General features: G+C 30.2%; 50 protein-coding genes (1 of these 50 running past the window's edge). 24 read left to right on the forward strand and 26 right to left on the reverse strand.

Annotated elements, in window-relative coordinates:
* Nucleotides 1-235: 235 nt before the first annotated feature.
* The 11 genes from thrS (at nucleotide 236) to ACY2RX_RS12880 (ending at nucleotide 15,196) form a co-directional block, all read left to right on the forward strand.
* On the forward strand, nucleotides 236-2,179 hold the full coding sequence (gene thrS, locus ACY2RX_RS12830; protein WP_490104379.1) for a threonine--tRNA ligase: 1,944 nt from the start codon (nucleotides 236-238) through the stop codon (nucleotides 2,177-2,179).
* A gap of 116 nt (nucleotides 2,180-2,295) precedes the next feature.
* Nucleotides 2,296-2,814: a translation initiation factor IF-3 gene (gene infC, locus ACY2RX_RS12835; RefSeq protein WP_262885939.1), complete on the forward strand. Its 519-nt coding sequence runs from the start codon at nucleotides 2,296-2,298 to the stop codon at nucleotides 2,812-2,814.
* A 128-nt stretch (nucleotides 2,815-2,942) separates the two neighbouring features.
* Nucleotides 2,943-3,140, forward strand: a complete 198-nt coding sequence (rpmI, locus tag ACY2RX_RS12840) for a 50S ribosomal protein L35 (protein WP_298949978.1) — start codon at nucleotides 2,943-2,945, stop codon at nucleotides 3,138-3,140.
* Between the two features lie 157 nt (nucleotides 3,141-3,297).
* The gene (rplT, locus tag ACY2RX_RS12845; protein ID WP_109406024.1) at nucleotides 3,298-3,642 is read left to right on the forward strand and encodes a 50S ribosomal protein L20; all 345 of its coding nucleotides are present in this window, start codon (nucleotides 3,298-3,300) and stop codon (nucleotides 3,640-3,642) included.
* Between the two features lie 88 nt (nucleotides 3,643-3,730).
* The gene (locus ACY2RX_RS12850) at nucleotides 3,731-4,309 is read left to right on the forward strand and encodes a hypothetical protein (protein WP_490104380.1); all 579 of its coding nucleotides are present in this window, start codon (nucleotides 3,731-3,733) and stop codon (nucleotides 4,307-4,309) included.
* Between the two features lie 222 nt (nucleotides 4,310-4,531).
* On the forward strand, nucleotides 4,532-5,737 hold the full coding sequence (gene glgA / locus ACY2RX_RS12855; RefSeq protein ID WP_490104381.1) for a glycogen synthase: 1,206 nt from the start codon (nucleotides 4,532-4,534) through the stop codon (nucleotides 5,735-5,737).
* A 4-nt stretch (nucleotides 5,738-5,741) separates the two neighbouring features.
* A complete protein-coding gene (locus ACY2RX_RS12860; RefSeq protein WP_490104382.1) occupies nucleotides 5,742-7,007 on the forward strand; it encodes a glucose-1-phosphate adenylyltransferase in 1,266 nt (421 codons plus the stop codon).
* Between the two features lie 44 nt (nucleotides 7,008-7,051).
* Nucleotides 7,052-8,989, forward strand: coding sequence for an alpha-1,4-glucan--maltose-1-phosphate maltosyltransferase (locus tag ACY2RX_RS12865; RefSeq protein WP_490104383.1), 1,938 nt, complete (start codon nucleotides 7,052-7,054; stop codon nucleotides 8,987-8,989).
* Nucleotides 8,990-8,994: 5 nt separating this feature from the next.
* Complete coding sequence (locus ACY2RX_RS12870; RefSeq protein ID WP_490104384.1) at nucleotides 8,995-10,611, forward strand: trehalose synthase; 1,617 nt, start codon at nucleotides 8,995-8,997, stop codon at nucleotides 10,609-10,611.
* Nucleotides 10,612-10,615: 4 nt separating this feature from the next.
* Complete coding sequence (glgB, locus tag ACY2RX_RS12875) at nucleotides 10,616-12,523, forward strand: 1,4-alpha-glucan branching protein GlgB (protein ID WP_490104385.1); 1,908 nt, start codon at nucleotides 10,616-10,618, stop codon at nucleotides 12,521-12,523.
* A 267-nt stretch (nucleotides 12,524-12,790) separates the two neighbouring features.
* Complete coding sequence (locus tag ACY2RX_RS12880; RefSeq protein ID WP_490104386.1) at nucleotides 12,791-15,196, forward strand: glycoside hydrolase family 31 protein; 2,406 nt, start codon at nucleotides 12,791-12,793, stop codon at nucleotides 15,194-15,196.
* A gap of 283 nt (nucleotides 15,197-15,479) precedes the next feature.
* On the opposite strand, the gene prfA is transcribed toward ACY2RX_RS12880, so the two are convergent.
* Nucleotides 15,480-16,556: a peptide chain release factor 1 gene (prfA, locus tag ACY2RX_RS12885; protein WP_490104387.1), complete on the reverse strand. Its 1,077-nt coding sequence runs from the start codon at nucleotides 16,554-16,556 to the stop codon at nucleotides 15,480-15,482.
* Between the two features lie 70 nt (nucleotides 16,557-16,626).
* Here prfA and ACY2RX_RS12890 point away from each other — a divergent pair, with 70 nt between their 5' ends.
* Nucleotides 16,627-17,058 carry a DUF6265 family protein gene (locus ACY2RX_RS12890; protein WP_490104388.1) on the forward strand — a complete coding sequence of 144 codons (432 nt, stop codon included), beginning with the start codon at nucleotides 16,627-16,629 and terminating at the stop codon, nucleotides 17,056-17,058.
* Nucleotides 17,059-17,264: 206 nt separating this feature from the next.
* Here ACY2RX_RS12890 and ACY2RX_RS12895 read toward each other — a convergent pair whose 3' ends face one another.
* The 3 genes from ACY2RX_RS12895 to ACY2RX_RS12905 are packed head-to-tail and all read right to left on the reverse strand — an operon-like array spanning nucleotide 17,265 to nucleotide 19,369.
* Nucleotides 17,265-17,435 (reverse strand): hypothetical protein, encoded by a 171-nt coding sequence (locus tag ACY2RX_RS12895; protein WP_490104389.1) that lies wholly within the window; start codon nucleotides 17,433-17,435, stop codon nucleotides 17,265-17,267.
* Nucleotides 17,436-17,441: 6 nt separating this feature from the next.
* Nucleotides 17,442-19,133: an energy-dependent translational throttle protein EttA gene (gene ettA, locus ACY2RX_RS12900; protein WP_490104390.1), complete on the reverse strand. Its 1,692-nt coding sequence runs from the start codon at nucleotides 19,131-19,133 to the stop codon at nucleotides 17,442-17,444.
* 53 nt (nucleotides 19,134-19,186) lie between these two features.
* On the reverse strand, nucleotides 19,187-19,369 hold the full coding sequence (locus ACY2RX_RS12905; RefSeq protein ID WP_490104391.1) for a CAL67264 family membrane protein: 183 nt from the start codon (nucleotides 19,367-19,369) through the stop codon (nucleotides 19,187-19,189).
* 165 nt (nucleotides 19,370-19,534) lie between these two features.
* Here ACY2RX_RS12905 and aspA point away from each other — a divergent pair, with 165 nt between their 5' ends.
* On the forward strand, nucleotides 19,535-20,962 hold the full coding sequence (aspA, locus tag ACY2RX_RS12910) for an aspartate ammonia-lyase (protein ID WP_490104392.1): 1,428 nt from the start codon (nucleotides 19,535-19,537) through the stop codon (nucleotides 20,960-20,962).
* On the opposite strand, the gene ACY2RX_RS12915 is transcribed toward aspA, so the two are convergent.
* The 21 genes from ACY2RX_RS12915 to ACY2RX_RS13015 all read right to left on the reverse strand — a co-directional run bounded on the left by ACY2RX_RS12915 (nucleotide 20,957) and on the right by ACY2RX_RS13015 (nucleotide 40,462).
* Nucleotides 20,957-22,981, reverse strand: a complete 2,025-nt coding sequence (locus ACY2RX_RS12915; protein WP_490104393.1) for a 2,4-dienoyl-CoA reductase FMN-binding domain-containing protein — start codon at nucleotides 22,979-22,981, stop codon at nucleotides 20,957-20,959. The two genes, aspA and ACY2RX_RS12915, sit on opposite strands and share 6 nt — an antisense overlap.
* 119 nt (nucleotides 22,982-23,100) lie before the next feature.
* Nucleotides 23,101-23,364, reverse strand: a complete 264-nt coding sequence (locus ACY2RX_RS12920) for a hypothetical protein (RefSeq protein ID WP_490104394.1) — start codon at nucleotides 23,362-23,364, stop codon at nucleotides 23,101-23,103.
* A gap of 12 nt (nucleotides 23,365-23,376) precedes the next feature.
* Nucleotides 23,377-23,649 (reverse strand): hypothetical protein, encoded by a 273-nt coding sequence (locus ACY2RX_RS12925; RefSeq protein WP_490104395.1) that lies wholly within the window; start codon nucleotides 23,647-23,649, stop codon nucleotides 23,377-23,379.
* 3 nt (nucleotides 23,650-23,652) lie between these two features.
* The gene (locus ACY2RX_RS12930) at nucleotides 23,653-24,624 is read right to left on the reverse strand and encodes a deoxyhypusine synthase family protein (RefSeq protein ID WP_490104439.1); all 972 of its coding nucleotides are present in this window, start codon (nucleotides 24,622-24,624) and stop codon (nucleotides 23,653-23,655) included.
* Nucleotides 24,617-25,558, reverse strand: a complete 942-nt coding sequence (gene speB, locus ACY2RX_RS12935; protein WP_490104396.1) for an agmatinase — start codon at nucleotides 25,556-25,558, stop codon at nucleotides 24,617-24,619. Before speB ends, ACY2RX_RS12930 begins: the two co-directional genes overlap by 8 nt.
* Nucleotides 25,548-26,945 carry an arginine decarboxylase gene (locus ACY2RX_RS12940; RefSeq protein WP_490104397.1) on the reverse strand — a complete coding sequence of 466 codons (1,398 nt, stop codon included), beginning with the start codon at nucleotides 26,943-26,945 and terminating at the stop codon, nucleotides 25,548-25,550. Before ACY2RX_RS12940 ends, speB begins: the two co-directional genes overlap by 11 nt.
* A gap of 500 nt (nucleotides 26,946-27,445) precedes the next feature.
* A complete protein-coding gene (locus ACY2RX_RS12945) occupies nucleotides 27,446-28,318 on the reverse strand; it encodes a pirin family protein (protein WP_490104398.1) in 873 nt (290 codons plus the stop codon).
* A 114-nt stretch (nucleotides 28,319-28,432) separates the two neighbouring features.
* The gene (locus ACY2RX_RS12950; protein ID WP_490104399.1) at nucleotides 28,433-28,870 is read right to left on the reverse strand and encodes a MarR family winged helix-turn-helix transcriptional regulator; all 438 of its coding nucleotides are present in this window, start codon (nucleotides 28,868-28,870) and stop codon (nucleotides 28,433-28,435) included.
* 46 nt (nucleotides 28,871-28,916) lie between these two features.
* Nucleotides 28,917-29,453, reverse strand: a complete 537-nt coding sequence (locus ACY2RX_RS12955) for an NADPH-dependent FMN reductase (RefSeq protein WP_490104400.1) — start codon at nucleotides 29,451-29,453, stop codon at nucleotides 28,917-28,919.
* A 51-nt stretch (nucleotides 29,454-29,504) separates the two neighbouring features.
* The gene (locus ACY2RX_RS12960) at nucleotides 29,505-29,900 is read right to left on the reverse strand and encodes an OsmC family protein (RefSeq protein WP_490104401.1); all 396 of its coding nucleotides are present in this window, start codon (nucleotides 29,898-29,900) and stop codon (nucleotides 29,505-29,507) included.
* Nucleotides 29,893-30,252, reverse strand: a complete 360-nt coding sequence (locus ACY2RX_RS12965) for a DoxX family protein (RefSeq protein ID WP_490104402.1) — start codon at nucleotides 30,250-30,252, stop codon at nucleotides 29,893-29,895. The genes ACY2RX_RS12960 and ACY2RX_RS12965 overlap by 8 nt, the downstream gene beginning before the upstream one ends.
* 254 nt (nucleotides 30,253-30,506) lie before the next feature.
* The gene (locus tag ACY2RX_RS12970; protein WP_490104403.1) at nucleotides 30,507-32,195 is read right to left on the reverse strand and encodes a hypothetical protein; all 1,689 of its coding nucleotides are present in this window, start codon (nucleotides 32,193-32,195) and stop codon (nucleotides 30,507-30,509) included.
* Between the two features lie 129 nt (nucleotides 32,196-32,324).
* Nucleotides 32,325-32,894, reverse strand: coding sequence for a hypothetical protein (locus ACY2RX_RS12975; RefSeq protein WP_490104404.1), 570 nt, complete (start codon nucleotides 32,892-32,894; stop codon nucleotides 32,325-32,327).
* A gap of 49 nt (nucleotides 32,895-32,943) precedes the next feature.
* Nucleotides 32,944-33,300: a four helix bundle protein gene (locus ACY2RX_RS12980; protein WP_490104405.1), complete on the reverse strand. Its 357-nt coding sequence runs from the start codon at nucleotides 33,298-33,300 to the stop codon at nucleotides 32,944-32,946.
* A 102-nt stretch (nucleotides 33,301-33,402) separates the two neighbouring features.
* A complete protein-coding gene (locus ACY2RX_RS12985) occupies nucleotides 33,403-34,644 on the reverse strand; it encodes a DUF6638 family protein (protein ID WP_490104406.1) in 1,242 nt (413 codons plus the stop codon).
* 1 nt (nucleotide 34,645) lies between these two features.
* The gene (locus ACY2RX_RS12990; protein WP_490104407.1) at nucleotides 34,646-35,230 is read right to left on the reverse strand and encodes an NUDIX domain-containing protein; all 585 of its coding nucleotides are present in this window, start codon (nucleotides 35,228-35,230) and stop codon (nucleotides 34,646-34,648) included.
* On the reverse strand, nucleotides 35,220-37,181 hold the full coding sequence (locus ACY2RX_RS12995) for an AAA family ATPase (protein ID WP_490104408.1): 1,962 nt from the start codon (nucleotides 37,179-37,181) through the stop codon (nucleotides 35,220-35,222). The genes ACY2RX_RS12990 and ACY2RX_RS12995 overlap by 11 nt, the downstream gene beginning before the upstream one ends.
* Before the next feature lie 108 nt (nucleotides 37,182-37,289).
* On the reverse strand, nucleotides 37,290-38,330 hold the full coding sequence (locus ACY2RX_RS13000) for a hypothetical protein (protein ID WP_490104409.1): 1,041 nt from the start codon (nucleotides 38,328-38,330) through the stop codon (nucleotides 37,290-37,292).
* Between the two features lie 2 nt (nucleotides 38,331-38,332).
* Nucleotides 38,333-38,665: a type II toxin-antitoxin system PemK/MazF family toxin gene (locus tag ACY2RX_RS13005; RefSeq protein WP_490104410.1), complete on the reverse strand. Its 333-nt coding sequence runs from the start codon at nucleotides 38,663-38,665 to the stop codon at nucleotides 38,333-38,335.
* Nucleotides 38,665-38,910 (reverse strand): ribbon-helix-helix domain-containing protein, encoded by a 246-nt coding sequence (locus tag ACY2RX_RS13010; protein ID WP_490104411.1) that lies wholly within the window; start codon nucleotides 38,908-38,910, stop codon nucleotides 38,665-38,667. Before ACY2RX_RS13010 ends, ACY2RX_RS13005 begins: the two co-directional genes overlap by 1 nt.
* 211 nt (nucleotides 38,911-39,121) lie before the next feature.
* Nucleotides 39,122-40,462, reverse strand: a complete 1,341-nt coding sequence (locus tag ACY2RX_RS13015; protein ID WP_490104412.1) for a coiled-coil domain-containing protein — start codon at nucleotides 40,460-40,462, stop codon at nucleotides 39,122-39,124.
* Nucleotides 40,463-40,668: 206 nt separating this feature from the next.
* Here ACY2RX_RS13015 and ACY2RX_RS13020 point away from each other — a divergent pair, with 206 nt between their 5' ends.
* The 6 genes from ACY2RX_RS13020 (at nucleotide 40,669) to ACY2RX_RS13045 (ending at nucleotide 51,946) form a co-directional block, all read left to right on the forward strand.
* Nucleotides 40,669-43,266 carry a T9SS type B sorting domain-containing protein gene (locus ACY2RX_RS13020; RefSeq protein ID WP_490104413.1) on the forward strand — a complete coding sequence of 866 codons (2,598 nt, stop codon included), beginning with the start codon at nucleotides 40,669-40,671 and terminating at the stop codon, nucleotides 43,264-43,266.
* Nucleotides 43,267-43,438: 172 nt separating this feature from the next.
* Nucleotides 43,439-45,067, forward strand: a complete 1,629-nt coding sequence (locus ACY2RX_RS13025; RefSeq protein ID WP_490104414.1) for an acyl-CoA carboxylase subunit beta — start codon at nucleotides 43,439-43,441, stop codon at nucleotides 45,065-45,067.
* Between the two features lie 99 nt (nucleotides 45,068-45,166).
* The gene (pta, locus tag ACY2RX_RS13030; protein WP_490104415.1) at nucleotides 45,167-47,260 is read left to right on the forward strand and encodes a phosphate acetyltransferase; all 2,094 of its coding nucleotides are present in this window, start codon (nucleotides 45,167-45,169) and stop codon (nucleotides 47,258-47,260) included.
* Between the two features lie 2 nt (nucleotides 47,261-47,262).
* The gene (locus ACY2RX_RS13035; protein ID WP_490104416.1) at nucleotides 47,263-48,450 is read left to right on the forward strand and encodes an acetate/propionate family kinase; all 1,188 of its coding nucleotides are present in this window, start codon (nucleotides 47,263-47,265) and stop codon (nucleotides 48,448-48,450) included.
* Between the two features lie 190 nt (nucleotides 48,451-48,640).
* A complete protein-coding gene (locus tag ACY2RX_RS13040; protein ID WP_490104417.1) occupies nucleotides 48,641-49,357 on the forward strand; it encodes a YebC/PmpR family DNA-binding transcriptional regulator in 717 nt (238 codons plus the stop codon).
* A gap of 138 nt (nucleotides 49,358-49,495) precedes the next feature.
* Nucleotides 49,496-51,946, forward strand: coding sequence for a zinc-dependent metalloprotease (locus ACY2RX_RS13045; RefSeq protein ID WP_490104418.1), 2,451 nt, complete (start codon nucleotides 49,496-49,498; stop codon nucleotides 51,944-51,946).
* Nucleotides 51,947-51,980: 34 nt separating this feature from the next.
* Here the strand turns inward: ACY2RX_RS13045 and ACY2RX_RS13050 are convergent, their stop codons facing one another.
* Entirely contained in the window at nucleotides 51,981-53,303 is a 1,323-nt protein-coding gene (locus ACY2RX_RS13050) for a DUF2851 family protein (protein ID WP_490104419.1), read from the reverse strand.
* Between the two features lie 3 nt (nucleotides 53,304-53,306).
* On the opposite strand from ACY2RX_RS13050, the gene ACY2RX_RS13055 reads away from it, so the two are divergent.
* The 5 genes from ACY2RX_RS13055 to ACY2RX_RS13075 form a co-directional block, all read left to right on the forward strand.
* The gene (locus tag ACY2RX_RS13055; protein ID WP_490104420.1) at nucleotides 53,307-54,134 is read left to right on the forward strand and encodes a peroxiredoxin family protein; all 828 of its coding nucleotides are present in this window, start codon (nucleotides 53,307-53,309) and stop codon (nucleotides 54,132-54,134) included.
* Nucleotides 54,135-54,220: 86 nt separating this feature from the next.
* Nucleotides 54,221-54,853 (forward strand): NAD(P)H-dependent oxidoreductase, encoded by a 633-nt coding sequence (locus ACY2RX_RS13060; RefSeq protein WP_490104421.1) that lies wholly within the window; start codon nucleotides 54,221-54,223, stop codon nucleotides 54,851-54,853.
* 28 nt (nucleotides 54,854-54,881) lie between these two features.
* Nucleotides 54,882-56,342 carry an aminoacyl-histidine dipeptidase gene (locus ACY2RX_RS13065; RefSeq protein ID WP_490104422.1) on the forward strand — a complete coding sequence of 487 codons (1,461 nt, stop codon included), beginning with the start codon at nucleotides 54,882-54,884 and terminating at the stop codon, nucleotides 56,340-56,342.
* Nucleotides 56,343-56,535: 193 nt separating this feature from the next.
* A complete protein-coding gene (locus tag ACY2RX_RS13070; RefSeq protein ID WP_490104423.1) occupies nucleotides 56,536-57,300 on the forward strand; it encodes a ParA family protein in 765 nt (254 codons plus the stop codon).
* Nucleotide 57,301: 1 nt separating this feature from the next.
* On the forward strand, nucleotides 57,302-57,671 hold the beginning of the coding sequence (locus ACY2RX_RS13075) for a ParB/RepB/Spo0J family partition protein (protein WP_490104424.1). It continues 515 nt past the right edge of the window; 370 of the gene's 885 nt are visible here — the first part of the coding sequence; its start codon is at nucleotides 57,302-57,304; its stop codon lies beyond the right edge, outside the window.

A 57,671-nucleotide genomic window follows, 5' to 3' on the forward strand; every position in this document is an offset into this window, starting at 1 on the left:
CTTATTTCTATAATCATTAAATAAAAAATACCTTCTGGCATTCACAAAATACTAAAAATGCAATTAACCCCCGTTAGGAATGGAAATAACATACTTTTATGAGAATAATAACAAAAAACAAAACCTGACTAAAAGAAAAGAACATCCGAAAAAACACATTATTAATTAGTACATATATATATTGTGTGAAAAATTGTTTTCTAATATCTTTGCAGCCTTAAATATTATACACTAAATGATTAAAATTACTTTACCTGACGGAAGTATTAAGGAGTTTGCCAAAAACAGTACTCCTATGGATGTTGCTAAAAACATAAGTGAAGGATTTGCAAGAAACGTGATTTCTGCCAATTTTAACGGAACAACTGTTGAAACCACTACTCCATTAATCACTGATGGTTCATTAATTTTATATACATTTAATGACGATGGAGGAAAAAAGGCTTTCTGGCATTCTTCTGCTCATATTTTGGCGGAAGCGATTTTAAGCTTTCACCCAAATACAAAATTAACTATTGGGCCTGCAATTGATAATGGTTTTTATTATGATTTGGATTTAGGTGATGAAACGATTTCTGAAAAAGATTTTGCTGCAATTGAGAAAAAGTTTTTAGAAATTGCTCGCGGAAAACACGAATTTAAAATGCGCGATGTTTCTAAAGCTGATGCTTTGTCATTATATAAAGAAGAAAACAATCCGTATAAAGTTGAGTTGATTGAAAATTTGACTGACGGTGATATCACGTTTTGTGACCACAGTAATTTTACAGACTTATGTAGAGGAGGACACATACCAAATACTAGCATCATAAAAGCCGTAAAAATAATGAATGTTGCTGGCGCGTATTGGAGAGGTGATGAAAAGAACAATCAGCTAACACGTGTTTACGGAATTTCTTTCCCAAAACAAAAAATGCTAAAAGAGTATTTAGAACTTTTAGAAGAAGCCAAAAAACGTGATCACAGAAAATTAGGAAAAGAATTAGAACTGTTTACATTTTCGCAAAAAGTTGGAGCAGGTTTGCCTTTATGGCTACCAAAAGGAGCTGCTTTGCGCGCTCGTTTAGAAAACTTTTTAAAAGCGGCGCAAAAAAAAGCAGGTTACGAAATGGTAATGACACCACATATTGGTCAGAAAGAATTGTATGTTACTTCTGGACATTATGAAAAATATGGAGAAGATAGTTTTCAGGCGATAAAAACTCCGAAAATGGATGAAGAGTTTTTATTAAAACCTATGAATTGCCCTCATCACTGTGAAGTATACAACTTTAAACCTTACTCATATAAAGATTTACCAAAACGTTTTGCCGAATTTGGTACCGTTTATAGATATGAACAAAGTGGAGAATTACACGGTTTAACTCGTGTAAGAGGTTTTACACAAGATGATGCTCATATTTTTTGTACACCAGAACAATTAGATCAAGAATTTAAAGAAGTGATTGATTTAGTATTATATGTTTTTGGTTCTTTAGGTTTCGAAGATTTTACTGCACAAGTATCTATTAGAGACAAAAGTAATCCTGATAAATATATAGGTGATGTTAAAACTTGGGAAATCGCCGAGAATGCAATTATTTCTGCAGCATCAGACAAAGGTTTAGATTATGTTATTGAAGAAGGTGAAGCTGCATTTTATGGCCCTAAATTAGACTTTATGGTAAAAGACGCTTTAGGAAGAAGTTGGCAATTAGGAACTATACAAGTTGATTATCAACTACCAAAACGCTTCGAATTAACTTATAAAGGCTCAGACAATCAATTACACCAACCAGTAATGATTCATAGAGCACCTTTTGGTTCTATGGAACGTTTTATTGCAGTTTTATTAGAACATACAGGAGGTAATTTCCCACTTTGGTTAACGCCAGATCAAGTTATTATTCTGCCAATCAGTGAGAAATATCAAAAATATACCGAAAAAGTTTTAGAATCGTTAGAAAATTCCGAAATTCGCGCCCTCGTAGACAACCGAAGTGAAAAAACCGGACGTAAAATACGAGATGCAGAAGTGAGTAAAATCCCATTTATGGTGATTGTAGGAGAAAAAGAAGAAGAAAATGGTACAGTTTCTGTAAGAAAACACGGTGAAGGCGACTTAGGTACATATACAATTGAAGAATTTGTATCTTTAATTAAAGAAGAAGAAAACAAAACATTGAAGAAATTTAAGTAATTTTGAATTTCTAAGTAAAGAATAAAATAAAAGACTGATAATCAGTCATAAATTAACTTTTAAATTTATAAGTCATAGCAATTAGAAGAAGCAGGTCTAGAAGACCACTAAGAGTAATCAAAGAAGATCAACACAGAATTAACGACAAAATAAAGTATGTTGATGAAGTTCGTGTAGTTGGCGATAACGTTGAAGTTGGCGTATATCCTTTAGCAAAAGCGAAGGAAATGGCCAGAGAACAAGAGTTAGATTTGGTAGAGATATCACCAAAAGCAAAACCTCCTGTTTGTAAAATTATTGATTACAAGAAATTCTTGTACGAGCAAAAGAAACGTGAAAAAGCTTTAAAATCTAAGGCAACAAAAGTGACGATTAAAGAAATACGTTTTGGACCTCAGACAGATGAGCATGATTACGAATTTAAGAAGAAACACGCCATTAAGTTTTTACAAGATGGAGCAAAATTAAAAGCATTTGTTTTCTTTAAAGGAAGATCTATCATCTTTAAAGAACAAGGACAAATTTTGCTTTTAAAACTAGCGCAAGAACTAGAAGAATATGGTAAAGTAGAGCAATTACCAAAATTAGAAGGTAAACGTATGATTATGTTTATTGCTCCTAAAAAAACAAAATAAAGAAGCCCACCTTAATCCTCCCAAAGGGAGGAGACTAGGAATTAAATAAAATATAAAAAACAGCTTTTAACTCCTCTCCTTTGGAGAGGTTGTGAGAGGCTTATAAGCAAGTTAAAAACGAAGGAGAGATGCCTAAAATGAAAACAAAATCTAGCGCCAAAAAACGATTTAAAGTTACTGGTACTGGAAAAATTAAAAGAAAGCACGCGTTTAAAAGTCACATTTTAACAAAGAAGTCTAAAAAACGTAAATTAAAGTTAACTCATGATACTTTAGTACATAAGTCTGATGAAGCTAACATTAAGCAACAATTAAACTTAAAATAAGTTTAATAAGGGAATTTAATTATTAACCATGGAGTTAGGCTAAGCAAAAGAATTATGAATTATGAATTATGAATTATGAATTATTGAGTACTACTCATAATTTGCAATTAACCGATTCGTAATTAAATAATCGCCTACTACAAAAAACATTGAAATTATGCCAAGATCAGTAAATTCAGTAGCTTCAAGAAATAGAAGAAAAAAAATCTTGAAAGCAGCAAAAGGTTACTTCGGACGTAGAAAAAACGTTTATACAGTAGCAAAAAATGCGGTTGAAAAAGGTATGCTTTATGCATATAGAGACCGTAAAAACAATAAGAGAAACTTCCGTTCTTTATGGATTGTGCGTATTAACGCTGCAGCTCGTTTACACGGAATGTCTTACTCTCAGTTTATGGGAAAAGTAAAAGCTAACAATATCGAATTAAACCGTAAGGTTTTAGCAGATTTAGCTGTAAACAACCCAGAAGCTTTTAAGGCAGTTGTAGAGAAAATTAAATAAATATTAATTACTTGCTTATAATAAAACCCAAACATTCTCGTTTGGGTTTTTTTTATAAATTTACATTTCCAAACAAAACAACAAACTAATGAAATCTTTTTTAATAGCTTTATTAACTTTAACAACTACACTCACTTTTTCGCAAGAAGTAACAAAAGAAAGCAATTCTATAAAAAATCAATTTAATGAACTTTACAGAAAATCGAGCACATATCAAACCTATAAAGTAATTAGTAAAGAAAAATATCAAAAATTAAAATTAAATGTTTTAGATTCTTTAAAAACATCCAAAGAAATTATTTCTGAAAAAGAAAATCAATTAAAAGAAGAAAGAGCTAATATAGAAAAAACAAAAAACCTTTTATCTAAAACGCAATTAGATTTAGAAGCATCAAACAAAAAAGAAAACTCAATTTCTCTTTTTGGCATTCAATTAAGTAAAACAACTTATAATCTTTTATTATGGAGTCTTATTTTGATTTTACTTTTAGCATTATCTTACTTTATTTTTAAGTTTTCTAGAAGCAACATTCTTACAAAAGAAGCAAAAGAGAGTTTAATTGATGTTGAACAAGAATTTGAACAACATAGAAAAAAATCGCTAGAAAGAGAGCAAAAATTAAGAAGACAGCTTCAAGACGAAATAAACAAACAGCGAAATGTTTAGTTTTAAGCATTTTAAGAATTATTACATCTATTTTTCAATAACATTATTTATGCTAAATCATCAGAAATAATATGTATTACAACCTTAATGTTATTAAACTAATAATTATTCTTTAAACAAAAAAAAGTACTTTTATATTTTGTAATTTTGCACTTATTATTATACCTTAATGGTCGTTTTTTGACCGGCAAAAAATAATAAAAACCAAACTACAAAAAAATTATGAAAGCCCTTTTTTTTACTAGAGAATTCCCTCCTTATGTATATGGTGGAGCTGGTGTTCACGTAGAATATCTAGCAGAAGAATTAACTAAACTTATGAAAGTTGATGTTAAATGTTTTGGAGATCAGAATGAATCTAGCAATAACTTAACAGTAAAAGGGTTTCCATTTGAAAATCCTATTTTTAATAATTCTGATGACAAACTTAAAGCGGTATTTAAAACCCTAAGTACAGGTTTGCATATGAATGCAGAAACAATAGATGCTGATGTTGTTCATTGCCACACTTGGTATGCGCATTTTGCGGGTATTGTAGCAAAATTGTGTTACGGAATTCCTCTAGTAATTACAACACATTCTTTAGAGCCTTTAAGACCCTGGAAAAGAGAACAGTTAGGGCGTGGTTACGATGCATCTTCTTGGATAGAAAAAACGGCAATAGAAATGGCAGATGCTTTAATTGCTGTTTCAGAAGAAACAAAAGAAGATGTTTTAAAACATTTTAATGTTGATAAAAACAAAGTTAAAGTTATTTATAACGGTATTAATTTACAAGAATATGTAACTACTACAAAAACATCTACTTTAGATGAATATGGAATTGATAAAAACAAACCCTATGTACTTTTTGTAGGTAGAATTACCCGACAAAAAGGGATTATTCACTTAGTAAATGCCATAAAATATATAGATTCAGAAACACAAATTGTACTTTGTGCAGGCGCGCCAGACACTCCAGAAATTGGCAAAGAAATGGAAGGTGCTGTTAACGAAGTTAAAAAAACACGTAAAAATGTTATTTGGATTGATAAAATGGTTACTAAAAAAGAAATCATTCAGCTCTATTCGCATGCAGATGTTTTTTGTTGCCCATCAATTTATGAACCTTTTGGCATCATAAATATTGAAGCTATGGCTTGTGATACTGCTGTAGTTGCAAGTGCTGTTGGTGGTATTAAAGAAGTGGTTGTAAATAACGAAACAGGAATTTTAATCCCTGTAGAACAACAAGACTCAGCTCCTTTTGAACCTGTAAATCCAGAAAAATTTTCCAAAGATTTAGCAGATGGTGTAAATAAATTAATTAAGAATCCTGAACTTAGAGCATCAATGGCAAAAAAAGGACGCAAAAGAGTGGAAGATTATTTCGACTGGACATCAATAGCAAAACAAGTAGAAGAATTATATAAATCATTAAAAAAATAAAGCAATGATAAATGATAAAGTATTAGGAATTATTTTAGGAGGAGGACAAGGTTCTAGATTATACCCGCTAACAAAAGACAGATCTAAACCAGCAGTACCTATTGCTGGTAAATATAGATTAGTAGACATCCCTATTTCTAATTGTATCAATACCGATATAAAAAGAATGTATGTGCTAACTCAATTTAATTCTGCTTCATTAAATGCACATATTAAAAACACCTATCATTTTAGTTTTTTTAGTTCTGCTTTTGTTGATGTTTTAGCCGCAGAACAAACCATTCATAGCGATAAGTGGTTTCAAGGAACTGCAGATGCTGTAAGACAAAGTATGCAACATTTTTTACAACACGATTTTGAGTATGCTTTAATACTTTCTGGAGATCAATTATATCAAATGGATTTTAATGATATGATTAAAAAACACGAAGAAAGTGGTGCAGAAATTTCTATTGCCACCTATCCTGTATCATCAAAAGAAGCCACAGAATTTGGTTTATTAAAAACTAATGACGAAAATGTAATTACTTCTTTTATAGAAAAACCCGCTGCAGAATTATTACCAAATTGGACTTCTGATGTTGGTGATGAAATGAAAGCTCAAGGTAGAGATTACCTAGCATCAATGGGAATTTATATTTTTAACAGAGATCTTTTGGTTGAGTTAATGAAAACCCCAGATACTAATGATTTTGGGAAAGAAATTATACCACAAGCAATTAACAAACACAAAACATTAAGTTATCAATATGAAGGTTATTGGGAAGATATTGGTAATGTAGATTCTTTCTTTGAAGCCAATTTAGGATTAACAGATAGTGTTCCTCAATTTAATTTATATGGCGAAAAAGGAATTTATACTAGAGCAAGAATTTTACCTACTTCTAAAATTTCTGGTACTATTTTAAATAAAGCTGTAATTGCTGATGGATGTATCATTCAAGCCGAAAAAATTGATAGAGCTGTTATTGGCATTCGTTCTAGAATTGGTAAAAACTCATTAATTTCTAATACTTATATGATGGGTAATGATTTTTATGAATCTTTAGAAGAAGTAGCAAATAACAACATAGAAATTATGATGGGAATTGGAGATAGATGTTACATTCATAACTGTATAATAGACAAAAACTGTAGAATTGGAGACGATGTAAGAATTAATGGCGGAACTCACATAAAAGATACTGAAACAGACACTTATATGGTTAAAGACGGAATTGTTGTTATTAAAAAAGATGCCACAATACCAAAAGGAACCAACATAGGCTAGTCTAAACTTTCTTACATATTTATTATTATAAATTAACCAAATAAATGCAAAATCAAAGTAGAATTGTTGTAGAAAATATTGCTCCACAAATTAACCAAGGAACCGTATTTATAAAACGTGTTGTTAATGAAATTGTAAACGTAACTGCAGATGTTTTAGTAGATGGTCATGACATACTGCAAGCCAGTTTATTATACAAACATCAAAAAGAAAGAAAGTGGTCAGAAATTAGAATGTTACCCACAGAAAATGATGAATATACAGCTAGTTTCAAAACCATAAAACAAGGTTTTTATACTTATAAAGTTGAAGGTTGGGTAGATTATGCTTTAAACTGGCAACATGGTATTGAAAGAAAAATAGACGACTATCAACACGTAAATTCAGAACTTTTAGAAGGAGCAGAATTAATTGCAGAAATTGCTAAAAAAGTGACCAAACAAGAAAAAGAATACTTACAACATCTTGTTACTATTTTTAAAAATCCTGATTGCTATTCAGAAGCAATAAAAGAAGCTATCTCAGAAAAGTTAGCAACCGTTTTTAAAAAATATCCTCAAAAATTTCTAACAGAAACCTCTAAGGAATACCAAGTTTATGTAGATAGAGAAAAAGCTAGATTTAGTACTTGGTACGAATTTTTTCCACGTTCTGCCTCAGAACAAGAAGGCAAACACGGCACTTTTAATGATTGCCACAGATTACTACCAAGAATTGCAAAAATGGGGTTTGACACCTTATACTTCCCTCCTGTTCATCCTATTGGAGAAGTAAACAGAAAAGGTAAAAACAATACAACAGTTGCCCAAGAAGGCGATGTGGGTTCTACTTGGGGAATTGGCTCAAAACACGGTGGCCATAAAGACATTCATCCAGAATTGGGGAATTTAGACGATTTTAAAAACTTAGTTGCCAAAGCAAAAGAATTAGGAATTGAAGTTGCAATGGATTATGCTTTGCAAGCTGCACCAGATCATCCTTGGGTTACCCAACATCCAGATTGGTTTAAATGGAGACCTGACGGAACTGTACAATACGCAGAAAATCCTCCAAAAAAGTACCAAGATATACTTCCAATTTATTGGGAAACAAAAGATTTTAAAAACCTTTGGAAAGAATGTTTAGACACATTATTATATTGGATTGATTGTGGAATTAATGTTTTTAGAGTTGATAATCCGCATACAAAACCTTACTATTTCTGGGGATGGATTATTGCCGAAGTAAAAAAACAACACCCAGATGTGTTATTCTTAGCAGAAGCTTTTACAAGACCAAAAGTAATGCAACAATTGGCAAAACAAGGTTATACACAATCTTACACTTATTTTACTTGGCGAGATTCTAAATATGAATTGATGGAGTATGTGAATGATTTAACGCAAACAAATCAAAAAGAATATATGCGTCCAAATTTTTGGCCAAATACACCAGATATCAATCCGTTTCATTTACAAGGAGCACCTGAAAGCAAATACTTGCAACGTTATGCATTGGCGGCAACTTTAAGTTCTAATATTGGTATTTATGGTCCTGTTTTTGAGCAAATGATAAGTGATCCAATCCCTGGAAAAGAGGAATATTATATGTCAGAAAAGTTTCAACTTTGTCATTACGATTGGTTTAAAGAAAATAAAGTAACTACTTTAATTGCTAGAATTAATACTATTAGAAAAGAAAACGAGTCTTATCAACAAACAAATAATATAAAATTTGTAGAAACAGGAAATGATCAATTAATTGCTTTTTATAAATGGAATGATAATAGAACCAATGAAACCTTAACGGTTATCAGTTTAGATGCATATAACTCTCAAACAGGTTCTGTTCAATTGCCTTTGTATAATTTAAAAATAAATCACGGTCAAAAAATAGAGGTAGAAGATTTAGTAACAAGAAATTGTTACAATTGGTATAATGAATGGAATTATGTAGAATTACACGCTAATTTACCTTTTCATATTTTTAAAATAAACAAATAAAAAAGATGAAAACTGAGTCTAAACCAATGATTTATTCTTCTAAAAACAAATGGGAAAAACTTATTGAAGATAAAGGTTTTGTGAATGTTTTTTTATCAGATATTTTAGAAGAATACATACAAAAGCAACGTTGGTATGGAGGCAAATCTAGTCAATTAAAATACATAGAATTAAGCGAATACTTCAAAATTCAAAAAAATGGCGAAGTCTATTTTGGACTAATTTTAGAAGTAAATTTTATTGAGGCTTTTTATCATCACTATTTTTTACCCATCGCTTTTGTTTCTGATAAAAAGTACACAAAAGATGGCAGAATTCTTCCTCTAAAAGTAAAAAACCAAGAAGGCTATATTATAGATGCTATGCATTTAGAAGCTTTTAGAAAAGTTGTGTACGAAAGAATTAGCGCAGCTTTACCAATAGATAAAACGCCTGTACAATATCATAAATCAGAAGATTTTAGTTTTCCGCCTTATAAATCATCAAGATTTATGGGCGTGGAACAAAGCAATACATCCATTATTTATAATGATGCTTTTATCTTAAAATTTTTTAGAAGAATTTATGCCGATAAAAACCCTGATTATGAAATGAGTCGTTTTTTATCGCATAAAAAAGATTTTAAAAACACGCCTCCTTATTTAGGAAGTATGAATATTATAGATTCTGAAAACACCAATATTACCATTGCATTAATGCAAAAATTAGTTGCTAATAATGGAGATGCTTGGCAGTATTTTTTAGAAGAATTACACACAACTTTTAAATCTATAGATAGTAAAAAAATAAAACTGAAAGACTTACCAGATATTCCAATTTTTGAAAGGAGGAAAATATCTGAATTACCACCTCAAATGGTAGATTGGGTAGGTTTAAATTTATTGAATAAAATAAATTTATTAGCACAAAGAACTGCAGAAATGCATATTACTTTAGGTTCAGAATTCGAAGAAACCACCTTTACTCCCAGTCGTTTTAATGGCGATTATACAGTTTGGCTAAAAAATAGATTAACTTATCAATTTCAAAATAGATTAAACTTAACAGAAAATAATTTGCATAAATTAGAAGGGTATTCTCTAGAGTTGGCAAAAGATTTTTTAAACAAAAAAAACGAAATTAGAAAACGCCTAGTTAATTTTGATTGGACTAAGTTAAAAGGCGAACGTATAAGAATTCATGGAGATTATCATTTAGGACAAATATTAGTACAAGATGATGATTTTTGTATTTTAGATTTCGAAGGAGAACCCGAAAGTACCATTAGAGATCGTAAAGTAAAACAGCCACCTTTAAAAGATGTTGCTGGTTTGTTTAGATCTTTTCATTATGCAATTTATTCAACAATTTTTAGTAACCAAAAAAGCTATTCAAAAACACAAGAAGAACTTTTTGAATATGGCGAATTATTATACAAATATATGGTTGCTGTTTTTTTAGAAACCTATAGAAACATCACCCAAAAAGAAAACCTAAGTATTGGTTATAAAGAAGAAAGAACCTTTATATTGAAGTATTGCTTGTTAGAAAAAGCAATTTACGAGTTAGGTTACGAACTTAACTCAAGACCAAAATGGACAATAATACCTCTAAAAGGTATTGCAAATATTTTGAACTCATAAAACTATGGCGCAAACAAAAGTACACAGTCTTTTTACAGAATTTGACATCAGCCTTTTTCAGGCAGGAAAACATTACCGTCTTTACGAAAAATTTGGTGCTCACATTACAACTTCAGATGGAGAAAAAGGAACCTATTTTGCAGTTTGGGCACCCAGTGCTAAATCCGTTTCTGTAATTGGCGATTTTAATTTTTGGTTAGAAGGAGAACATCATTTAAATGTACGTTGGGATGGAAGCGGAATTTGGGAAGGATTTATACCAAATGTTGGTAAAGGCTGCATTTACAAATACAAAATTAGAAGCTCTAACAACGATATAACTACAGAAAAAGCAGATCCTTTTGCAAGAAGATGTGAACATCCACCAAAAACTGCTTCTGTAGTTTGGGAAGATGATTATGCTTGGAACGATAAAAAATGGATGAAAAACAGAAAGAAAAAAAATGCGTTAGATGCACCTTTTTCTGTATATGAAGTTCATTTAGGTTCTTGGAAAAAACAAATTGAAGAAAATCGTTTTTTAAGCTATAGAGAATTGGCAGATGATTTAGTAAATTATGTTGCAGAAATGAACTTTACCCACGTAGAGTTTATGCCCATTATGGAATATCCTTATGACCCAAGTTGGGGTTATCAATTAACAGGATATTTTGCTCCAACATCGCGTTTTGGAACTCCAGATGAATTTAAATATTTAGTTGATAAATTTCACGAAAAAGGAATTGGCGTTTTATTAGATTGGGTGCCTTCTCATTTTCCTTCAGACGATCATGGATTAGGTTTTTTTGATGGTTCTCATTTATACGAACATCCAGACAGAAGAAAAGGATATCATCAAGATTGGAAAAGTTTAATTTTTAATTACGGAAGAAACGAAATAAAAGCCTTTTTAATTAGTAACGCTATTTTTTGGTTAGACCAATATCATGCAGATGGTTTAAGAGTAGATGCAGTTGCTTCTATGCTATTTTTAGATTATTCTAGAGAAGAAGGACAATGGGAACCTAATGAATTTGGCGGTAGAGAAAACTTAGAAGCAATTAGTTTTATAAAAGAAATGAACGCAGCAGTTTATGAATCTTTCCCAGATGTGCAAACTATTGCAGAAGAATCTACCTCTTTTCCTCAAGTTTCGAGACCAATTTACGATGGTGGTTTAGGTTTTGGTATGAAATGGATGATGGGTTGGATGCATGACACTTTAGATTATTTTGCCAAAGAACCTATCTACAGAAAACATCATCAAAACGAATTGACTTTTAGTTTAAATTACGCTTTTACAGAAAACTTTATGCTACCTCTTTCTCATGATGAAGTAGTGTATGGTAAAAAAGCGATAGTTGATAAAATGCCTGGAGATGAATGGCAAAAGTTTGGAAACTTACGTTTATTATATAGCTTTATGTATACGCATCCTGGAGCAAAATTATTGTTTCAAGGTGGTGAATTCGGACAAACTTCTGAATGGAATTTTAACGGTAGTTTAGATTGGCATTTATTAAATTATGAAGTTCATAAAGGTGCACAAACTTTAGTAAAAGACTTGAATAAATTCTACAAAAAAGAACCAGCTTTGCATCAAAAACAATTCTCTCACGAAGGTTTTGAATGGATTGATTTTGGAGATCATCAAAATTCGGTACTTTCTTATTTCAGAAAAGGAATCAATGAAAAAGACAATATCATTATCGTATTAAACCTAACCCCCATACCTAGAGAAAATTACAGAATTGGATTGCCTAAATCAGGAACTTTAAAAGAAGTTTTTAATAGTGATGCAACAAAATATAATGGCACTGGTAATTTTAAAAACATCAATTTAAAATCAGAACAAAAAAAATGGAATAGTAGAGAAAATTCTGTAGAATTAAATTTACCTCCCTTAAGTATGATTGCTTTTAAATATAAATAAAACAAAACCCTCTTATTTATTTTGATATTTTAATAAAAAAGAGGGTTTCTTTTTTTAAACCTCATAAAAAAAAAAGTCATTTTTAATGACTATAAAAAATCTTATACAATATTTTTAAAAGAAATTATATCACACTAATTTTTAAATAAATAAACAATATTTTTGCGCCTAAAATTGACTAAAACGTTATCGTAAATAACAAAGCTTTAAACTTTGTAAGCTATTAAAATTCACGATTTTTACAAGTCATAAAAAACAACCAAAACAATGATTGTTAATACAGAACTAGAACAAAAAGGAAATTTATTTCCATCAGAAATTGTCAACTATAAAAAAGATGTTGACACTTTATATTTTACAACAAAAAACAATGTTATTTTACAACTTACTGTTGTAAGAGATAGTGTGCTTAGGTTTAGATATTCTACAACGGGTAAATTTGATAAAGATTTTTCTTATGGAATTACAAAATATGCAAGTAGAGGTTATAACTTTTTAGAAGTAGAAGAAGAAGAAACACACTACATCATAAAAACTTCTAAATTAATTTGTAAAGTAGAAAAACAAAGCCTACAAGTAAGTTTATATGATGCAAAAGATTTAAAAATCATCAATCAAGACGAAATTGGTTTTCATTGGGAAGAAAGTTACGAATATGGTGGAGACATTGTAAAAATGAGTAAAGTTTGTCAAAAAGCCGAAAGTTATTACGGTTTAGGAGACAAGCCTGTAGATATTAATTTAAAAGGAAAACGTTTCGAAAATTGGGTAACAGATTCTTATGCTTTTGGCAAAGATACAGACCCTATTTACAAAGCAATTCCTTTTTATACAGCCATTCAAGACGATAAATCTTATGGTATTTTTTTCGATAATACTTTTAAAACTCATTTCGATTTTGCACACGAAAGAAGAAATGTTTCTAGTTTTTGGGCACAAGGTGGAGAAATGAACTACTACTTTATTTATGGCCCAAAAATGGAAGATGTTGTTAAAAACTATACAGATTTAACAGGTAAACCTCAACATTTACCACCTTTATGGGCGTTAGGTTTTCATCAATGTAAATGGAGTTATTACCCAGAAAGTAATGTAAAAGAAGTAACTAAAACTTTTAGAGACTTAAAAATACCTTGCGATGCTATCTATTTAGACATCGATTATATGGATGGCTTCCGTTGTTTTACTTGGGATAAAAACCATTTTCCAGATCCAAAAAGAATGGTAAAAGAACTAGAAGACGATGGCTTTAAAACCGTAGTTATTATAGATCCAGGAATTAAAATCGATTTAGAATACGACGTTTTTAAAGAAGCTTTAGACAAAGATTATTTTTGTAAACGCGCAGACGGACCTTATATGAAAGGTAAAGTTTGGCCAGGAGAATGTTATTTTCCAGACTTTACAAAACCAGAAGTAAGAACTTGGTGGGAAGGTTTGTTTAAAGAATTAATAGAAGATATTGGTGTTAAAGGTGTTTGGAATGATATGAACGAACCAGCAGTTATGGATGTTCCTAACAAATCTTTTCCAAATGATGTACGTCATGATTTCGATGGCAATCCTTGTTCGCATAGAAAAGCGCACAATGTTTATGGAATGCAAATGGCACGTGCCACTTATCACGGATTAAAAAAATACTCTTATCCAAAGCGTCCTTTTGTAATTACTAGAGCAGCATATTCTGGCACACAACGTTACACATCTACTTGGATGGGAGATAATGTTGCAACTTGGGAACATTTAGCAATTGCAAACAATCAAGCACAAAGAATGGCTATGTCTGGTTTTTCTTTTGCAGGTAGTGATATAGGTGGGTTTGCAGAGCAACCACAAGGAGAGTTATTTGCACGTTGGATTCAGTTAGGAATTTTCCATACATTTTGTAGAGTACATTCTTCTGGAGATCATGGAGATCAAGAACCTTGGGTTTTTGGTGATGAAATTACTGATATCGTTCGTAAGTTCATCGAAATTAGATATCAACTTTTACCTTATTTATATACTGCTTTTTGGAACTATATCACAAAAGGAACTCCTATTTTAAAATCCTTAGTATTATTTGACCAAGAAGATTCTGGTACGCATTATAGAAGTGATGAGTTTATTTATGGCGAAAATATTTTAGTTTGCCCAATAATAGAACCAAATGCCAAAGGAAGAAGAATGTACATACCAAGAGGTAAATGGTATAATTTCTGGACAGATGAAGTAATAGAAGGTGGTAAAGAAATGTGGGTAGATGCAGATATAGACAGTATGCCAATCTTTATTAAAGAAGGCGCAGTAATCCCAAAATATCCTGTTCAGCAATATGTTGGTGAAAAGAAAATGGATAAAATTACCTTAGACGTTTATTATAAAGAAGGGAAAGAAAAATCTCAATTATTTGATGATGCGCATGATGGATATGATTATAAGAAAGGAAGATATAGTTTACGAACTTTTAAAGTAACAGGTAAAAAACAAGAATTTATTTTACAACAACATAAAGAAGGCTTGTTTGATGCAGCATATCAGAAATTTAATATTGTTTTTCACAATTTACCATTTACAATTACTTCTATTCAATTAGATAACGTAGAAATTTCTTTAGAAGATGTTAAAAACGGAGGAACTCAATCTATACTAATAGATAAAGAGTTTACAGAACTTCATTTATTTGGAAAATAGAATAAAAATCTAACGGTTTTCCGTGAGTCTTCTCACGGTTTTCCGTGAAGAGAAAAAAACCCCATAAATGGGTATTGTGAGTAATATTTTACTGCTATATATTTGTAACAGAATTATTTCTTACCCCAAGAATAAGATGTTTAAGATTTCTTAAATATTTGTTTAACGTAAAAAGCGATTAATAGGTTCCCCTAAACTTTAATCGCTTTTTTTTATACTTAAAAAAGAAATAAAAAAAACTCAAAATGTACATTTTGAGTTTTTAGTTTATAGTATTTAAAATCTAAAATCCGTCTCCTAATTCTTTAAGTTTCTCTGTGTTTTCAGCTAACATTAATTCATCAATAATTTTTTGAATATCGCCATTCACAATATTAGATAAATCGTACAAGGTTAAACCAATTCTATGATCTGTTACACGTCCTTGCGGATAATTATAAGTTCTAATTTTAGCACTTCTATCTCCAGAAGAAACCATAGAACCACGTTTTAAAGCATCTTCTGCTTGTTTTTTGGCTAGCTCCATATCATACAAACGAGAACGTAAAACTTTAAACGCTTTTTCTTTGTTTTTATGTTGACTTTTTTGGTCTTGACATTGTGCAACCAAACCAGTTGGAATGTGTGTTAAACGCACTGCAGAATAGGTTGTATTTACAGATTGACCTCCAGGACCAGAAGAACAGAAAAAATCGATACGAACATCTTTTGGATTAATCTCAACATCAAATTCTTCTGCTTCTGGAAAAACCATACAAGTTGCAGCAGAAGTATGCACACGCCCTTGGGTTTCTGTTTGTGGTACTCTTTGCACACGATGAACACCTGCTTCAAACTTTAATGTTCCGTAAACATCATTACCTGAAACCTCAAACTGAATTTCTTTAAAACCACCATTGGTACCTTCAGAATAATCTACTGTAGATACTTTCCATCCTTTAGACTCACAATATTTTGTATACATTCTAAACAAATCTCCAGCAAAAATACTGGCTTCATCTCCACCTGTTCCTGCACGTAATTCTACCACTGCATTTTTAGAATCTTCAGGATCTTTGGGTATTAGCAAAAACTTAATTTCTTCTTCTAATTCAGGAATTCTATTGTTAGCTTCATCCATTTCCAACTTCGCCATTTCAACCATTTCTGCATCAGAACCATCAGCAATAATTTCTTTGGCTTCGTCAATATTGTTTAATAAAGATTGGTATTCTTTACCTTTTTTTACAACATCACCTAAATCTTTATACTCTTTACTTAATTGCGCGTAACGTTTTTGATCCATAATGATTTCTGGCTGAATAATTAAATCAGAAACCTCATCATAACGCTGCTTTACAATTCTTAATTTATCTAACATTTGCTATCTTTTCTTGGATTGCGAATTTACAATTTTTATAGGTATATTTGGAGAAAGCAAACTTTTTTTTATGAAACCTGTATTCTTTTCTTTTTGTTTTCTGTTGATGTTTTCTTGTAAGAATCAAATTAAAAAACAGAAAAAACCATCTTTTTTAATTGGAAATTGGATGCGTACAAATGATAAAAAAGGAAATACAACTTATGAAAACTGGAAATCAGATTTTACAGGAATTGGATTTACACTAAAAAATAAAGACACAATATTTAAAGAAATATTGAGTATAATTTCTATAAATGACACGCTTTTTTTAATGGTTGAAAGCGTAAATGAAAATCCAACTTTGTTTAAATTTACCTCAGAAACGGATACTTCTTTTGTTTGTGAAAATCCTAAAAATGAATTTCCTAAAAAAATTACATATTATAAAGAACAAAATTTATTAAAAGCAGAAGTTTCTGCAAACAGTTTTAAAATTGATTTTATTTTTAAGAGAAATTAATTCATCAACCATTAAAAATAGGTATAAACACCTATTTTATTTTTTACAGTAGTTTTATAACTTTGTAACATCATTTTTTGAAATTATTATCTGACTTATTAGCAATTAGTTGTGATAGAAAAAGTAGAAGTTAAAAGCCCTATTTCTAAAAGAAATGGGGCTTTTTATTTTACATTTTTTTATGTAAAATTATTTTTAACTATTCATTAAAAACCAAAATTATTATCTATACAAGTACCAGGAATAGGTTTTTCAATACACCTTTGCCCTCCATTTCCATCACTAAAACATTCCGTTTTAGTTTTGCATGTACTTTCTCGCTCACAAGAAATAATAAATACAGCCAAAATTAAAAGTTTTAAAGTTCTATTTTTCATATTTTTTTATCTAATCAATTTCTTATATTTAATACGTTTTGGCATTAAATCTCCTCCTAAACGTTTCTTTTTATTTTCTTCGTAATCTGAGAAAGAACCTTCAAAGAAATACACTTGAGAATCTCCTTCAAAAGCTAAAATATGTGTACAAATTCTGTCTAAAAACCATCTATCATGACTAATTACTACAGCACAACCTGCAAAGTTTTCTAAACCTTCTTCTAATGCTCTTAGTGTATTTACATCTAAGTCGTTTGTTGGTTCATCTAACAATAACACATTTCCTTCTTCTTTTAAAGTCATTGCTAAATGCAAGCGGTTTCTTTCTCCACCAGAAAGTGTGTTTACTTTTTTATTCTGCTCGCTTCCAGAAAAATTAAAACGACTTAAGTAAGCTCTAGAATTTACTTGCTTACCTCCCATCATTACTAAATCTTGCCCATCAGAAAAGTTTTCCCAAATTGTTTTATCTGGATTTATATCTGAATGCGCTTGATCTACATAAGCAATCTTTGCAGTTTCTCCAACTTTAAAAGTACCTTTATCAGGAGTTTCTTCTCCCATAATCATTTTAAAAATCGTGGTTTTTCCTGCTCCATTAGGACCAATAATTCCTACAATACCAGCTTGCGGAAGATTAAAAGCTAAATCTTCATATAATAATTTATCATCAAAAGCTTTAGAAACAGCTGTAGCTTCAATAACATTAGTTCCTAAACGTGGTCCATTAGGAATGTAGATTTCTAATTTCTCATCAACTTGTTTTTGGTCTTGACTCATTAACTTGTCATAGTTTTTCAAACGTGCTTTTTGTTTGGTTTGACGACCTTTTGCTCCTTGACGAACCCATTCTAACTCACGTTCTAAAGTCTTTTGACGCTTAGAAGCAGTTTTACTTTCTTGAGCCATTCTCTTTGATTTTTGATCTAACCAAGAAGAGTAATTTCCTTTCCAAGGGATTCCTTCTCCTCTATCTAATTCTAAAATCCAACCTGCAACATTATCTAAGAAATATCTATCGTGCGTAACTGCAATAACAGTTCCTTTATATTGTGCTAAATGATGTTCTAACCAATGTACAGATTCTGCATCTAAATGGTTTGTTGGCTCATCTAACAATAAAATTTCTGGCTCTTGTAACAACAATCTACATAAGGCTACACGTCTTTTTTCTCCACCAGATAAAACTCCGATTTTCTTATCAGAATCTGGAGTTCTTAGAGCATCCATTGCAATTTCTAATTTGGTGTCTAATTCCCAAGCATTGGCAGCATCAATTTTGTCTTGTAATTCTGCCTGTTGGTTCATTAGTTTTTCCATCTTATCTGCATCAGAATAGACTTCTTCTAAACCAAATAGTTCATTTATTTTGTTGTATTCGTCTAGAATTGCAACTGTTTCTGCAACACCTTCTCTAACAACTTCAATCACTGTTTTTTCTGGATCTAATTGCGGTTCTTGTTCTAAATATCCAACTTTATAACCAGGAGAAAAAGTAACATCGCCTTGAAAATTCTTTTCTACCCCAGCTATAATTTTTAATAAAGTTGATTTTCCTGATCCATTTAAACCCAAAATACCAATTTTTGCTCCGTAAAAGAAGCTTAAATAAATATCTTTTAAAACTTGTTTTCCTGTTGATTGATAGGTTTTAGAAACCTTATTCATCGAAAAGATGACTTTCTTATCGTCTGACATTTTCTCTTATTTTTTATAAAATTTAAACTGCTACTTAAAATTGTAGCCTTTTTTTAAACTCTTCCTTTTAGAGCATTAAAAACCCATGCAATCGCAAAAAAACCAACGCCAACAGCCGCAAAACCCCAGCCCGCAACTTCATCATACCTAAAAGCTCCTAAAGCAATTAAACCTAATCCTACTAAAATCATTATTAAAGTTGCCCACGCAAGCACCGTATTTTTGTTCATTCCCATAATAAATTCGTTTTAAAGAAATATACCTTATTTCTTTATGAAACATAGCCAACAAATATCGGAATAAATATTTATTTTTATACAAGATTAAAATATTTCTCTTTTTTATAAATCTAATTCCTAAAAAATAATTTTGTGGTATATTTATAAATCAAATTTTTTATTATGAGTTTTAGAATAGAAGAAGATTTATTAGGAGAATTAGAGATTAGTAATGATGTTTTGTATGGAATTCATACACAAAGAGCTATTAATAATTTTAAAATTTCGAATACAAAAATTGGAGATTACCCAATGTTTATAAAAGCTTTGGTTGTTACTAAAAAAGCTTGTGCTTTAGCAAATAAAGAAATTGGTTCTATCTCTTCAGAAAAAGCAGATTTAATAATTTCGGCTTGCAATTTAATAATGGAAAACCTTAAAAATTACACCAAAGATTTTCCTTCGGATGTTTTTCAAGGTGGTGCAGGAACTTCAGTTAATATGAATACAAATGAAGTTATTGCTAATGTTGCTTTAGAAATTGGAGGTAAATCTAAAGGCGATTATGATTTTTTAAACCCAAATGATCACGTAAATAAATCTCAATCTACAAACGATGCTTACCCAACTGGTTTTAGAGTTGCCATTTACTTTTATATGAATATTTTAATAAAAAAACTAAATTCTTTAATTATTGAATTTGAGAAAAAAGGCGATGAATTTAAGAATGTTTTAAAAATGGGAAGAACTCAATTGCAAGATGCTGTACCTATGTCTTTGGGTGATGAATTTAATGCTTGGGCAACTAATTTAAGAGAAGAAATTAAAAGTTTACAAACTGCTAGAAATCTAATTTTAGAGTTAAATCTTGGAGGTACAGCAATAGGTACAGGAGTAAATGCGCCTAAAGATTTTTCTGAAAAAGCGATTAATCATTTAAAAAAATTAACAAAAACTGATTTTGTAAAAGCAGAAAACTTAATAGAAGCAACTTCAGATTGTGGTGCTTATGTAATGATTTCTGGCGCTTTAAAAAGAGCCTCTGTAAAACTATCAAAAATTTGCAATGATTTACGACTACTTTCTTCTGGCCCTAGATGTGGATTTAACGAAATTAATCTTCCTGAAATGCAAGCAGGATCTTCTATTATGCCTGCAAAAGTGAATCCTGTAATTCCTGAAGTTGTAAACCAAGTTTGTTATAAAATTTTAGGAAACGATGTTACTGTTTCTTTTGCTGCTGAAGCTGGGCAATTACAACTAAATGTTATGGAACCCGTAATTGCACAATGCATTTTTGAATCTATAGAATTACTCTCTAATGCTTGTATTACTCTAGGAGAAAAATGTATTAAAGACATTACTGCAAATGCTGAACACACCAAAAATATGGTACTAAATTCAGTAGGAATTATTACTTTTCTAAATCCATATATTGGTCATCATATGGGAGATTTAATTGGTAAAGAAGCCATAAAAACAGGTAAGTCAATAAAAGAACTTGTACTTGAAAAAAAGTTATTATCAGAAGCGCAACTCAACCAAATTTTAAGTGAAGAAAACTTAATGCATCCAATATATAAAGCAACTTTATATAAAAACAAACTATAATTTAGCGGCTAATCTTGCTCCTTGATTAATTGCTCTTTTTGCATCTAATTCACTTGCAAAATCTGCGCCACCAATTACGTGAACATTTTTACCCAAGTCTAATAATGGCTGATATAATTCCTTGAAAGGAACTTGACCTGCACAGATAATTACGTTATCAACCTCTAAAACCTTTTGCTGTTCATTCTGCGTATAATGCAAACCTTGGTCATCAATTTTATGATAAGAAACCTTACCAATAAATTGTACTTTTTTCTTTTTTAAAGTGGATCTATGAATCCAGCCTGTAGTTTTACCAAGATTTCCACCAAATTTTCCTTTACTTCTTTTAAACATAAAAATTTCTCTTGATGAAGCTTCAAATTCTGGTTTAACTCCTTCAATTCCTGCTCTGGCTTCAAGTGTTTTATCAATTCCCCATTCGTTTAACCAAGCATCAATATTTTGTGATGTAGATGCTCCTTTATGTGATAAATATTCTGATACATCAAAACCAATTCCTCCAGCTCCAATCACAGCAACTCTTTTACCCACTGTTTTTTTATGTTTTAAAACATCAATATAACTTAGAACTTTTTGATGATTAATGCCTTCTATTTTTAATGCTCTTGGTTTAATTCCTGTGGCAATGACAATTTCGTCAAAATCTGAATCTTTTAAATCATCAACAGCAACTTTAGTATTTAGTTTTAAATTTACATTATGGATTTCAATTTGTTTCTTAAAATAACGAATGGTTTCATAAAATTCTTCTTTTCCAGGAATTTGTTTTGCCATATTAAATTGACCACCAATTTCTGAGGCTGCATCAAACAAAGTAACCATATGACCTCTTTGGGCTGCAATTGTAGCTGCTGCTAAACCTGCTGGTCCTGCACCAATTACCGCAACTTTTTTCTTATTATCTGCAAGATTATAATTCAATTCTGTTTCATGACAAGCTCTCGGATTTACCAAACAACTGGCTACTTTTTGCTGAAAAACGTGATCTAAACAAGCCTGATTACAACCAATACACGTATTAATTTCATCGCTTTTATTTGCTTTTGCTTTATGTACCCATTCTGGATCTGCTAAAAAAGGACGTGCCATAGAAATCATATCTGCGTCTCCTGCTGCCAAAATTTTTTCAGCAGTTTCTGGCATATTTATTCTGTTAGAAGTAATTAACGGAATTGAGATTTCTTCTTTCATTTTTTTAGTAACCCAAGTAAATGCTGCTCTTGGAACTGAAGTTGCAATGGTTGGTATTCTAGCTTCATGCCAACCAATTCCGGTATTAATAATAGTTGCTCCTGCTTTTTCAATTTCTTTTCCAAGTTGAACAACTTCTTGCCAAGAACTTCCGTTTTCTACCAAATCTAACATTGATAATCTGTAAATAATGATAAATTCTTTACCTACAGCTGCTCTAGTTTGTTTTACCAATTCTATGGGTAAACGCATCCTGTTTTTATAATCTCCGCCCCAAGAATCTGTTCTTTTATTGGTTCTTTTTACAATAAATTGATTGATTAAATAGCCTTCTGAACCCATAATTTCTACTCCATCATAACCTGCAACTTTAGATAATTTTGCAGAATTTACAAAATCGCGAATGGTTCTGTTAATTCCAGATTCTGTTAATTTAAAAGGTTTAAAAGGTGTAATTGGCGATTTTATTTTAGAGGGAGCTACATTAAAAGGATGATATCCATAACGACCTGCGTGTAAAATTTGCATACAAATTTTACCTCCTTCTTTATGAACTGCTGTTGTTATTTTTTGATGATGTTTTGCGTGTTTTTTGGTAGACATTCTTGCAGAAAAAGGAGCTGTCCAACCTTGTATGTTTGGTGCAATACCTCCAGTAACAATAAGACCTACCCCTCCTTTTGCTCTTTCTGCGTAATAGGCTGCAATACGTTCTATTCCGTTTTTTTCTTCTTCTAAACCTGTATGCATAGAACCCATAAGAATTCTATTTTTTAAAGTTGTAAAACCTAAATCTAAAGGTTCAAAAATGTGTTTGTATTTCATTTGTCTTGGAATTAAATTTATTATGCACGCATAACACTTTGCAAGATACAATTTTTTAGAAAATAAAAAGTTCTGACATTAAAAAACATCAGAACTTTATTATTACATAAACTTATAAACTATTCCAATAACTTTAAATCATCTAGTTTATAAACCACAAAATATTCTTCATCAGAATCATCAAAGATTTCTGTATAATATATTTCAAAAAATTTATTTTTAAACTCACTTGTTTTTAAATCGTAAACATCTAATATTCTTTTATTAACTTGTTCAAAATCAATTATATCATTATTTTCTAATTGAAATGTAGCATATCCTTCTAAATACCCAATAAACATCCCATTTGCTGAAAGAGATTGTTTTGCGTTGTAATAATTCATTGTATTTAATGTTTAAATTTCATTATCTATTTCATCAAAAGAAGAAGCATCTTCAAAAGACTCTTCGTCATCTATATAATCTTCCATAGTTCTTTCTAACTGATTACTTATTTTTACTAAATAAATAGTATCATCAGTTCTAACCTCAACAGCTTTAACGGTTTCTCCTTTCGTATTTTGAAAAGAAATAATATCGTTATAACCATAACCATCAGGATATTTTTCTACTAATAAATCTAAAATATTAGTAGTCAGTTTTGAGTAATCTACTATAACTCTTTTCATAATTTACATATTTAATAGGTAAGCAAATATTAATGGTGCAACAATGGTTGCATCACTCTCTATAATAAATTTTGGAGTGTCTATATCTAATTTTCCCCAAGTAATTTTCTCATTAGGTACTGCTCCAGAATAGGAACCATAACTTGTTGTAGAGTCTGAAATTTGACAGAAATAACTCCAAAAAGGTGTGTCTTCTCTTTCTAAATCTTGATACAACATTGGTACTACACAAATAGGAAAATCTCCTGCAATACCACCGCCAATTTGAAAGAAACCTATTCCATCTTTAGAATTATCAGTGTACCAATCTGCTAAAAATGTCATATATTCTATTCCTGATTTCATAATTGATGCCTTCAATTCACCTTTCAAAACATAGGATGCGAAAATATTTCCCATAGTAGAATCTTCCCAACCAGGAACAACCATTGGTAAGTTTTTTTGAGCTGCTGCGTACATCCAAGAATCTTTGACATCTATCTCGTAGTAATCTTCTAAAACACCTGACAATAGTAACTTATACATAAATTCATGCGGGAAAAATCGTTCTCCATCATCTTCTGCGTCTTTCCAAATTTTGAAAATGTGTTTTTGTAAACGTCTAAAAGCTTCATCTTCTGGAATACAGGTATCTGTAACTCTATTTAATCCTTTCAAAAGTAAATCCCATTCATCTTGGGGTGTTAAATCACGGTAATTTGGTACACGTTTGTAATGAGAATGAGCTACCAAATTCATAATGTCTTCTTCAAGATTTGCGCCTGTACACGAAATAATATGCACTTTATCTTGACGAATTATTTCTGCAAAAATTTTACCTATTTCTGCTGTACTCATTGCTCCAGCTAAAGAAACCAACATTTTAGAACCTTGTTCTAATTGCGCTTCATAACCTTTTGCAGCATCTACTAGTGAGGCTGCATTAAAGTGCAAAAAGTACTTTTCTAAAAATTCAGAAATGGGTTGTTTATTCATATTCATCATAGTCTTTAAATTTTGAAAGTTCATTAAATGGTGAATTTGTATTATCTGAATAGTCTTCTTCATCCTCCATTTCTGAAGAAAACTTATAGCTTAGCATTTTGTAATACAGTTTTGCGGCTAAAAAATCGGATGATTTTTCTTGCGGATTTGGACACAATTCAACTATATCAAAACCAACCACATTACGTTCTGTAAATACTTTTTTTAAAAATTCTAAAGTTTCGTAATAAAACAAACCTCCTGGTTCTGGAGTTCCTGTACTTGATAGAATTGACGGATCTAAAGCGTCTAAATCAAAAGTAATAAAAACATTGCCTGTTAATTGATCAATTACATCATCCATCCAATATTCATTTACTGCCATATCGTGCGCAAAAAAAACTTTATATTTATTTATTACACGTGTTTCTGAAATGTCCATACTTCTAATACCTACTTGTACTAAATTGGTATTTTCATTTGCTTCATATACGGCACAAGCATGATTACAAGTAGAACCTTCATATTCTTTTCGCAAATCTGTATGTGCATCAATATGCAAAACAGTTAGGTTATTAAAACACTCGTTAAACGCTCTAATAGTTCCGATAGAAATAGAATGTTCACCTCCAAAAATGGTTACAAACTTATTTTTATTTATGTATTTTTTTACTTTAGAATGTACCGCTTCTACCATTTTTTCTGGCGAAGTATTTTCTGTGATTGCTTGTGTTAAAAAAACACCTTCTTTATAGACTTCGCTATCGGTTTCTATATCGTAGAGTTCCATATTTTCTGAAGCATTTAAAAAAGCTTCTGGACCTTTGTCTGCTCCTTTTTGCCATGTACTTGTACCATCATAAGGTACAGGAATTAATACCACTTTGGCTGTTTCTAATTTTGCGTATTGTTCAGGAATTCCTGCGTATGTTTTTTTATTTTCCATATCCTAAAATTGAAAGTAATTCTTCTTTTTTTTGTTGCTCTTTAAATAATTTGGTTGTTATTTTTCCGTTCTTGCTTTTGCTTATTAAAACGTGTTTTGGATGTGGAATTAAACAATGTTGCAAGCCACCAAAACCGCCTATAGTTTCTTGATAAGCACCCGTATTAAAAAAGCCGATATAAAGTGGTTTTTCTTTTTCGTAAATGGGTAAATAAATTGCATTTGTGTGTTGTTCTGAGTTGTAATAATCATCACTATCACAAGTTAAACCACCTAATAAAACACGCTCATATTGCTTGTTCCATTTGTTTACAGGAAGCATTATAAATCTTTTATTAATTGCCCAAGTATCTGGTAGTGTGGTAATAAATGAAGAGTTAATCATATTCCACCTTTCTCTGTCGTTTTGTTTTTTTTGATACAAAACTTCATAAATTGCACCACCAGCTTCACCTACTGTAAAACTACCAAACTCTGTAAAAATATCTGGCACATCTACTTCTGCTTCATCGCAAGCTTCTTTAATTTGATTGATAATTTCATCAATCATATATTGATAATCATACTCAAAAGCCAATGAGTTTTTTATAGGAAATCCACCACCAATATTTAAACTATCTAATGTTGGACACACCTTTTTAAGTTTGATGTAAACGCTCATACATTTTAACAACTCATTCCAATAATATGCATTGTCTTTAATACCTGTATTAATAAAAAAATGAAGCATTTTTAACTCTACTTTAGGGTTTTCTGCAATTTCACGTTCGTAAAAAGAAACAATGTTTTTGTAACCAATTCCGAGACGAGAAGTATAAAATTCAAATTTTGGTTCTTCTTCAGAAGCAATTCTAATACCTACTTTAAATTTGCTTTTGGTTTGATCTAAAATTAAATCTAACTCTTCAAAATTATCAATTATCGGAATGCAGTTTGTATGTCCGCCATCTATTAAGCTTACAATATTTTCAATATATTTTTCGCGTTTAAATCCGTTGCATAAAACATAAGCTTTGTCATTTAATTTCCCCTCTTTTTTGAGGCTTTTAACGATATCAATATCAAAAGCAGAAGAAGTTTCTATATGAATATTGTTTTTTAAAGCTTCTTCTAAAATATATTTAAAGTGTGAGCTTTTTGTGCAATACGAATAATGATAACTTCCTTTATAGTTATGCTTTTTAATGGCATAATTAAACCAATATTTAGCACGATTAATATTATCGGAAATTTTAGGTAAATAAGTAAATTTTAATGGCGTACCATATTGTTCAACCAATTGATTCAAATCTATATTATGAAACAAAAGGTTGCCATTTTCTGTATGAAATTCCTCTTGTGGAAAATCAAAAGTTTGTTCTATTAAATCTTTGTATTTAGTATTCATTTTAATTTCAATAAAAATTATAAACAAAAACCTGAATGCTATCTTATAGCAAAGTTTTGAATAACCCTAATTGAAAATGAAAACTAAACGCGTAGCTCTAAAAACACACCTCTAAGTCTGAGGTTTTGTAATTGATTTAATAGTAAGTTGGAAGAAACCATAATTTTTTCGTTGTGTTTCTTAAACACACTACAACTTTTTATCTTCCAAAAAAAGTTGGATACGAAATAAGCAAAACTTAACATTTAACCTATCATAGATAAATCAAATGTAAACTTTTTTTAATACAAAAAAGTAAGATTACTAAAATTCAAAAAAAAAAATTAAATACTGTATTCTTTTTTTATTGACAAAAAGAAGGTTGTCTAAAAAGTATTAAAACTTGTCATTTCGATTGCAATTAGAAATATTATTTTATTTAAAATCAATATTTTAGATTTTTAGACTCCGCTCAAAATGACATCTAAACTTACTTTTTAGACAGCCTTTTTAAGTTAAAATTAATATAAATATCCCATTTTACCTTGTTGATAATCTCTCATTGCTTCTAAAATTTCTGTTTGCGTATTCATCACATAAGGTCCGTATTGAGTAATTTTCTCTTTAATTGGTACGCCAGACAAAATTAATAGTGTGCTATTTTCTTTGGCTTTAAATTGTATGGTATTTCCATCTTGATTAAAAGTTATCATTTGATTATTTTCTTTTTTCAAAATTTCAGTTCCGTTTACAATAGCTTTTCCTTCCAATAAATAAATTAGCGATTGATGATACGCTGGAATTTTAATTTCCATTTTTCCGTTTTCTTGAGCATTTGCTGTAAAAACATTGACCTCTGTTTGGGTTTTAATCAATCCTGTTTTTTCTAATTGATTGCCTGCAATAATGTTTAATTGCACTTTTTTATCATCAGAAAATATTTTAGGAATCTGCTTTTTTTCTAAATGCTGATAATTAGGTGTCATCATTTTATTTTTTGCAGGTAAGTTTAACCACAGCTGGATTCCTTCTAAATCTCCACCTTTTTTTACAAACTCTTTTGTGGGTCCTTCTGAATGAATAATTCCGCTACCAGCAGTCGTCCATTGTACATCTCCTGCTTTTACAATCATTTCATTTCCTAAAGAATCTCTATGCAACTGTTCGCCTTTAAAAAGCAAAGTTATGGGTTCAAAACCTCTGTGTGGGTGTGGACCTAAATCGAACGGATTATTGAATTCTGAAATTGCATAAGGCCCATAATGGTGCAATAATAAAAATGGATCTACATTTTCTATTCCTTCTGTTGGTAGTGGTTGACGCAATTTTATGGCTCCCATATTTACTATTGGACTTGTAACTTTATGTTGTATTGATTTTAAAGTTTTCATCATTTTTTAGGATTTGTTTTCGATATAATTCCGATAAAAAAATCAGAATCACTAGAATAGAAATGTATAATTATTTGCAATTTATTTTCCAAGGAAAATATTTTTTTAAATTTTTTTCTATCTAATTTTATCTAAAAGGTTGCTTAAAATATTAGCTTCATCATCTGTAATATTATTTAAAAAAGATACGTTTTTGTTTTCATCTATGGTTGATAAAAGTTCTAAACCTTGGTTGGTAATTTTTACATACACCACTCTTCTGTCGTGTTCACAACGTTCTCTTTCAATCAGATTTTTATCACATAATTTGTCCATTAAACGCGTGGCATTAGGAGCTCTTTCAATCATTCTATCTTTTACAACCTGAACTTTTACCCTGTCTTTTGCTCCACGTAAAATTCTTAAAATATTAAACTGTTGAGGCGAAATTCCGTAAGGTTTAAAAAACTCATTCTCTTTGCTATTTAACCAATTAGAAGTGTATTTAATATTGATTAAAGCCTTTACCTTATTGTTTACAAATTTTGATTTAATATCTTTTGAGATATCTCCCATTATTTAGTTTTTAGTTTTTAGTTTTTAGTTTTCTTAAAATTTATTTTTATTGATTTAGAAAAATCTCGAACTTGTTTGCTTGTTCTTTTAAAGATGCCAACAAATCTTCGTTTACAACTTTACCATCAACAAAATTATCATAGAAATTTGGTAAAGAAAAATCTGCAACTATGTTACCTCCCATATGCGGAAATCCGTTTTTTGCTATTGATAAAACAGAAGCTCCTCCTCTACCTCCAGGCGATGTTGCCATTAAAAGCATAGGAATATTTTTCCAAAGTTTTGGTTCTATTCTAGAAGACCAATCGTATATATTTTTAAACGCTGCAGAAAAGTTTCCATTATGTTCTGCTAACGATAAAATAATTCCGTCTGATTGATGAATAGTTTTTAGAAACTCTGAAGCTTTTTTAGGAATTCCGTTTTTAGTTTCTTCATCTATGCCATAAATAGGAACTTGAAAATCATTTAAATCTAAAACCTTAATTGCTACATTTTCTATTAAACTTGATGCAAAAATTGCTAATTTTTTATTGATTGATTTGTTACTGTTACTACCTGCAAATGCTATTATTTTTTTCATCATTTTAAAATTGTTTAATTGTGTAATTGTAAAAGCCGACTGTTAAACTGCCTACTGAATACTACTTTCTATTTCTGTTTCTCCTTTTACCATTTTTGCAACAGGACATTTACCTGCAATAACTAACAATCTTTTTCTTTGATTTTCTGTAATTTCTTTTTCAAAAGAAATTTCTTCTCTTAAATAAGAACCATTTTCATCTTTAATTTGTGAAACATTAACCGTTATTTTGCCTACATCCCAACCTTTTCTTTCTGCATACATTCTTAAAGTTATAGAAACACACCCACCAATTGCTGTTAGCAAATACTCTACTGGAGTTGGAGCATTATCATCTCCTCCCAAAGAAATTGGCTCATCTAAAACTGCAAAATGATTTCTCATTTTAGCTTCTGATAAATAATTTTTGTTTGTTAAAGTTACTGTAGATTGCGCATTATTAGCCATTGTTAATTTTATTGTAAGTAATGTATGAAGTAATTAAAAGCATCATTGCTATTAAGGCTCCCCATTGATCTCCATCACCAATCATTATATGGGCAAAAAAAGCAAAAATAAATGCAAAGAAATACCCTGCATACGCCCATTCTTTTATTGTTTTATTTGCAAGAAACCAAATAGCAACCAAACCTAATAATTTTGCAACTGCATAAGGATAAATAATATAAGTTGGATATCCAAAACTTGTAAATAATTTTGCTACTTCTGCGTGATTGAAAAAATACATTCCCGCTGAAAAAAGCATTAATAAAGTTAATAAACCTGTAGAAATGTAGTATATAATTTTTGTTGTTTTCATTTTAAGTATTTTTTTAATTCTTGACAAAGTTACAACAAATAAATTTAATTACCAAGGGAAATAAACCCAGGGAAATAATGTGTGCTAATTTTAAAATTGAAATACATTTGCTTTAATTCTCTTAATTAGCAAGTAAGTTTAGCCACGATTGAAATGGCATCCTTTTTTTGTTTTTCACAAAAAAAGATATAATGGAAAGCGTGAAAAAGCTTCTAAAAGATCAAAGTGTGATACTGAAATATGTTCAGCACAAGCTACTGATTCTTTTTAATAGAATCTATTTGTTTTTGTAAACGCTCTATTTGCTTTAAATTTCTTTGCTGTTTAGAAATGAGCTTGATAGAATCTAAAATTTGACGATTGGTTTCTAAAATAGTTTTTTCCTTTTCGAAATAAATATTTTGTTTTTCGCTAGTTCTCCAAGCTTCATTTAACTGTTTGTAAACTTCTTCGTTCCAGGTACTTGGGTGTTTTGCATCAATCCAAACTACATCTCTGTATTCGCTGTCAATTAAAGCTAAATCTGGCGTTGCAGAACCATCGAACTGTGCATTTTCTTTTTTAATTGCCGAAATTGTACTCAAGAAAAACATACGTTTTCTACCCGCAATATTTTTGATATAAGGCCTAAATTCTACAGGTTTGTTTACAGACCAATCATATTCTTTACGAGATTCTATCACTTTTAAAGGCATTGCAGAAACACCAGCATAACCTTCTTTTTTTGCTGCGTGATCGTAATAATACAACGTATCTGTACCGTCTGCAGGAATAAAAACGCTGAAGGTTAAACTGGTTCTTTCATCGCCAACGGGTTCTAAACCAAACCAATGATACAAACCACTGTATGCTTTTATTTTTGAATCTGAAAAATCGAAATCGGTTACAAATGGTTGCTGATTTTGATCGTCTGGTAAATCTGGAATTTTAACAGCGGTTTTCATATTCCAAGGTAAAGGATCTGAAAAACCTGCCAAAAACTTTAAACTTTCTGCTTGTAAACGCGATACTTTTTCTGACAATGTATTTTGCTTGGTTAGGTATTGGTGATTTTTCATTTCTTCAGGAGCAATGTAGGTTCCTTTTCCTATGGTAATTCTTTCTAAATAATCTTTAAAAGTATGTTCTCCGTTTTCTATGACCATAACTCCGCCAAAAGTTGGATATGGAAAAAAGAAACCTCTCCATTTAATTAAGCTCACCACTTCTACCCAAGCACCTTTATCATTTTTCATATAATAGGTGTCACTGGGTTCGTAATTAAATAACATCCAAGGGTTTAAACGCTGAACAACAGCATTATACGTGTTTCTACTAAACTTTAAAGATTCTCCAATAGAAAATGTAACCGGAATTCTATTCTCGCTAGAAAAACGTGGAAAAGGAGTTGTGCTTGACACCGAAAAAACTTCTTCTGTATTGTCTTTTATTCCTTGCCAAACATATTTTTCTGTTGGCTGAATTGCCATTGTCCATTGATTATTGCCATCTACTCTCACCAAATGCGGTAAGGAAACATCTTTGGTTTCTCCCACAGATTCGTTTGCCATTGAAAAGATATTTCTTAGCGGCTGAATTCTTTCGTTTTGGGTTAATGGTAATTCTTGAATTTCTATTTTATTTAAATCGTTAAAAACGTTGTAGGTTTTCATATAATCGTAGAATTTTAAATTCCAACCTACATAATATAAGATTCCGAAAAAAGCTGCTAAAAAGACTAAAATTCCTATTCTTTTACCCGTATTTGACGATTTTCTAAAACTTCTAAATCCGAAGAAAATAATAGCAAAAGATAATAATATGATGAAGATAAATTTTCTTACAAACAATAATGCTGGTTGATAATCATCTCTTAAAAAGAATAACAATCCAATAATGATTATTGTTACTATAATGACTCTTTTCTTCTGTTTTGCTCCTTTATTCCAATATTTTTTTAACATAATTATAAGATTGAAGTATGAAGACTAAAGCTTGAAGATTCTTACTCATACTTAGTTAATATATCTTTTATTTACATTTCACTTCCAACTCCCAACTTCTTCTTCATTCTTCATTCTTCCACCTTTCCACTACTTCAAAAATCCTTTATCTTTCAAACGGTCTCTAGCACTCTTCTCTTCTACTTTTGGTGCTTCTTTTTTAACTTCAATTTTATCAACTGCTTCTGTATCTTTGGTCTGTAAATCTTCGATAAAATCTTTGCCTTTTTCAATAACCTCTTGAAACTTATCTTCTATAGATTCTGATTGTTCTTCAATAATTTTAGATGATTTAAAAATGAATCCTGCAATATAAGTTCCTATTAAAGTTCCGAAAATCATTGAAGCAAACAAAGAAATTGCTGTATAATTAATAGGAATTAAAAACTGTGTTATTAAAATTGCTATCAGAAAAAAGGCTGTTATAAACACCAATCTTAAAATAAAGCTTTGTTGATATACAAAACCTTTTTTATCTGTCGATTTCATTTGTAATTCTTTAGAATTCATTAATTTATTAAAAAATCGATACATTTTATTTCCTTGAGATTCTCTCCAATACAAGATAACTCCAAATAATATTGCTGCTATAAATATGATGATTTCTATGGTCATAGTTTTATGAGTTTGAAGTGGGAAGATGGCAGTTTGAAGTTCCAATCAGACTTTTAATAGTCTTCAAACTTCATACTTCGGACTTCCAACCAAATTATTTTTTTATTTTATTTCTGTATGCGATTGTCATATTCATTAAATCGAAACAATTTTTATAATGTATTTCAAAGTCGTTTTGTGACAAATATTTTCTTCTAATTGCTTTGTGTAAACAAGTAACAACTTCTGCTAAAGAACGTATTGAATATCCTAAAAACCTTCTATATTCTGCATTAGATTGTAAAATTGAACCTTCTGAAATATTTAAAGCTACAGAGTCTGATGCTCTTCTTAATTGAGATGACAAATTATAAATTTCTTCCTTTATAAAACTTTTAGATAATAAATTCATTTCTTCTCCTAATTTCATAGATTTTTGCCAAATAATTAAATTTTCAAATTTAAAACTCATTACTTTTTCTTTTTTATAAATATACAATTTTCTTACATCTCCTTTTAATTAAATTAATATTTCCTCTTCACCCTTCATTCTTCTTTCTTCACACTTCACTCTTTACCCATCAAATCCTTTTAAAATAGTTTCAATTATCCAATCTTGTAACGAATCGTCATAGTTTTTAAAACTCTCATAAAATTGCTCTTTATCATACCAATATAAAAACAACACATCTTTTGGTGCAATGTTTACTAACAAACTCCAAATTAAATCTTGGTCATTTGGTTTTAACGAAGAATGGGGTTTATGCAATGCTATATAGATTTCTTTTGCTATAATTTCTTTGGGTTTTAACGTTTTCGAAACTTTCTTTTTGTCTAAAAAACGTTCTAAACTCATTATTTTTTTTCTCGACGAGATATCAATTTTATTCAAATAACTTTTAAATAAAATACTGTCTTGTAAGATTTCTTTAATAGGATGTCTTGTTTCTTTTAAATAGGATGAAAAAATAAATTTCTGAATTCTGTAGTATCTTTTTTTTGTGGTTTCCTCCTCTAAATCTAGTTCAAAAACATTATAGCTTACCAGTTTTTCTATCATTTCTGAATGCGAAATATGATACATTAAAACATCGTAAGTTGTGTCTTTAATAGCTTCTTTATATGTTTCTTTATCTTCAAATATTAAAATAGGAGTTACCAAATCTCTTAACAAATAAACACCTCCAAAAGCTTTGGTATAAAAAGAATCTGTAGTAAAACTAATTTCTTCTAAGGTAAGGTTTCTTGTTCTTAAATCGCCATATTTTTTTGCTGATGCCAACAACTGTTGATGCACTTTTTCATCAATAAAATTATTCTCATAATTAAAAGTTTCTACTAACTTTAATTGTTCTTTTTTAGCTTTATTTAAATCGTTGATTAAATGAAACTTTATGACAACATCTTTATACCTTAACACATCTAAAGGCTCATAAAAAGTATCTATTTTTTGATCAAAATCTACACAAATTGCAGAATCTCTGGTAATATCATTAATGGTTTTTTCGTGTTTTTTAAACACAGCTTTCATTAAATCTCTATCAAAAGAATGAAATGGATTGTAAACTGGTAAACCTTTTTGTTTCGGTGAAATAATAATTGCGTGCGTATTAGCCTCGCCATTATTTAGATAAAACTTTTCTCCTTTTTCTTCTGCAATTTCAGGACTCCAACCAAATCCATCTATAGTAAATTTTTTGAGTTTGGTTTTTGTAAATCCTAATTTTAGCAAACACTTATTGTAACGTTCTACCAATTTTCCATTAATAGAAATTGATTCACTTCTGTATAAATTGACTTTTATTAATTTTTGCATCTTAATCTACCAACTTATGAATTTGAGCATATTGCAATAAAACAATGGTTCTTGTATCTACAATTTCTCCGTTTTCTAACATTCTAACTGCTTCTGTAAAAGGAATTTCTAACACTTCAATATCTTCTGTTTCACTTGCCAATCCGCCACCTTTACTCACTTTCATTGCATCCGTGTATTCACCCACAAAAAAGTGCATTTTCTCAGTTAACACTCCTGGAGAAGAATACCCTTCATAAACTTTTTTTACGGATGTTAAACGAATTCCAACCTCTTCTTCTGTTTCTCTGATGATACATTGTTCAGGATTGTCTTCATCTAATAATCCTGCAGGAATTTCAATTAAAAAACCATCTTTATTATCGTGTAAATAAGTGGGCATTCTAAATTGTTTGATTAAAATAACTGTTTTTTTTATGGTGTTGTATAATAAAATCCCTGCTCCATGACCTCGTTCATAAACTTCTCGCATTTGGTTTACCCAACTTCCATCTGGCATTTGATAATCAAAATTCAGCTTATTGAGTGTGTAATAATTGTTCGACAATAATGTCTTTTTAATATTTTTGATGTGATTATCTGCCATCTTCAAAATTTTTTCTTGCCTCTAAATCGATATGTAATTGATTTACTCTTGCATCTACCTTACGTTTAAAATCTGTATCTGCAATGGTTGCAACATTGTCTAAATAACGTACTACTTCTTGTCTTCTAATTTCAGAAAAATCCAATCCTTTCATATTAGCTTTCATCAATTCTTGTAACATCTGAAACTTGGTTTCATAATCTTTTTTGAAATAAATTTCAGGATTTTCAAACCAATCTTGTTCTAAATCAAAATCTGTTAATCGCAATGAAATGGCAGATTGAATGTTACGCACATCTCTTGATGAAAAGAATGGAAATATATTCTGAATTTCTTTATACAAGATCGCAAAAAACAAGTGTTGATTTGTTTTATGTAATTTTTCTGCCTTATCATAAGCCTCTAAAACTCTTTCTTCACTTGGTTTTTCTACAGACTTTAAAATATCTCCCATATTTTTTACCAATCCTTGGTCTTTTAAAAACTCATAATTCGACGGATTTTGCATATTCACAAAATCGGGCATTGTTTTTTCAAACTTTTTCCACCAAATATAATCTTGATCTAAAAAATCGTGTGTTGTTCTTGCTCCATCAATTTTAAATCTTCCTTGTACACGAGAAATAACAGCCTTGTCTAACATTTCTGGTAAATTGGTAAATAATCCTATTGATGAATTTCCGTAATTAACTGCATACGCACCTTCTGTGTAACGCAAGAAAACTCCGATAACTTCTTTCACTCCAGCAGAAACTCCTTGTGCAGTTCGTTCTTGTAAATTGTTTTCTGCATCATCAATGGGAGCAAAAATTAATTTTGTTGGATCTTGCATAGGCTTCATCCATTCTACCATTTTTTCTGCACTTCCTCCTTGAAACGTAGAAATTAATGTATCTGGCATTGGATGAAATAAAAACGGAATATCTAAATGATCGCAATGTTCTTTTAAACGTGTGGCAATGGCTGCTATTAACATTGATTTTCCTGTTCCTGGAATTCCATATCCCATAAAAACAGGCATAAATCCTCCTAATTCTTGAAACGGATTTTTTTGCGCATCAAAATCGTAACTCAACATTCTTTCTGTTAATCTTCGTGCAAAATGTTTTGCATCTTTATTTCCTACAATTTGCTCGAACTGAATTTTATTAAACGCTACACTTTTAGCGGTTCCTGCAAAAATATTTTCCCAACCTGATACTGCAAAATCAGAATTTTCTAATTTATAAGCTCTGTCTACAATCGTTTCTGTGTATTCTAAACTACTTTTTCTTAGTTGAATTTCATCCAATAAGGCTTCATAAAAAACAACGGTAAAATCGATAACGTCTTTATCTGATTTTATAATTTCTGGATGTCCTAAATATTTATCATAATAAAACAAAGTACAAGCAATCCCTTTTAAGGGTGATAACAAAGAAACTTCTGGAATCCCTGCAAATTTTTGTTTCATTACTGATAAATCATCAGAAGCCTGAGATTTTAAATCGTGTAAAATTTTATACGAAGTTGCAAATAATTGAAAGGCAGTTGCGGTTTGCATTTTACTTTCAAACTCACGTTTTCCTTGAGAATCTAATGCTGATTTTCGTTCTTTTAAAGAGGATAAACCTGAGGCATCATAATAATTATCTTTAATCCAAATTCCTAATGTAATTCCTTCTTGAACTGCATATAAAGTTTGATTTAAATACACAGGAATTGCAATAGAATCTGGTAAAAGTCTCTTTTTTAAAGCCAAAATCGTTTTAGAAACCGATGTAATTTCTACATTACTTCCGCTATTTGCTCTAGACAAATACAATAAAATTGAATCGTCTTTTGCGTCTTTTTCTTTGTTTTTTGCTCTATTGCTTTGTTCCCACTGAACTGATTTTAAATAACCAGAAGCTTCATCGCGAAGCATATCTAATTCGTTTTGTTTTATTGGGAAAGTTGAGTTGTGTTCCATAAGCCCCTATATCTTTTCAGACATTTCCCCAAAGGGGAAAGTCAATTAATTTTTGTATTTTCTAAACCTCAAAGGTTTTAAAAACCTTTGAGGTTTCTTTCTATTTTATCAACTTTTTAAATCCGACATTTGAATCGGTTGTTTTGCCAATTTATCTAATTCTCTTGGTGTTTGATTATGCAATAATTGGATAATTCTATGTGGCGCAAAAACATATTTTTTTTTAATAACTTCACTCCATTTTTGCATTGTTTGTTTAGAGAAAAACCCTCCTTCTGTAAATGTATCTCCAGAATACACTTTATCTATCTTTAATGATAAAGCATAGGATTCTAAAGGAATTTCTTTACGTGCGATTCCGCTTAAAATAGTATGGGTGATTTCGTTTTCGTCTTTTGCAAACACATTATGAAAAGGACCTAAATCGATTCTTTTAATATGCTTTGGTTGAATTTTTGGTAGTTTTCTGTCTATGGCATACGCCATTGTATCTAAAGACATTTCTCTATCTGCACTTTCTTTTAATACTTTATAAATGTTCTCTTTTTCGTCCATTATATGTTTACCATCATAAGTAAAATACATATAACAAATGTAAGGTCTGTTTGTGCTTACATCATAGAAACTCCAACTTGTCATTAAGTTTCCGTTCTTATTTTTAGGTGTTTCAATAATTTTACCTTGTACAAATCTGTTAAAAATATATTTTTGATTTACAGATTGATAATATACAATTGAAGATGCTTGAAAAAGTTTGTTCCTTTTTATAGGTTGCTTCTTTTTTAATAAAGTATCTAAAAATTCTGCTTTTAAAATTTCTTTACCTTTCAATTTACCAGCATATTCGTTTTTTAATTCTAAATCGTTATATAAATACCTAAATTCTAAATAATTAGGAAAACCAGAATCTGTTAAATCGACTTTCATATTATCTTCTTCATCATACATATATTTAATACGCATAGCTTCTATCGAATATAATAATAAGTCTGAATATTGTTTAAAAATAAGTAACTCTTGATGTGAACATAATTGCTCTTGTTGAACGCTTACAATGAGTTCCTTTAACACAAAATCTACCATTTTATGATAAAAAACGTATTGTTCTTTAGAGTTTAATTCTGCAGAATCTAGCGGCGTTGTAATCATTTTTAATATTTAAGAATATCATTTAAGGTTTTCTTGATAATTTCAACATCTTTTAGAGAAATTTTACCAATTTTTTTATCTAATCTTGTTTTTGAAACTGAACGAACGTGAAACGTTAAAACTTCTGAAATTTTAGACAAACCGTTAATTTTATTTGGTTTTATTATTAAATTTCCTTTATAATTTTTAACACTTGTGGTTATTGGACAAACAATTACTATTTGTAAATATTTGTTGAGCATATTTCCACTAATAATTACGGCTGGTCTTCTGCCACTTTGCTCACTTCCTTTTGTGGGATTTAAATACAGTTCCCAAATTTCTCCTTGCTTCATTATTTGATTTCTGCATTGTTAATTGTGTTAAAATAATCTTGCATACCTTCTTCTGCCACTATTAAAATATCATCATCTGTAGCAGCTTGCCTGTAAGATTTTATATAACTGGCTTTCTCTATTTGCTCTAAATAAAGTTCTAATGCATTCTCTATAAGCCTATTTTTGGGAAGCTGCAATTCTTTTGCTAAAGTTGATAATTTTTCTAAAAGATTATCTGGTAAAGACGATGTAAATGTTGCCATTTTATATTTATTTTTTACAAATATAATTAATATTTATCATTTATATTTCTAATTAACAGTATTTTAATATAAAAACCTTTATCTAATATTAGTATCGTTTATAAATAAGCCTGCGTTAAGGATTGAAATGGCATCCTTTTTTCTTTTTCAGAAAAAAGATATAATGAAAAGCCTGACCCCGATTTTTCATCGGGGTAACGCCCTAATAATTTTAAGATAATAAATCGTCGTTAGAAGTGTCTGCTTTTGGTTTTTCTGCAGGAGCATCATCTCCTTTTGGAGCGTTTGCATCTGCTTTGTAATAGTCTTCAAAAATTTCTTTCATATCGATTCCATATCTGTCTGCAAAGTTCTTTTGAATGTCGATATCTTTTTCACGAATTTCTTGCAAAGCCTCTGCATAGGTGCTATACACACCTTTCATTACTTTTTCGTGAACAGGAATATTGTCCATCATTTCTTGACGAGCTCTTGCACTTGCAGAATGCATAGACGCTAGAGTTTCTCCAATATGTTCGTCTGTTTTTATACCTAAATGTTCTAAAATTGCTGCAAATTCTTGGTCTGTTCTTGCTTTTAAAGCCACTACATAACCGTCATAATATTTTAATCTTTCTTCTGTATCTGACTTTAGTTTTGCTCTATGGGTTTGTAAATTAGAACGCAAAGAAGTTAATACTTTTATGGTTAAATTATGTTTGTGCACAAAACTATCTTTACTGGCTGCTAAAGTTGTGTAGGCATTTTTAAGACCTTCTAATTCTTCTACTTTTTGCTCAATAGTGGTTACTTTACCAATAGCTTCTGAATAAGCCGTTGATTGTTTATCTGCAATTTCATCTAATTCTTGACGTGCTTGTTTTAATAACGCATATTGTTCTTCTAATTTATCTTCTATTTCTTTCTTTTTCTCTAATGCCTTTGTATGATTTTTAGAAGCTTCTACAATTGCATCTTTTAGTTTTTCTTCAACTTCTTTAATCTCTACTTCTCTGTTCTTTAAACGTGTTACTGCAGCCTGAGATTTGTATGAAAGCTCACTCAACAAAGTTTGAATATCTGCACTTTCAATTCTTTCTTGGAATTTTGCTTTGGCTTTATTATCTGCTCCAGCACGTACTTTTTCTGCATCTTTTAAAGATGTCTCAGCTTTTTTAATTTTAGATTTTCTTCCCCAAAGGTTATTCCACCAAGTATCTGGTTTGTTTTGAGCATCTTCTAATTCAATTTTTGCACGATCTAAAGCTTTTTGCGCATCGTCAATAATTTTTTGCTCTTCTGGATTTAATGAAGAGAATTTCTCGAAGATAATTCCTACTTCATCTTGATAATCTGTTAAGTCTTTAATGGCATCTAACAGCGTAGTTCTGTCTTTTTCTGCCATATGCACAACATCATCTAATGTTGCATTTAATATTTTTTGACGTTTCTGTGGGTCTTCTTCTTGAGATAATTTGGATTTCATCGTATCGATAGCTTTCCCCCAGTTAACATCCACTTTTTCGGTTTTTTCGTTCGAATTCGTTTCTAATAAATCAAAATCATCAGACATAGTTCTTTTTATTTTTAAAGGTTGTACAATTTTTCAGACAAGCAATTTCGTTAATTTTTTTGAATAAAAATAGAATTGTGTTTAAATATATGTAGACAAAATAAATAAATTGTTACAAAAAATTGGCATATCAATTTAAAATTATCAATCTTTATAGCAAATAAGATTCTTAAACTTTTTTAACTAAAAAAAATCTTCTCGTAAAAATGAAAAAAATCCTCTTACTATTTTTTCTTTTACAATCCATTTTAATGTTTTCTCAAAATGATTGTAAAGATGCTCTAATTGTTTGTGGTAGCAGTAATTTTAGTGATTTAAACGCTACTGGTGTGGGTACACAAGAACTAATAGGTTCTAATACTTGTAGTAGTGAAGAAAATAATAGCTTATGGTTTAAAGTAAACATAAAAAAAGGAGGAACTTTAGGGTTTATTTTAACTCCAACTTTATCTGATGGAACTACCAACACTGATATTGGTATCGATTTTGATTTTTTTGTTTTTGGTCCAAATGTTAATTGTGGAAGTATTGGAAATGCAATTCGTTGTTCTACCACGAATCCTTCTGGAGCAGGACAATCTAACAATTTAACAGGAATGAATGGAACTAGTACAGATACTAGCGAAGGTCCTGGGCCTGATGGAGATAGTTTTGTAAAGTGGCTCACTACTAATGATAATGATTCCTATTTTATTGTAATAGATAGACCTATTGGTAGTAGTAATTTTAAATTAGATTGGATTGGTACCGCAACTTTTTTTGATCAACCAAAAGTAACTCTTCCTTCTATTGGCAAAAGTTATGATTTAGAAGATTGTGATACAGATGGAGTTGACGACAATTCTTTTTCTTTTAATTTAAAAACTTATGAAAGTAGTTTATTAAACGGACAACCAGATGTAGAAGTTACATATCATACTTCAAATAACGATGCATTAACAAACACAAACAAAATAATAAAACCTTCCGATTTTAAAAACACTGTTAATCCTCAAAAAATATATGTTAGACTTACAAACAAACTTTCAGAATGTTTTTCAACTACTAGCTTTAACTTAACCGTTAACAAAATGCCTGTTATACAACAGCCCAGTCCTTTAATTGTTTGTGATGATTTAACTGGAGGTACAGATACAGATGGGATTACTAATTTTATTTTAAACACTAAAGACAAAGAAATTTTAGGAGCTTTAAAGGACTCTGAATACTCAATATCTTACCACACAACTTTAAACGGAGCAAAAACTAATAAAACTAAAGATGCTATTGATAAAAACTCAAATTTTACAGTTACTAAAACACAAACTGTATTTATTAGAGTTGAAAAAAATGATAATACTTGTTTTGATGCCAGCAAGACTTTAGAATTAACTGTTGCAGAATTGCCAACTGTAAATAATTCTGTTACTTTAAAACAATGCCATACAAACCCAAATAAACAAACTACTTTTAATCTTACTTTATCTGAAAAGAACGTTTCAAGCAATTATTTAAATGAGAAATTTGAGTACTATCCTACAGAAAATGACGCCAAACTTGGAAAAAAATTAATTAAAGACCCAACTGCTTTTTTTGTTGACACTCAAGGAGAAACTTGGGTAAAAACGATTTCTAAATTTAATTGTTCTCGTATTTCAAAAATTAATTTAATAGTAAGTTATGCTCCTAATGAACCTTATAAAGAAACTTTTTTTGCTTGTGATGACCTTCTAGACAAAGATGGTAAAAATACGAGTCAAAACTCAGAAACAGATGGAATAACGTTTTTTGATTTTAGTAGCGCTCCAGCAAATATATCAACAGATTCTGATATTAAAATAGAGTTTTACGAAACTGAGAATGACAGAACAAGGTCTGTAAATGATATTGCTGAAAGTCAGAAACAAGACATTTCTAAATACAGAAACAAAAATATACCTAACACTTCTAATAGTCGCTTTCCAATTTACTACAAACTAACTAGCAAAATTAATAACAATTGTGTTGGTATTGGACAAATTTACCTTAAAGTAAATAAGATACCAGACTTTACAATTACAAACTCTCAATTTTTATGTTTAGGTGAAATTCCATTAAAGCTTAACATAGAAAACTCAAAAGATAATTATACTTATGAGTTAAGAGATGAAAATGGCAACTTATTAAAAACATCAAATACAAATCAATTTGATATTTTTACCACAGGCATTTATTCTGTAACTGCCTTAAAAACAGAAACAATTACTTGTTCTAAAACCAAGAAATTTGAAATTAAAGATTACAGAGGTGTTACTTTAAAAGAAAATCAAGTTGAAATTACTGATGAATCTAATAGTTTAAACCCAAGTTTTTCTATCAAAATAATTAATAAAAATAATATTTTTGATGAATATGAATTTGCTTTAAAAAATAATGCTGGGACAATTATTAGAAATTTTCAAAACGAAACTATTTTCAACAATTTAACAGGTGGAATATATACCATAATTACAAGACATAAACGTTTGTGTGTTGTAGATTCTGAATTAAAAGTTTCTGTTTTAGAATTTCCAGATTTTTTTACACCAAATGACGATGGAAAAAATGATACGTGGAAAATTATAGGAGCCACAAAAACTTTTTATCCTAAAAGTAAAATCTACATTTTTAACAGATTTGGTAAACTCCTTGCAGAAGTTGATATTGATAGCCAAGGTTGGAATGGGACTTACAAAGCTAAAAAACTACCTGAAGATGATTATTGGTTTAGCGTTCAATTAATTCCTGCAAATACTAGTAAAACCCCCATCAACAAAAAAGGTCATTTCTCTCTTATTGATAAATAAAAAAACTAAAAAACTTTTATTGGTAACAATTATATTTCTCGTATTTAATGAGAAAAATTCGTGAATCTGTACCAAAATATAAAAATATGGGTTTACCATAATTGTCAAATGCCAATTATAGACTTTCATAATAATATTTCTTAATTTAGCGCAAAATAAGAAATGAATTCCTATGGATTTAAACTTCAATAAAAACGAAGATTATAATAAATTATTAGTATCAGATTTACGCAAACGTTTTGCTAAAGTTAAATTGGGCGGTGGTCAAAAAAGAATAGACAAACATCACGCTAAAGGTAAAATGACAGCAAGAGAAAGAATTGATTATCTTTTAGACACCAACTCAAAATCCATAGAAATTGGTACATTTGCTGGCGAAGATATGTATGCAGAATATGGTGGCTGTCCTTCTGGTGGCGTAGTCGTAAAAATAGGATACGTTAGCGGCAAGCAATGTATTGTAGTTGCAAACGATGCAACTGTAAAAGCAGGAGCTTGGTTTCCAATTACAGGAAAAAAAAATTTACGTGCACAAGAAATAGCTATAGAAAATAAATTACCAATTATTTATTTGGTAGATTCTGCAGGAGTTTATCTGCCATTGCAGGATGAAATTTTCCCTGATAAAGAACACTTTGGTCGTATTTTTAGAAACAATGCTGTAATGAGCAGTATGGGAATTACACAAATTTCTGCCATTATGGGAAGCTGTGTTGCAGGTGGCGCATATTTACCAATTATGAGTGATGAAGCTCTAATTGTAGATAAAACTGCAAGTATTTTTCTTGCAGGAAGTTATTTAGTAAAAGCTGCCATTGGAGAAAGTATTGACAATGAAACTCTTGGTGGCGCAACCACACATTGTGAGATTTCTGGAGTAACCGATTACAAAGCTAAAGACGATAAAGATGCTTTAGATAAAATAAAATTTATTGTAGATAAAATTGGTGATGACGACCAAGCTGGTTTTAGTAAAAAAGAAGCTTTTCCGCCAAAAGAAAATGAAGAAGACATCTTTGGCATTCTTCCGAAAGAAAGAAATGCGCAATATGATATGCTAGAAATAATAAAACGTTTGGTAGATAACTCTGAGTTTGAACAATACAAAGAAGAATATGGAAAAACAATAATTACAGGTTATGCTAGAATTGATGGTTGGGCAGTTGGTATTGTTGCCAATCAACGAAAATTGGTTAAAACTAAAAAAGGCGAAATGCAATTTGGTGGCGTTATTTATAATGACTCAGCAGATAAATCAACACGTTTTATTGCCAATTGTAATCAAAAGAAAATTCCGTTAGTATTCTTACAAGACGTTACTGGTTTTATGGTTGGCAGTAAATCTGAACACGGAGGCATTATAAAAGATGGTGCAAAAATGGTGAATGCAGTCAGTAATTCTACAGTTCCTAAATTTACCATTGTTATTGGTAATTCTTACGGAGCAGGAAATTATGCAATGTGTGGTAAAGCTTATGACCCAAGATTAATTGTTGCGTGGCCAAGTGCAGAATTAGCAGTGATGAGTGGGAATTCTGCTGCAAAAGTTTTATTACAAATAGAAACTGCATCACTAAAAAAACGTGGAGAAGAAATTACCCCAGAAAAAGAAGCTGAGTTATTTGATAAAATAAAATCGCGATATGATAATCAAATATCTCCTTATTATGCTGCTGCAAGAATTTGGACAGACGCTGTTATAAATCCACTAGAAACAAGAACGTGGATTTCTATGGGAATTGAGGCTGCAAACCATGCTCCAATTGAGAAAAAATTCAATATGGGAGTATTGCAAGTTTAAATATTTTTTAGTCATTATTTTTTTATAAAAAATAATGACTATTATCATATTCAAGAGTTGCTTTATATCGTACTTTTGCCGAGAATTTTTTTTTAAACAATGAGTAAAGCTATTTATATTGCCACAACAGAATCTGACAGTGGTAAATCTTTGGTATCATTAGGTCTTTTAAGAATGATGCTTACCAAATCTTCTAAAGTAGGATACTTTAGACCCATTATTAATGAAACTACAGAAAGTCAATTTGATAATCATACAAAAACAGCGCTAGATTTCTTTAATTTAGATCAAGAATATAACGATTGTTATGCCTATAAACAAAATGAAGTTGTAGAACTTTTAAGTGAAGGTAAAGGAGATGATGTTATACATAATGTTATCAAAAAATATAAAAAACTAGAAGCCAAATACGATTATGTTTTGGTAGAAGGTACAGATTTTTCTGGTCAAGGTGGTTTTACAGAATTAGACGTAAACTTAACCATTGCAAAAAATTTAAATATTCCTGCTTTAATTGTGGGTTCTGGTAATGGCAAAAAAAAGAAAGATTTTATAAATACAATGCAATTAACGTACAACTCTTTTATTAATAAAGAAGTTGATGTTATAGGTATTGTAGCTAATAAAATTGACACGAACGAAATAGAATATATTCAAAAGAAGCTTAAAAAAAGTTTTCCTAAAAAATTACAGATAGATATTATTCCTAAAGTAGATTTTTTAGCAAACCCAACTGTTAAAGAAGTGGTGCAAGCTTTAAAAGGACGCGTTTTATTCGGAGAACAATTTTTAGACAATGCCATTGGTAGTTATAGCACAGGTGCAATGCAATTGCGAAACTATTTAACAAGAATCAAAGAAAACTCTTTAGTAGTTACTCCTGGAGATAGAGCCGATATTATTCTTGGCGCTTTACAAGCAAATGCATCAAGTAATTATCCAAAAATATCAGGAATCATTTTAACAGGTTCATTAACTCCCGAAGATTCAATCATCAAACTAATAGAAGGTGTACAATCTACAGTACCCATTATTTGTGTTGATGGCGGAACTTTTGAAGTCTCTAACAAAATTGGTTTTGTAAAATCTAAAATCTACGCAACGCATTCTAAAAAGATTTTACTTTCTTTAGATACTTTTGATAAATATGTTAATGCAGAAGGTTTAGCAAATACATTAACATCCTATCAATCAGACAGGTTAACACCAAGTATGTTTCAATACAACTTGTTGCAAAAAGCACGAACAAATAAAAAACACATTGTTTTACCAGAAGGTAATGATGAAAGAATTATTAGAGCTGCAGCACGTTTGCAATTATTAGATATTGTAGATTTAACCTTATTAGGAGATAGAGATACCATACAATTAAAATGTAATCAAATTGGTATACAAATCAATTTAGATAAAATAAATATTCTAAACCCAGAAAATTCGATTCATAATAATGATTTTGCGAAAACATTATATGAAGCTCGAAAACACAAAGGAATGACAGAAACAACTGCTAAAGATTTAGTACATGATGTTTCTTATTACGGAACTTTAATGATTATGAATGGTTTAGCAGACGGTATGGTTTCTGGTGCTGTACATACAACAATGCACACCATAAAGCCATCTTTACAGCTAATTAAAACAAAACCAGGAGTTTCTGTAGTTTCATCAGTATTCTTTATGTGTTTGTCTGATAGAGTTTCTGTAATGGGAGACTGTGCTGTAAACCCAAACCCAAATGCAGAACAGTTAGCAGAAATAGCAATTTCTTCAGCACATTCTGCAGAAGCTTTTGGTATAGAAGCTAAAGTTGCAATGCTTTCTTATTCTTCTGGAAGCTCAGGAAAAGGAGAAGAAGTAGAAAAAGTGAGAAAAGCAACAGAAATTGTAAAAGCTAAAAAACCAGATTTAAAAATTGAAGGACCCATTCAATATGACGCAGCTGTAGATATGTCTGTTGCAAAAACAAAAATGCCAGACTCTAAAGTTGCAGGGCAAGCTTCTGTTTTAATTTTTCCTGATTTAAATACAGGGAACAACACCTACAAAGCTATACAAAGAGAAACTGGTGCTTTAGCCATTGGTCCAATGTTACAAGGCTTAAACAAACCTGTAAACGATTTAAGTAGAGGCTGTACTGTAGACGATATTTTTAACACCGTTTTATTAACTGCAATTCAAGCAAATCAAGAATAAATATGAATATTTTAGTTTTAAATGCTGGTTCTTCTTCATTAAAATATCAATTAATAGAAATGCCAAGTCAAACTGTAAAATGTGTTGGTTTGGTAGAAAGAATTGGTATGAATGATACCATTTTTACACACGAAAAAAAGGGGGAAAAGCATTCTGAAATTCTACCCATTTTAAATCATAAAATCGGTTTAAAAAAGATTGCAAATACTTTAATGGATGCAAAAATTGGTGTTATCAATTCTGTAAATGAAATTAAAGCTGTTGGACATAGAGTTGTTCACGGTGGAAGCAAATTCAGTAAAACTGTAATTGTAAACCAAGAAGTTAAAGATAGTATTAGAGATTTGTTTGATTTGGCTCCTTTGCACAACCCTGCAAATTTAACAGGAATAGAAATTGCCGAAACTATTTTTACATCCGCAAAACAAATTGCAATTTTCGATACCGCTTTTCATCAAACGATGCCAAAAGAGGCTTATCAATATGCAATTCCTAATTCTTATTTAGAAGACCACAATATTAGAGCTTATGGTTTTCATGGCACAAGTCATAAATACGTTTCCGAAAAAGCAATCGAATATTTAGGAAAAGAAAAATCAAAAAAAATTATCACCATTCACTTAGGAAATGGTTGCAGTATGTCTGCCATTAAAAACGGAAAAAGTGTTGAAAACTCACTTGGTTTTGGACCTATGAATGGTTTGGTTATGGGAACTCGTTCTGGAGATATAGATCAATCTGTAATTTTCTTTTTGATAAAAAAACTCAATAAATCTATTGATGAAGTTAACAATTTACTTCAAAAAGAATCTGGAATGAAAGGTTTAACAGGCTTTTCTGATTTAAGAGAAATAGAAGATAACGCAAATAAAGGCGATAAAAATTGCCAAAATGCATTGAGCATAGCTGCGTATAGAATTCGTAAATATATTGGTTCTTATACGGCTGCCTTAAATGGTTTAGACGCTATTGTTTTTACTGCCGGAATTGGAGAAAACTCTGATGTAATGCGTAAATTATCTTGTAAAAACTTAAACTTTTTAGGAATCGATTTAGACTTAGAACAAAACAAAATCCGTTCTAAAGAAATTAGAGAAATTCAAAAAGAAAATGCCAAAGTAAAAATTTTAGTAATTCCTACAAACGAAGAAATTGAAATTGCAAAACAATCGTATCAGCTTTTAAAGTAAAATAATTACAACAATTTACTAATAGAACAATACGCTTCAAGTTTAGAATTTGAAGCGTATTGTTCGTTTTAAAAATAGATTCGTGAATTCGTAGTTATTTATCAATCTTATAAAACATCTCATTAATAATTGTAAAAACAAAGTCTAATTTTTACATTTGTAAGCATTAAAATAAAAAAAATCATTAGAAATGGGTAGAGCATTTGAGTTCAGGAAAGCAAGAAAAATGAAACGTTGGTCAGCAATGGCAAAAACCTTTACCAGAATTGGTAAAGATATTGTGATGGCTGTAAAAGAAGGAGGTCCAAATCCTGAAACAAATTCTCGTTTGCGCGCAGTAATTCAAAATGCGAAGGCTGCAAATATGCCAAAAGACAATGTTGCACGCGCCATTAAAAAAGCAACAGACAAAGACACAGCCAATTATAAAGAAGTACTTTTTGAAGGCTATGCTCCTCATGGAGTGGCAATTTTATTAGAAACTGCAACCGATAACAACAACAGAACAGTTGCCAATGTTAGAGCTTCTTTTAATAAATGCGATGGAAATTTAGGAACTTCTGGTTCTGTGGTTTTTATGTTCGACCATACTTGTAATTTTACCGTAAAAAAGGAAGATATTACTATGGATATGGAAGAACTTGAATTAGAACTCATAGATTTTGAAGTAGAGGAAGTTTTTGATGACGAAGAAGGCATCATTATTTATGCTCCTTTTGAACAATTTGGTGCAATACAAGCTTTCTTTGAAGAAAATAATGTAGAAATTTTATCATCTGGTTTTGAAAGAATACCAACTACAACAACCAAACTAAATGAAGAGCAACAAGCAGATGTAGAAAAATTATTAGAACGCTTAGAAGAAGATGAAGATGTTCAAAATGTTTATCACTCTATGGAAATGTAAGCAAACAAAAATATATTCTAAAAGCCTAAAATGTTTAATCTTAGGCTTTTTTTGTTAAGAAGGATTTAACAAAAAAATTAAAACAAATAGCTTTGCTTTTTATAAATTAGATGTCAACTAATCAACATTTATTTTATTATGAAAAAACTATTCATTTTTTCACTATTAGTAGCTTTTATTTTTCCATCAGAAGCAATTGCTCAAAGCGGAAGAGTTCTTAAAAAAAGAAAAAAGAAGCGTAAAAAAGAACTTACAAAACAACCATCTAAAAAAAGTAAAACTGCAAAATATTCAGATTTTGTAAATAAAAAAACAAAAACGGATGATGGTTTATTTAAAGTACATTTTTCAAAAAATAAATACATCTACGAAATTCCTAAATCATATTTAGGTAAAGAAATGTTGTTGGTTACGAGGCTAAAAGACATTCCTGCTGGTTTAGTTGGTGGTTATGTAAATGCAGGTTCTAAAGTAAACACGCAAATAGTTATTTGGGAACATTTTAAAAACAAAATTTTACTAAAAGTAAAGTCGTACAATGCAGTTGCAAACGATTCTTTACCTATTTATAAATCTGTAAAATCTAACAATTTAGAACCCATTATTTATTCTTTTGATGTTAAAACTCAAAATGCAGATTCTACTGCAGTTTTGGTTGATGTCACCAAATTCTTTTCATCAGATGTAAAAGCAATTTCTGGTTTACCCTCTTCCTTTAGAAAAACCTATAAAGTTAGAAAGTTAGACGCATCAAGAAGTTTCATCAACGCTATAAAAAGTTTTCCAAAAAACATAGAAGTTGTACAAGATTTTACTTTTGATGCTGCTGCACCACCAAGCAACAAAAGCACAAATACGATTACAATACGCATCAATCAATCTATGATTTTATTACCAGAAAAACCAATGATGCCAAGAATTTACGATAAAAGAGTGGGTTATTTTTCTGTAGGTAATGTAGATTATAGCTCAGAAGCTTTAAAAGCAGATGACAAAAGATATATTAGACGTTGGCGATTAGAACCTAAAGATTTAGACGCTTATAAAAGAGGCGAATTGGTAGCACCTAAAAAACCAATTGTGTATTATTTAGATCCTGCTACTCCAAAAAAATTGAGAAAATTCATAAAACAAGGGGTAGATGATTGGCAAAAAGTATTTGAAACTGCTGGTTTTAAAAATGCAATAATGGCTAAAATGCCGCCAACAAAAAAAGAAGATCCAGATTTTAGTATGGAAGATATTCGTTATTCATCTATTAGATATGTAGCAAGCACTACAAGAAATGCAATGGGCCCAAGTGTTTCTGACCCACGTTCTGGAGAAATTATTGAAAGTGATATTATTTGGTATCACAATCATTTACGCTCTTACAGAAACAGATATTTATTAGAAACAGGAGCTGCAAATCCTGCAGCAAGAACTTTAGATACTCCTGCTGAAGAAATTGGCGAAATGATGCGAATGGTAATTTCTCACGAAGTTGGTCACGCTTTAGGTTTGCCTCATAATATGGCTGCAAGTTATGCATATCCAGTAGATTCTTTACGTTCTGGAAGTTTTACTCAAAAAAACGGAATTGCAGCTACAATTATGGATTATGCTCGTTACAATTATGTAGCACAACCAGGTGATAAAAACATCCGTTTTGTAAGACAATTAGGACCTTATGATCATTACGCTATCAATTGGGGATATAGAGTAATTCCAACTGCAAATACTCCTGAAGATGAAGTAAAAACTTTAGATAAATGGATTGAAAAAAAAGGCGACAATCCTATCTATAAATTCGGTTTTCAAAGAAGAGGTGGTTTTGACCCAGCATCGCAAACTGAAGATATTGGAAATGACCACGTAAAAGCAAGTACTTACGGCGTAAAAAACTTAAAAATTGTTGCTAAAAATTTACCAAATTGGGCCTCAAATCAAACCAACAATTATGATGATTTAAGTGAATTATATGGCGAATTATTAAGTGTTTGGGGCAGATATGTTGGGCACGTTTCTAGCAATATTGGGGGTGTTTTTGAGAATAACAAAAAACCCAATCAGGCAGGAAACGTTTACAAACCAATGTCTAAAACAAAGCAAAAAAAAGCTATGATTTGGATGCAAAAAAATGCTTTTAAAACTCAGAGTTGGTTGTTAGATAAAAACATTTTAAATAAAATTGATGAAGCTGGTTATTCTGATAAAATGTTGCGTTATCAAAATAGGTTTTTGTATAGTTTATTAAACTCATCAAAAATAAAAAGAATGATTGATGCCAAGACCTTAGACTCAAAAACATATTCCGCTTACGAAATGATGCGCGATTTACGAAGAGGAATTTTCTCTGAAGTAAACATCACAAAAAATGTAGATGTTTATAGAAGAAATTTACAAAAAGCTTATATAGAAAGAGTTAAAGCACTTTTAAATGATAAAAAATCTAAAGATTCTGATGTATATTCTATTGCAAGAGGAGAATTATCAACCTTAAAATATTTAGTAAATAACGCAAGTAAAAGAGCTGTAAACACTATTACAAAATACCATTATAAAGATATTGTTGCTAGAATCGATGCTATTTTAGAGCCTAATAAATAATATAATTGTCTTTGCTAAAAAGACAGGAATCTGTTTATGATTTTCTTAAAATCTTAATTCCTATTGCGCATTGCAAACATTGTTTCTTTGCGCAATAATTATTTTTAAGTTCTAATAAAGCTTGGGTTTCAAAGCCATTTTTAACTTTAATTCCAATCGCATCAAACTTAGAAATAATACTATTTTTTTCTGGTTTTATTTTTTGAAGAATTGCTAAAAACTCATTTTCATTGAGTTCTTTTCTACTCTTTTGATATAAAAACTTTAGCGGAATTATGGTATTCATCAACAACAAATCAACAAAAGCTTTTGTTAGTTTTTTGGATGATGATTTTGATGTTTTTTCAAACGTATAATGCGTTTTCCAAAATGGATTTACGGTTACTTTAAACAACTCATAAAAAGCATTTAAATTGTCAATTTTCATCATTTTAGAAAACAAGTTTTGATGTTGATGATACAGTGCCACAAATTGGGCAATTCTAATGGTAGGAAAATTATTAGGGCGCATTCTAAAAAATGAAAAATTATTTTTAGAAATTGATTGTAATCGATATTTATGCTTTAAATAGTTGTATTCTTTTTTTAATTTTTTATAATATTCATCTTCAACAATTTCTTCTAAAAAACCAGCCTGACCAAAGAGTAAACTTGTTAATTGACTTTCATTAAATCTAACTTTTCTTAGCACTAAAAAATCGATAGATTTTGCCAAATTTAAAAATGCTTCTCCATTTACTTTTAACCCAAAATTCTTGGCTAATAATTGAAACAAAACAGCTTCAAAATCATTCTGATTTGTTTGTAAAAGTGTTCGCATTTCGTCAGACTTTCGTTCTAATCTTTCAAAAAACAAACGCTCTTTCCAATTTTCTAAAGTAAACTCATCAATGGTACAAATCTCCTTTTCGCAAGGTATCCAACGTTGTTGTTTAGAAAATAAATTTCGATAATTTTTTAAAGCAGAAATCAACACAAAATCTTTTAAAATTAAAGTGGGTAATGCTTTATTGTTTTTCATAAAAACGGTGGCGTCATCTTCCCAAACAATGTGTAAAATAATAGCATCATAATTTTTATCAACTTGATGATTATGTGCATACCAATCTGAAGATTTTAAATGAATTTCTACATTACCTACCCAAAGTTGGTCATCAATTTTAATTTGAGCATTTAAAAAATCGGGACCTGAATTTTGATTGTGAAGTCCTGATTTTAAAACAACTAAGTCTTCGTCTTTTGTGGTTTTTAAATCTCGAATAGAAAACAATTGATATTTCCATAAATAATGTAAAAAATCTTCTTTCATAGCAAATAATAAATCTTGTAATTTAGCTTTTTCTTTATCGACTATCAATTTATGAAAAATATTTTAAAATCACTTTTTATAAGCGTATTTCCAGTTTTTGCTTTATTTATTTTTATAAAAACAATTATCAAGGCATATTATACTTTAGGAAACATAAGTTTACTTATTTCTTCTTTATCGGTAATTGTTTTCTTTTTAATGTTATTTATTAAACCTGTGGCTAGAACCACCAAAAATTTAGCTCCATATTCTTTTTTTATATTGATAAGTTTTCTGTTGTCTTTATTTGATTTTAACAGAGATACTTTACTATTAAACACGCTTATTATTCTTGGATGGTTAGCTTATTTAAAATGGTATTCTTCATTTAATAATAGAAATAAAACGATATTAGAAGTTGGTAAAAAACTTAAAAATTTTACGTTAGAAAACAGTAAAAAAGAAACCATTAACACTTCTTCTTTAAAAGGTGATTTTAAAATATTTTTATTTTACAGAGGCAATTGGTGCCCACTTTGTATGGCGCAAATTAAAGAGGTAGTTTATAAATACAAAGAGCTAGAAAAAAGAAATGTTGATATGGTTTTAATAAGTTCTCAGCCTCATAAATTTACAGAAAATTTAGTAAAAAAACACAACGTTCCGTTTCATTTTTTAGTGGATGTTGATAACAAAATGGCAAAAGAATTAAACATTTTTTACAAAAATGGATTGCCAACAGGCTTTCAAGTTTTGGGTTATAACGCTGATGTTGTATTGCCAACAGTAATCATTACTGATAAAAATAACACAATTATTTTTGCAGATTTAACTGATAATTATAGAGTTAGACCAGAGCCAGAAACGTTCTTAAAAATTATAGATAATTATAAAGAATAAATTGATAGAATCATCAATTTTTAGAATAGCTTCTTTATTTTTCGACATATTTTTTTGATGTATTTTTGCACATCAAAACAAAATAAATGAATATTATTGATAGCCTAAAATGGCGTTATGCCGTTAAAAAATTCGATTCAGAAAAACAGCTTTCAAAATCGCAAATAAATACTTTAAAAGAAGCTTTTAATTTAACGGCAACTTCTTATGGTTTACAGCCTTTAAAGTTGGTTGTCATCAACAATAAAAAACTTCAAAAAGAATTAGTTGAACATAGCTGGAATCAACCTCAGGTTGAGCAAGCTTCTCACGTCTTAGTAATTTGTGTACCTAAAAATTTCACTACAGAAGAAGTAAAAAACTACTTTAATTTAATTCAGAAAATTAGAAAAACTCCAGATGAAATCATCAATCCTTTTAAGGAGTTTTTAGCAACAGAAATAGAAAAAAAATCGCAAGAAGAATTATTTCTCTGGAATAAAAACCAAGCCTATATTGCCTTAGGCAACTTATTAACGGTTTGTGCTGTAGAAAAAATTGATGCTTGTCCTATGGAAGGTTTTATTCCTGAAAAATATGATGAAATTTTAAATTTATCCGAAAATAATTTACAATCGGTTTTAGTTTTACCAGTTGGTTTTAGAGCAGAAGATTGTTATTTGAAAGATTTAACAAAAGTTAGGAAAGAAACTAAAGAAAGTGTCATAGAAATCAATTAAATTTATAGCATAAAAATAATTCAACAAAATGAGTAAAGCAGTAAGAAATTTAGAGCCAAAAGTTGTGTGGAATCACTTTGCAGATTTAAATGCAGTTCCTCGTCCTTCAAAAAAAGAAGAACGTGTTATTCAGTTTATGGTAGATTTTGGCAAAAAATTAAACCTAAAAACTTTAGTAGATAAAGTTGGCAATGTTATCATCACAAAACCAGCCACAAAGGGTTTTGAAGACAGAAAAACTGTTGTTTTACAAAGCCATTTAGATATGGTACATCAAAAAAATTCTGATACAATTTTCGACTTTGATAAAGAAGGAATTAAAATGATTGTTGATGGTGATTGGGTTAGCGCAGATGGCACAACTTTAGGCGCAGATAATGGTTTAGGAGTTGCAGCAATTATGGCAATTTTAGCTTCTGATGAAATTCAACATCCAAATATTGAAGCCCTTTTTACGATTGATGAAGAAACAGGAATGACAGGCGCAATGGGTTTAGAAGGTGGCATTTTAAAAGGTGATATTTTACTAAACTTAGATACTGAAGAAGATGATGAAATAGGAATGGGTTGTGCTGGCGGAATAGATATTACTGCCACTAAAAGTTATTCTGAAGAAGATGCTCCAAAAAATACAACTGCATTTGCAATTTCTGTAAAAGGCTTAAATGGAGGTCATTCTGGAATGGATATTATTAAAGGTTTAGGAAATGCCAACAAAATAATGAATAGAATTTTGTTTGATGGTTTTACAAACTTTGAGTTACAAATTTCTGAAATTAATGGCGGTAGTTTGCGCAATGCAATTCCGCGTGAAAGCTTTGCTATTGTTACAATTAACTCAGATTCTAAAGAAGGTTTTCTTTCCAATACAAACACACTTATTAACAAAATAAAACAAGAGTTTTTAACATTAGAACCGAATTTATCTATAGAAATTAATGAAACTAGTTCACCAAAAATGGTGATGAATTTAGAAACTCAAAAAGGCTTATTAAAATCAGTTTATGCAGCTTTAAATGGCGTGTATAGAATGAGTCCAGATATTGATGGACTGGTAGAAACTTCTAATAATATTGCTAGAGTTATTGTAAAAGGTGGGCAAATTAAAATAGGTTGTTTAACACGTTCATCATCAGAAAGTAATAAAATGGATTTAGCAAATTCTTTAAAATCTGCTTTTGAATTGGCTGATTTTGAGGTCGAATTTTCTGGTTCATATCCTGGTTGGCAGCCAAATGTGAATTCAGAAATTTTAGATATTGTTGCCAATTTATACGAAAAATTACACGGAGAAAAAGCAAATGTTGCTGCTTGTCATGCGGGTTTAGAATGTGGAATTTTAGGACAAAATTATCCAAAAATGGATATGGTTTCTTTTGGACCTAACATTAAAGGAGCGCATTCTCCTGATGAAAGAGCACAAATTTCATCAACTCAAAAATTCTGGAAATTTTTACTAGAAATTTTAAAGAACACTCCAAAGAAATAAATCATAAATAGAGGTTTAAAACCGAAGTTTTTACTTCGGTTTTTTTATACATCAATTTGTTTAAAAACTTTAAAAAATAAAACATAACGCATTGATTTATAGTTTTTTATAAATTTACATTTTTGTTAACATCTTTCACTTTTTAAAAACAGAAAAAAATGTAATTTTACTACTTAGAAAGACAACGTTAATAATGGGTAAAATAATTGCTATTGCAAATCAAAAAGGAGGAGTTGGTAAAACAACAACAAGTGTTAATTTAGCAGCTTCTTTAGGTGTTTTAGAAAAACGAGTTTTGCTTATAGATGCAGACCCGCAAGCAAATGCTTCTTCTGGTTTAGGCATTGATGTTGAGTCTGTTGAATATGGCACTTATCAAGTTTTAGAACATACAATTGCTGCAAAAGATACCGTTGTAAAAACAGCATCTCCAAACGTAGATATAATACCTGCCCATATAGATTTAGTTGCCATAGAAATTGAATTGGTAGACAAACAAGACAGAGAGTATATGCTAAAAAAATCTTTAGCTGAAATAAAAAATGATTATGATTATATCTTGATAGATTGCGCGCCTTCATTAGGATTAATCACCTTAAATTCTTTAGTTGCTGCAGATTCTGTAATCATCCCAATTCAATGTGAGTATTTTGCATTAGAAGGTTTAGGAAAATTATTAAATACCATAAAAAGTGTTCAGAATATTCACAATTCAGAATTAGATATAGAAGGCTTACTCTTAACAATGTTCGATTCTCGTTTACGCCTTTCTAACCAAGTAGTTGACGAAGTTAGAAAACATTTTTCTAGTATGGTTTTCGATACAATTATCCGCAGAAATACACGTTTAGGAGAAGCACCAAGTTATGGCGAAAGTATAATTGCTTACGATGCTACCAGTAAAGGTGCTATAAATTACTTAAATTTGGCACAAGAATTATTAAAAAAGAATTCATAAAATGGCAAAAGCAACTAAGAAACAGGCTTTAGGAAGAGGATTATCTGCTTTGTTAAAAGAATCTTCTAACATTAATTCTGCATCCGACAAAAATGCAGATAAAGTTGTGGGTAATATTATAGAAATAGAATTAAGCTCTATTGATGTAAACCCCTATCAACCAAGAACTTATTTTGATGAAGAAGCTCTAAGAGAATTAGCAAGTTCTATTAAAGAATTAGGTGTAATTCAGCCAATTACAGTAAGAAAATTAGAAGGCAATAAATTTCAATTAGTTTCTGGTGAGCGCAGATTTAGAGCATCAAAATTAATAGGTAATACAACAGTACCTGCTTATATAAGAATTGCCAACGACCAAGAAATGCTAGAAA

This window comes from Polaribacter sp. 2405UD43-2 (assembly GCF_058147125.1).

Bases quoted from the DNA above. Each gene is read 5' to 3' on its own strand.
- thrS (WP_490104379.1), top strand. From the start codon at position 236: ATGATTAAAATTACTTTACCTGACGGAAGTATTAAGGAGTTTGCCAAA.
- rpmI (WP_298949978.1), top strand. From the start codon at position 2,943: ATGCCTAAAATGAAAACAAAATCTAGCGCCAAAAAACGATTTAAAGTT.
- rplT (WP_109406024.1), top strand. From the start codon at position 3,298: ATGCCAAGATCAGTAAATTCAGTAGCTTCAAGAAATAGAAGAAAAAAA.
- ACY2RX_RS12850 (WP_490104380.1), top strand. From the start codon at position 3,731: ATGAAATCTTTTTTAATAGCTTTATTAACTTTAACAACTACACTCACT.
- glgA (WP_490104381.1), top strand. From the start codon at position 4,532: ATGAAAGCCCTTTTTTTTACTAGAGAATTCCCTCCTTATGTATATGGT.
- ACY2RX_RS12860 (WP_490104382.1), top strand. From the start codon at position 5,742: ATGATAAATGATAAAGTATTAGGAATTATTTTAGGAGGAGGACAAGGT.
- ACY2RX_RS12865 (WP_490104383.1), top strand. From the start codon at position 7,052: ATGCAAAATCAAAGTAGAATTGTTGTAGAAAATATTGCTCCACAAATT.
- ACY2RX_RS12870 (WP_490104384.1), top strand. From the start codon at position 8,995: ATGAAAACTGAGTCTAAACCAATGATTTATTCTTCTAAAAACAAATGG.
- glgB (WP_490104385.1), top strand. From the start codon at position 10,616: ATGGCGCAAACAAAAGTACACAGTCTTTTTACAGAATTTGACATCAGC.
- ACY2RX_RS12880 (WP_490104386.1), top strand. From the start codon at position 12,791: ATGATTGTTAATACAGAACTAGAACAAAAAGGAAATTTATTTCCATCA.
- prfA (WP_490104387.1), bottom strand. From the start codon at position 16,556: ATGTTAGATAAATTAAGAATTGTAAAGCAGCGTTATGATGAGGTTTCT.
- ACY2RX_RS12890 (WP_490104388.1), top strand. From the start codon at position 16,627: ATGAAACCTGTATTCTTTTCTTTTTGTTTTCTGTTGATGTTTTCTTGT.
- ACY2RX_RS12895 (WP_490104389.1), bottom strand. From the start codon at position 17,435: ATGAAAAATAGAACTTTAAAACTTTTAATTTTGGCTGTATTTATTATT.
- ettA (WP_490104390.1), bottom strand. From the start codon at position 19,133: ATGTCAGACGATAAGAAAGTCATCTTTTCGATGAATAAGGTTTCTAAA.
- ACY2RX_RS12905 (WP_490104391.1), bottom strand. From the start codon at position 19,369: ATGGGAATGAACAAAAATACGGTGCTTGCGTGGGCAACTTTAATAATG.
- aspA (WP_490104392.1), top strand. From the start codon at position 19,535: ATGAGTTTTAGAATAGAAGAAGATTTATTAGGAGAATTAGAGATTAGT.
- ACY2RX_RS12915 (WP_490104393.1), bottom strand. From the start codon at position 22,981: ATGAAATACAAACACATTTTTGAACCTTTAGATTTAGGTTTTACAACT.
- ACY2RX_RS12920 (WP_490104394.1), bottom strand. From the start codon at position 23,364: ATGAATTATTACAACGCAAAACAATCTCTTTCAGCAAATGGGATGTTT.
- ACY2RX_RS12925 (WP_490104395.1), bottom strand. From the start codon at position 23,649: ATGAAAAGAGTTATAGTAGATTACTCAAAACTGACTACTAATATTTTA.
- ACY2RX_RS12930 (WP_490104439.1), bottom strand. From the start codon at position 24,624: ATGAATAAACAACCCATTTCTGAATTTTTAGAAAAGTACTTTTTGCAC.
- speB (WP_490104396.1), bottom strand. From the start codon at position 25,558: ATGGAAAATAAAAAAACATACGCAGGAATTCCTGAACAATACGCAAAA.
- ACY2RX_RS12940 (WP_490104397.1), bottom strand. From the start codon at position 26,945: ATGAATACTAAATACAAAGATTTAATAGAACAAACTTTTGATTTTCCA.
- ACY2RX_RS12945 (WP_490104398.1), bottom strand. From the start codon at position 28,318: ATGATGAAAACTTTAAAATCAATACAACATAAAGTTACAAGTCCAATA.
- ACY2RX_RS12950 (WP_490104399.1), bottom strand. From the start codon at position 28,870: ATGGGAGATATCTCAAAAGATATTAAATCAAAATTTGTAAACAATAAG.
- ACY2RX_RS12955 (WP_490104400.1), bottom strand. From the start codon at position 29,453: ATGAAAAAAATAATAGCATTTGCAGGTAGTAACAGTAACAAATCAATC.
- ACY2RX_RS12960 (WP_490104401.1), bottom strand. From the start codon at position 29,900: ATGGCTAATAATGCGCAATCTACAGTAACTTTAACAAACAAAAATTAT.
- ACY2RX_RS12965 (WP_490104402.1), bottom strand. From the start codon at position 30,252: ATGAAAACAACAAAAATTATATACTACATTTCTACAGGTTTATTAACT.
- ACY2RX_RS12970 (WP_490104403.1), bottom strand. From the start codon at position 32,195: ATGTTAAAAAAATATTGGAATAAAGGAGCAAAACAGAAGAAAAGAGTC.
- ACY2RX_RS12980 (WP_490104405.1), bottom strand. From the start codon at position 33,300: ATGAGTTTTAAATTTGAAAATTTAATTATTTGGCAAAAATCTATGAAA.
- ACY2RX_RS12985 (WP_490104406.1), bottom strand. From the start codon at position 34,644: ATGCAAAAATTAATAAAAGTCAATTTATACAGAAGTGAATCAATTTCT.
- ACY2RX_RS12990 (WP_490104407.1), bottom strand. From the start codon at position 35,230: ATGGCAGATAATCACATCAAAAATATTAAAAAGACATTATTGTCGAAC.
- ACY2RX_RS12995 (WP_490104408.1), bottom strand. From the start codon at position 37,181: ATGGAACACAACTCAACTTTCCCAATAAAACAAAACGAATTAGATATG.
- ACY2RX_RS13000 (WP_490104409.1), bottom strand. From the start codon at position 38,330: ATGATTACAACGCCGCTAGATTCTGCAGAATTAAACTCTAAAGAACAA.
- ACY2RX_RS13005 (WP_490104410.1), bottom strand. From the start codon at position 38,665: ATGAAGCAAGGAGAAATTTGGGAACTGTATTTAAATCCCACAAAAGGA.
- ACY2RX_RS13010 (WP_490104411.1), bottom strand. From the start codon at position 38,910: ATGGCAACATTTACATCGTCTTTACCAGATAATCTTTTAGAAAAATTA.
- ACY2RX_RS13015 (WP_490104412.1), bottom strand. From the start codon at position 40,462: ATGTCTGATGATTTTGATTTATTAGAAACGAATTCGAACGAAAAAACC.
- ACY2RX_RS13020 (WP_490104413.1), top strand. From the start codon at position 40,669: ATGAAAAAAATCCTCTTACTATTTTTTCTTTTACAATCCATTTTAATG.
- ACY2RX_RS13025 (WP_490104414.1), top strand. From the start codon at position 43,439: ATGGATTTAAACTTCAATAAAAACGAAGATTATAATAAATTATTAGTA.
- pta (WP_490104415.1), top strand. From the start codon at position 45,167: ATGAGTAAAGCTATTTATATTGCCACAACAGAATCTGACAGTGGTAAA.
- ACY2RX_RS13035 (WP_490104416.1), top strand. From the start codon at position 47,263: ATGAATATTTTAGTTTTAAATGCTGGTTCTTCTTCATTAAAATATCAA.
- ACY2RX_RS13040 (WP_490104417.1), top strand. From the start codon at position 48,641: ATGGGTAGAGCATTTGAGTTCAGGAAAGCAAGAAAAATGAAACGTTGG.
- ACY2RX_RS13045 (WP_490104418.1), top strand. From the start codon at position 49,496: ATGAAAAAACTATTCATTTTTTCACTATTAGTAGCTTTTATTTTTCCA.
- ACY2RX_RS13055 (WP_490104420.1), top strand. From the start codon at position 53,307: ATGAAAAATATTTTAAAATCACTTTTTATAAGCGTATTTCCAGTTTTT.
- ACY2RX_RS13060 (WP_490104421.1), top strand. From the start codon at position 54,221: ATGAATATTATTGATAGCCTAAAATGGCGTTATGCCGTTAAAAAATTC.
- ACY2RX_RS13065 (WP_490104422.1), top strand. From the start codon at position 54,882: ATGAGTAAAGCAGTAAGAAATTTAGAGCCAAAAGTTGTGTGGAATCAC.
- ACY2RX_RS13070 (WP_490104423.1), top strand. From the start codon at position 56,536: ATGGGTAAAATAATTGCTATTGCAAATCAAAAAGGAGGAGTTGGTAAA.